The following is a 40,414-nucleotide window of genomic DNA, read 5'->3' as shown; positions in this document are numbered from 1 at the left end:
GGACGTCAGGGACGCAGGAAGTGCCGGGGGCTTGGCGCAAGCGGGACGTCAGGGGCGCAGAGAGTGCCGGCGGCTTGGCGCAAGCGGGACGTCAGGGGCGCAGAGAGTGCCGGCGGCTTGGCGCAAGCGGGACGTCAGGGACGCAGAGAGTGCCGGCGGCTTGGCGCATGCGGAACGTCAGGGACGCAGAGAGTGCGCGGGTGCCTCGACCGGGACGGCCTGCGTGGGCACACCCGGTGCCGGGAAGCCCTCCCCGAAGGGGAATTCGCGCATCTTGCGCCAGTGGCCGTCCCCGCCCTGCTCGTACAGCGCGAAACCGGTGACCATCCAGGAGGCCGCGTAGTCGGCCAGCTCCTCATGGGCCCGGTCCATCGCCTCCTCGGCAATACCGTGGGCGATGGTCACATGCGGGTGGTACGGGAAGAGCAGCTCGCGCTGCACCGGCCCCGAGCGGACCCGCTCCTGCAGCTCGGCGCACTCTCCCATGCCCTCGGCGAGCTGGACGAAGACGACCGGCGAGATCGGCCTGAACGTGCCGGTGCCCTGCAGCCGCATCCGGAAGCACCGGCCCTCCGCGGCGACCCGAGCCAGGTGGTGACGGAAGGCGGGGAGGTCGGTGACGCCGACCTCGGTGGGCGGGAGCAGCGTGACGTGCGTGGGGATGCCATCGGCAGCGGGGTCCCCGAAGCCCGCGCGCCGCTCCTGGAGCAGGCTGCCGTAGGGCTCCGGGACCGCGATCGAAACGCCGAGCGTTACGGTCCCCACTTCGCTCTCTCCTCTGCTCGTGCTGTCGCTTGCGCTGCTGCCGGTCCGTGCCAGTGTGCCGGTCCGCCGCCCCGTCCGCGAGCCTCCTGGTCGCGGGCTTCCGGGGACGAGATCGTGCCACGGGCTCCGGCCCGTACGCACCGTACGTGCCGGGTGGCCGCGTCGTCGCGACCGGGTGACCGCATCGTGCCGGTCGGGGTGGTCGGGTGAATCGGTTCCGGTCAGTGCTTGGCGGGAAGGAAGCCCACCCGGTCGTACGCCTGGGCCAGGGTCTCGGCGGCGACCGCGCGGGCCTTCTCCGCGCCCTTGGCGAGGATCGAGTCCAGTGTCTCCGGGTCGTCAAGATAGGCCTGGGTGCGGGCCCGGAACGGGGTCACCCAGTCGACGAAGACCTCGGCGAGATCCGTCTTGAGCGCACCGTAGCCCTTGCCCTGGTACTTCTGCTCGAGATCGGTGATGCCCGTACCGGTGAGGGTGGCGTAGATCCGGAGCAGATTGCTGATCCCGGGCTTGTTCTCCTCGTCGTAGAGGATCTCGGTGCCGGTGTCCGTGACGGCGCTCTTGATCTTCTTGGCGGAAACCTTGGGCTCGTCGAGGAGGTTGATGATGCCCTTCGGCGCCGACGCCGACTTGCTCATCTTGATCGCCGGATCCTGAAGATCGAAGATCTTGGCGGTCTCCTTGACGATGTACGGGTCGGGCAGGGTGAAGGTCTGACCGAAGCGCCCGTTGAAGCGCTCCGCGAGGTCCCGGGTCAGCTCGATGTGCTGTCGCTGGTCCTCACCGACGGGGACCGCGTTGGCCTGGTAGAGCAGGATGTCCGCGATCTGCAGGATCGGGTACGTGAACAGCCCGACCGTGGCCCGGTCGCTGCCCTGCTTCGCCGCCTTGTCCTTGAACTGCGTCATGCGGGAGGCCTCGCCGAAGCCCGTGAGGCAGTTCATCACCCAGCCGAGCTGGGCGTGCTCGGGGACGTGGCTCTGCACGAACAGGGTGCAGCGGTCGGGGTCGAGGCCGGCCCCGAGGAGCTGGGCGGCGGCGAGACGGGTGTTCGCACGCAGCTCCGCCGGATCCTGGGGGACGGTGATCGCGTGCAGGTCGACCACGACGTAGAACGCGTCGTGCGTCTCCTGCAGCGCCACCCACTGCCGGACGGCGCCCAGGTAGTTCCCGAGGTGGAAGGAGCCTGCGGTGGGCTGGATGCCGGAGAGCACTCGCGGGCGAGTGGGCGGCGCGGAGCGCCCGGGTTGAGGGTGGCGGTTGGTGACGGACGGGCGATCAGAGGCCATGCCGCCCATTCTCTCAGGTGTGGAACCGATCCCCGGCCTCCGGTGTACGAGAAGTGTGAGGACGCGGAAGGGGGCCGCCCCGTGATCGACATCTCGGCCGGTGGGGGCATTGGTGAGGGCATCGGTGAAGGCATTGGTGGGGACATCGGGAAGGGCAATCGGGGAGGGCAGCGGTGAGGGCGGGGTGATTGCGCGGGTCCGTGCAGGTGACCGTGAGGCGTACGCGGATCTGGTGCGGGCGCATGCGCACATCGCGCACCGCACCGCGGTGCTTCTCGGGGCGGGTGCGGACGCCGAGGACGTCGTACAGACGGCCTTTCTGAAGGCGTACCAGTCGCTCGGGCGCTTTCGGGACGGGGCCGCGTTCCGGCCATGGCTGCTGCAGATCGTCGCCAATGAGACGAGAAACACAGTGAGATCGGCGCGCAGGCTCCGTACGGCGGTGGATCGCGAGGCGGCGTTCATCGAGGCGGAACCGCTGATACCGGAATCGGCCGATCCCGCGGCCGCCGCAGTCGCGGGCGAGCGGCGCGCGCAGCTGCTGGCGGCTCTGGACGGGCTGAGCTACGAGCAGCGCCAAGTGGTGACGTACCGCTATCTGCTGGACCTGGACGAGGCGGAGACGGCCCAGGCCCTCGGCTGGCCGCGGGGCACCGTGAAGTCGCGGCTGAACCGTGCGCTGCGGCGGCTGGAGCGCACGCTGGGGGCCGCGGACCGCATTGTCGAGGCTCCGGGGGGAGCCGGGCCGCGGCGAGCAACGGAGCCGAGGAGAGGGGCGGGGAGGGGGAGGGGGGCGGGCCCCGGGCGCACAGCGGGGGCCGGCAGGGGAACCGGACCTGGGCGAAGTTCCGCTCCCGCTGGGCGAGGAACCACGTCCGCGGGGCGGTCGGCCGCGCCTCGGAGAGGGTGGGCGGGCCACGGAAAGGGGCCTGCCGGGACCGAGGGGCCCGCCTGGACCCGGAGAGTGGTTGGGCGGAGCGGAGACACAAGAGGCGGACATGCAGGAATCCGGCAGGAATCTCAATGGCTGACGCGGGGGTCCGGGAGCGGAGGCGTCCGGGAGAGTGGGAGGGGACACGGTGAGGAAGCGCGATGAGGGTGCAGGCGGCGAGCGCCGCGATGCCCCCGGCCGCGGCCGAGGCGAGCACGGCGAACGTGACGGTCTGGCGTTGGGCCGTGGCCCGGGCGAGGGTGGAGACGGTGAAAGGCAGCTGGTGCCGGACGAGTTGAGAGCGCTCAGCCGCAAGCTTCGGATACGGCCGATGGACGCCGAGACGATGGTGGAGCGGGTACTTGCCGACCTCGTGGGTGAGTCTGCGTCCGGGATACCCGAACTACGCAGTGGCATAGAGGACTTCGGCGCGGGGCGGGGCAGCGGATCAGGGCGGGATGGTGGGCGCGGCGACGGACGCCGCGGTGTCCACCGTGGCGGTCCCGGCGCGCAGCGCGGCCGTGGGGGCGGTGGCGATGGCAGCGCCGGCTGCGATGTCAGTGGCGGCAGTTGATCATTTCGCATGTACCGCCTGCCGGGCCGCACGGCTGAGGCGGCCAGTGCCCGACATCTCCGGTGCGGAGTCGTGGTGACTGAATGGCCACTGACGGTGGGCAGTTGGGCAGCGAGGTCCTCAGGCACTGCCGGATGGCGGCGAGTTGCGGCAGGCCCCCTGTCGGGGGTTGAGGCCCGGCTGCAAGTGGTGACGACGCCCGTCCCGAACGGCCCGGATGGTACGGACGGGTGCCGAACGGCCACTGCCGGACCGCGGTGCTGAAATCAGGACCGTTGGCGCAGTGAAGGGTGTGGGGACGGTGAGACGTGCCCGAAGACGCCTTCGACGCTCCGCACGGGCCAATCCTGAACCGCCCCGGGCGTGTTGGCGCGGATATTCCGGAATCGGGAACCTGGCGGGCCCGAGGGGTGTACCAGAAGTGACGTGGTGCGGAGGGGCCGCACCCGGGGTTGGGGGAAGTCATGCGTCGTTTCGCCGGGCGGGCGGTCACCACGTCAGTGGCAGCGCTGGCCGCGTTATTCATCTGCTCCGCGCCTGCCGACGCGGTCGGGCGAACGAGCGTGGTGATCACCTCGCAAGCGACGGGCGAAGCGACAGCCCTTCCCGTCGACACGGAGCGCTATCGACGACTTGAGCGACTGCTCGGCCCTGCCGGGGCGGAGCGGAAGGGACCGCCGAGTTTGGAGGAGACCGGAGGGGCTACCGGGCCGCAGGTGAATGTGAGCTGGGTGGTCCGCGATGTTTCCGTTTGGCGGACGGACGGCATCTATGCGAACGACAAATCCGGGGACGTGTGGATCCGCACGGTCTCCAGCGGCCGGGGGTCCGTCCCGCGCTCGGCCGACAAGGGCTTCTGGCATGAGGCCGAACAGCCGCAGGAGCTTCGTGCCCTCCTCGGCGATCTCGGATTGATGGGTGGAAAAGGCCGTCCCGTCTTGGGAAGAGCCGAGGCGATGGAGGGCGGAGCCATGCATGCCGTCGCAGACACTTCCCGTGGCGCGAACGGGTGGTGGACGGTGCCCGGGTTCGTGGCGGGCATAGCCATCGGCTGCGGCGGCACCGTGCTTCTGCGGCGCTGGGTGATCCGTCGCAGCCTTGCCGATCCAGGGATGCACCACCGGCCCCTCGACGTCTGACCCGTCGGCCCGTCGGGCCCCTCCTCCATCGGTCGCGCATCGGCTCATGCGGAATCGGGGTGCTGCTTCGCCGACGATGCCCTCGGACCGCGAGCAGCTGAGTACGGGCCGCGGGCGTCGTCGCGAGTCCGCCGCTGCCGGGGCCGTGGCGGCCGGGCCGAGGTCGCCGGGGCCAGGGCGGTGACGGCCGGGCCGTGGCCACGGGGCCGGTCTCCGTGGGCACCCGGAGGGGCGGAGCGGCGGCCGCGGTCAAGCGGTAGGGAGCCCTGGGGCGGGGTGGGCTGCCATCACCTCACGGACCTCGGCCCGGATCCTGGTCAGGGCATCGTCGTCGTCACTACCGGCCGCGGCGACCCCCCGGTGGATCCACTGGGCGACGAGAGGCATCTGGTCGGTGCCCAGCCCTCGGGAGGTGAGCGACGGAGTACCGATGCGGATGCCGGAGGGGTCGAACGGCTTCCGGGGATCGAAGGGCACGGTGTTGTAGTTCACGACGATTCCGGCGCGGTCGAGCGCCTTCGCGGCGACCTTCCCTGGCACGCCGTTCCGGGTGAGGTCCATCAGGATCAGGTGGTTGTCCGTGCCGCCCGAGACGAGATCGAAGCCGTGCTCCAGCAGGGAGTCGGCGAGTGCCTTGGCATTGGCCACCACAGCGCGGGCGTAGTCGCTGAAGGAGGGTTGTGATGCCTCGTGGAGGGCCACGGCGATGGCGGCGGTGGTGTGGTTGTGGGGCCCGCCCTGGAGTCCCGGGAAGACCGCCTTGTCGAGCGCCTTCGCCCTCGACTCGCGGGAGAGGAGCATGGCGCCGCGCGGGCCCCGCAGCGTCTTGTGGGTGGTCGTGGAGACCACGTCGGCGTGGGGGAAGGGTGAGGGGTGGACTCCTCCCGCGACAAGTCCGGCGATGTGCGCGATGTCGGCGACTAGGACCGCGTCGACCTCTCGGGCGATCTCCGCGAAGGCGGCGAAGTCGATGGTGCGGGGGACGGCAGTACCGCCACAGAAGATGATCTTCGGCCGCTCCTTGAGGGCCAGGTCGCGCACCTCGTCGAAGTCGGTCAGCCCTGTCTCGGCGTGCACTCCGTACTGCACTCCGCGGAACCAAGTGCCCGTGGCGGAGACTCCCCAGCCGTGGGTGAGGTGGCCGCCCATCGGGAGGGACATGCCCATGACAGTGTCGCCGGGCTCGGCGAAGGCCAGATAGACGGCGAGGTTGGCGGGCGATCCCGAGTAGGGCTGGACATTGGCGTGCTCGGCGCCGAAGAGGGCCTTGGCCCGCTCGGCGGCGAGGAGCTCGACCCGGTCGATGTTCTGCTGGCCCTCGTAGTAGCGGCGGCCGGGGTAGCCCTCGCTGTACTTGTTCGTCAACACGGTGGCGGTGGCCTCGAGCACCGCCTGCGAGACGTAGTTCTCGCTGGGGATCAGCCGCAGAGTGTCGGCCTGGAGCTGTTCCTCGTCGGCGACGAGGGAGGCCAGCTCGGGGTCGGTGGCGGAGAGGGCGGGGTGGGAACGGGACACGGTCACGTTTTCCTCCGGGTCGATCCGTATGTCGGTTCGCGAACCCGGGGTGCCCAGGCGTGCGGCACCTCGTGGGGGATGTCCGCACACTGCTCCCTCGTGGTCGTTTCCACGCGCGCCAGTCGCAATGTGCCCGCACAGTCTATTGCCTGAGCGGTATCGGAGCAGTTCTGGAAGGTTTCTTCGCAATCCGCCCGAGCGACGATAGAAATGAGCACCGACCCGCCACGACACCGAACGGAGCACCGCCGTGACGACTACGGAACGCAGCATTGCCGCCGCAGAGGCACACAGCGCGCACAACTATCACCCGCTGCCGGTCGTGGTCGCCTCCGCAGAGGGCGCCTGGATGACGGACGTCGAGGGGCGGCGCTATCTGGACATGCTTGCCGGATACTCCGCGCTCAACTTCGGTCACGGCAACCGCCGGCTGATCGACGCGGCGAAGGCCCAGCTCGAGCGCGTGACGCTCACGTCGCGAGCGTTCCACCACGAGCGGTTCGCCGACTTCTGCACGCAGCTCGCCGAGCTGTGCGGCATGGAGATGGTGCTGCCGATGAACACTGGCGCGGAGGCCGTCGAGACGGCGGTGAAGACCGCGCGCAAGTGGGGCTACCAGGTCAAGGGGGTTCCCGACGGCCAAGCGAAGATCGTCGTGGCGCGCAACAACTTCCACGGGCGGACGACCACCATCGTCAGCTTCTCCACCGACCCCGAGGCGCGCGCCGACTTCGGTCCGTACACCCCCGGGTTCGAGATCGTGCCCTACGGCGATCTGACAGCTCTGGAAGCGGCTCTCACCGACAACACGGTGGCGGTCATGCTGGAGCCCATCCAGGGCGAGGCCGGGGTCCTGGTGCCGCCGCCCGGCTACTTCACCGCCGTGCGGGAGCTGACACGCCAGCGGAACGTTCTGTTCATCGCGGACGAGATCCAGTCCGGACTCGGCCGGACCGGCAAGACCTTCGCGTGCGAGCACGAGGAGGTCGTCCCCGACATGTACATCCTGGGGAAGGCGCTCGGCGGCGGTGTCGTCCCGGTCTCGGCCGTGGTGTCGTCGCGCGACGTGCTCGGTCTCTACCGCCCCGGCGAGCACGGCTCCACCTTCGGCGGCAATCCGCTGGCCTGCGCGGTCGCACTCGAAGTGATCGCCATGCTGCGCACCGGGGAGTACCAGCAGCGGGCAACGGAGTTGGGCGAGCATCTGCACGCCGAGCTGGGCCTGCTGGTCGGCGGCGGGGCGGTCGAGGCGGTACGCGGCCGCGGTCTGTGGGCGGGTGTGGACATCGATCCCTCCCACGGCACCGGGCGGCAGATCTCGGAGAAGCTGATGGATCAGGGTGTGCTGGTGAAGGACACACATGGGAGCACCATCCGGATCGCCCCGCCGCTGGTGATCAGCAAGGAGGACCTCGACTGGGGGCTGGACCGGCTCAGGGCCGTTCTGCAGGGCTGAGCGACGCCTGGCAGCCGGGCGGCTGCGGTGCCGGGAGGACGGCTGTCCTCCCGGCACCGTCACCGGACTGTGCTGCTGCAGGGCGAGTCCGGGTACCGGGCGGCATTTCCGGGGCGAGGCCGGCGGTCCCGCGCTCCGGGACGGCCTCCTGCGTCGTCCTGCAAGGCAGCGCTCCCGCGGCGGCGTTCGCCGAGCCGCACCGACCTTGCGGGAGGCCCGCTCCGGCCCCGCGGAACGCCCGCACCGGCCGGTGGAACACCCGCACAGGCGGCCCGCACCCGCATCGGCCACGGCGTGCACGCACGGCCCCGCGGGAGGCCCGCACCGGTACGGCGTGCACCCGAACCAGCCCGCGGGGACACCCGCACCGGCTCGCGTGCACCCGCACCGGTACGGCGTGCACCGCACGGCCCCCGCGGGACACCCGCACCGGCAGCCCGCACCCGCATCGGCCACGGCGTGCACACGCACGGCCCCGCGGGAGGCCCGCACCGGTACGGCGTGCACCCGAACCAGCCCGCGGGGACACCCGCACCGGCTCGCGTGCACCCGCACCGGTACGGCGTGCACCGCACGGCCCCCGCGGGAGGCCCGCACCGGTACGGCGTGCACCGCACGGCCCCCGCGGGACACCCGCACCGGCAGCCCGCACCCACACCAACCCCGCAGGAGACCCGCACCGGCCACGGCTTGCCCCCCCACGGAACGCCCGAACCGGCCCCGCGGGACAGCCGCACGGACACGGCGTGCAGCCGGATCGGCCACGCGGGTGCTGCCCGTCCTGCCGTCCCGCCAGTTCGTCGTCGCGGGCGGAGGGTCAGTCGGGGTGGCGCGGGTCGAACGAGTCGGGATCCACCGTCAGGTCGTCCGGGAAGGCCGACGCGACGGCGTCCCACTTCACGAACTTGAAGTTGGTGGTCTCCCGGTCGCCGTCCGCCGGTTCGGCCTCCCCGTCGTGGGTCACAAGCAGCCCCTTCGGATAGCCGGGACCGAGCGGGACGTTGATGACGGTCGAGCCGTCGGAGTGCTGGACTCCGTCGGTCGCCGGGCCCTGGCCGATCTCGAACGAGCCCAGATAGGGGTTCCGTCCGTCGCGGCCGTAGACCGCGAAGGTGTTGTCCCCCTGGCTGGAAGCGAGCACATACCCCTCTCCGTCACCCGCGTGGTAGACGGTGACGCCCTCAGCGTCGGCCCGGAGGTGCTTGCCGCCGTGGCCCGGGTCGTGGGCCATGTCGATCACGCACTCCTCCTTCGCGCTGTCGTACGTCCAGGGCACCCCGTACTCCCGTACGCGGTCGATGAGTTCAGGGCGGTCGAACTCCTCGCCGCCGAGGTCGACCCGCCACAGGCCGACGTCTTCCTGGGCCGCGTAGAGGACGCCTTCCTCCAGGTCGACGGCCATACCCTCGACCTGGGCGTGGTCGCCGGGGTCGGCGCAGGGTTCCCACCGCTTGCCGCCTGGCAGGGTGAACGAGGCAGGCAGGTCGACGGAGTCCTCGGTGGCGTAGCCGACCTTGCCGCCGCCCGCGTCCTTCAACTTCAGCAGCTTCAGACGGGTCTCCGAGCGACGCGAGACGACCACGTAGGCATCGCCGTCGTGGGTGTACGCGGCGAGCCCGTACGCCGTGCGCTGCTCATCAACGTCCTCCTCATCCCTGGAGAACACCGGTGCGACTCCGACAGCGGTGACGTCGCGCAGCGGTGCGCGGCCGGCGCGGACGGCGCGGGGGTCGATGGCGTACGCCCGCACACGGTCCCGTCCGCGGTCGCTGACGAGCGCCAAGTCGGTTCTGTGGCCGTCGAGTTCGACGCCGTAGACGATGTCGACGTTGTTGAACCGGCCGGGCTCGCTCCCTTCACCGGGCGCGGGCGGTGCCGCGATGTGCTGCAGCCGCTTGCCGTCGAGGCCGTAGACGTCGAGTCCGGCCTCCTTGAGCGTGCTGACGACGATGCTGCGCCCGGAGTCGCGGGGGTCGACCCAGACCGCCGGGTCGTCGGCGTTGGCGTTGCCGCCCGCCTCGTCGTCGTGGACGGCGGGCGTCTCGGCCGACGCGGTGACCCGCGCCGGTCGGGGGGCGGGGTCAGCCGCTCCGGGCCCCTCCGCTACCGCCGCCGGGGCCCCGGTCGGGGCCGCCAGGGCGGTCAGCAGCAGGGCGGCAAGGGCCGCGCCTTTCCTGGGAGTTGCGATTCTCTGCTTCGTGGGCGTCACAGCTCTCCTCGGGTTCGGACAAACTCTCGAACCGTAGGAGCAGACGGTGAACACGCAAAGACCACAAGGGAAATGGAGACACCTCAGAGGATGACGTGCGGGAGGAAGCGAGCGAACTCGTCGGTGACCGGCCCCGCCTTCTCGCGGATGCCGAGGCCCGCCGCCTCGCCCTCGACGACCCAGGCGCCGAGCACCACGTGGTTCCCGTCGGCCGAGCCGTCGCCCCGGCCCGGGCGGCCCGAGCCCTCGCCCCGGCCGCCCGCTGGGCCGGCGCCCGTCGGGCCCCCGCCCGGCCCGGGCTTCTCACCACCGGCCGACGCGGACCGCACATCCGGCGCGGACTGCACGCCCGACGCGAACCGCACATCCGATGCGAACCGCACATCCGGCGCGAACCGCACGCCCGGCGCGGACCGCACATCCGACGCGAACCGCACGTCCGGCGCCCCCGGCCCCGCCCCCGGCACACACGACGCCCCCAGCGCACCCTCGGCGCTGCCGTTCCCCGCCGCCGTGAGGTCGGGGAGCGGGGCCAACTCCTGGTAGCAGCAGGGCTCGTCCCGTACGACGGGAGCCGCGCCCGGCTCGTGCAGCGTGATCCCGGCGCCCTCCCGGCCCAGCAGAGGCTTGGCGGCGTACCCCGTGGTGTCCGCGAGTTCCCGTGGCCCGTCCAGGTATGCGGGGAGCAGGTTCGGGTGTCCCGGGTAGAGCTCCCACACCACGCCAGCAGCGCCTTGTTGGAGAGCAGCATCTTCCAGGCGGGCTCGATCGGGTGCTGCCGGCGCCGCCGCTATTGTCCAGGGTGCCCAGGACGTCCGGGCCGAACTCGTCGGTGACCAGCCACTCCCACGGATAGAGCTTGAAGCAGCTTCGGATGAACCGCATCCGCAGATCCACGAAGCGGCCGGAGAGCCGGTCCCCGGCCGATGTCCTCCATCGAGATCGACTCGGTCTCCAGGCCGGCCTGTTCGCGGTCTCCCGCAGATACGCGACGGTCATCAGGTCCTCGCCGAGCTCGTCACCCGCCGAGTGCGCGAAGTGCACGGGGCGCCGGTGGGAGCAGCGCGGCCTGCCGCTTCCAGGCGGCGACGAGCCGCTCGTGCAGGGAGTTCCACTGGTCGGCACCGGGGAAGCGGTCCTCCATCCAGAACCACTGCGGGCCGGCGGCCTCCACCAGCGAGGTGGGGGTGTCGGCGTTGTACTCGAGCATCTTCGCCGGGCCGCTGCCGTCGTAGCGCAGGTCGAACCGGCCGTAGATGCTGGGCTGTTCGTCCCGGCGCCGCCAGGACTCGGCCACGAGCGCGGCCAGCCGCGGATCGTCGATGCCAGTTCGGTGAGGCGGTCGGCCTCCACGATGTGCGCGGCCGCGGCCAGGCACATGGAGTGCAGTGCCTCGACGACCTCCTCCAGTGCCTCGACCTCGGGAAGAGAGAACGTGTAGTACGCGCTCTCGTCGCAGTGGGGGCGCAGCGAGTTGTCCGGGTAGCGGGTGAGCGGATAGATGAGCCCCTGTTCCTCGACGATTGGCTGCCAGTCGGGACGTGGGGCGATGGTGTGACGCCGCATGAGGGGGATCAGCCGCCGCCGCTGCCGCCGTGACCCTTGCCGAAGCCGCCGCGGGGCACGTCCGAGTCGTCGTACGAGCCGCCGCCCGAACCGCCCGAACTGCCGGTCCCCTGGGAGTCCTTGGAGAACGAGCCGCCCTGCACCCAGCCCTTCTCCTCCTCACCGCCGTAGTACCAGGCGGCGTCTCCGGTGAGGGTCGTACGGCTGGTGCTCTTGCTCTTGCTCCTGCCCTTCCCCTTCCCCTTCCCCTTCCCCTTCCCCTTCCCCTTCCCCTTGCCCTTGCCCTTGCCCTTGCCCTTGATGATCCGGCCGCTCTTCAGGCTGCTGCCGCCGTTCTTGCAGTCGTCCGAGTCCACGACCCGTTAGACTTCGGTGAGTTGGTAGCTGTCCCGGTCCACGCACCGCTTGTCGGGCTCCGAACCGCACGCGGTCAGCGCCGCCGCGAGGGCGCCCATGCCGCCGAGTATCACCGTGCCGGAGCGCGGCCTGCGCCGGGTGTCCGTCATCGTTCCTTTCAACCCCGTCGTGTTCATGTCCAGTTGAGCGTTGGTCATCCTAGTGCCGCCCCCGCCAAGGTTTGTCCGGTGGCGAGGAGTCCTGGTGCGGTCGGATGCAGACACCGGATCGGCCGCGTTGTCGGGCCCACTCGGCTGATCCGGCAACGCAGCGGACGGCCGTACAGCGGAGAGCGGAGTAAACCCTGGCGGGGGGCGGTACCAGGGGCGGGTGGACGCTGCGACGCGACGGGGTCCACGCCGGACCGGTCCCGGGGCGTTCAGGGCAGCGCGTCGCACAGGGCATCGAGCGCCGCCGAGAAGGCGTGCTCCGGCGGCGTGCCGTAGCCGACGACGAGGGCATCGGTGATCGTCCCCGCCCTGCCGCGGCCGGTCTCGTCACCGCCCGCCCCTCCCCCGCCCGTTTTCGCGTCCTTCAGCTCCTCCACGTCCTTCACCTCCACCTCCTTCATGTCCTCGTGCCGGTAGCGGGCGAGCCCGTCGAGGGCCAGGCCGTGCCAGGCCGCCGCGCCGCCGACGACGGAGCGCTCCGTCCCCTCCGGGAGTTCGAGTACGGCGTGGAGGCCGGCCGCGATGCCGGTGACCCGGATGTGCGGGGTGCGTTCCGCGAGAGCGGTCACCAACTGGTCGCGGCGGCGCCGGTAGCGCAGCCGCATCTCCCGCAGATGCCGGTCAAACGCTCCGGATGCGATGAAATCCGCCAGCGTGAGCTGGTCGATCGCACTCGCCTGCCACTCGACGCCGCCCTTCGCCTCCGCGACCGGCCCGACGAGGTGTTCCGGCAGGGCCATCCATCCCAGCCGCAGGCCGGGGCCGAGGCTCTTGCTCGCGGTTCCGACATGGACGACGTGCTCCGGGTCCAGGCCCTGGAGCGCGCCGACCGGCTGCCGGTCGTAGCGGAACTCACCGCCGTAGTCGTCCTCGACGACCAGTCCGCCGGTCCGGCGCGCCCAGTCGACGACGGCGGCCCTGCGCTCGGGGTGCAGGGGCACTCCGGTGGGGAACTGGTGGGCGGGTGTGAGCAGGACCGCCCCCGTCCCCGCCAGTCCCGCCAACTCGCCCGTATTCGCGCCGCGTTCGTCCACGGTCAGTGGGGGCGTACGGAGTCCGGCCCCGGTGATGATGCGGCGGTGGACGTCGAGCCCGTAGCCCTCGACGGCCACCCGGCGCGTGCCCGACCGTCGCAGCACCTCGGCGAGCAGGCGCAGGCCGTGCACGAATCCGCAGCAGACGACGATCCGTTCGGGGTCGGTCAGGACGCCGCGCGCCCGGGCGAGATAGCCGGCGAGGGCCTCGCGCAGTTCGGGTCGGCCGCGCGGGTCGCCGTATCCGAAGGCCGTTCGGGGCGCGGCCTGCAGGGCCCGGCGCGCGGCGGCGAGCCAGGCGGTGCGGGGAAGGAGCCGGGGTCGGGCGAGCCGGGGAAGAGGTTGTGGGCGGCGGGCGCGCGGTGGGCCGGTGCCGCGGTCGGGCCGGTCCCCGGGGTCGGCGCGCCACTGTGCGGAGGCATGACGGACTCCCGGCCGCGGCCGGGAGTTGCGGTGCGGGGCCCCTGCGCGGCGGCGCTGGAAAACACCGGATCCCCTGGGGCCGTACGCGAGGCCGACACCGACGCCGCACACGAGGCCGACACCGACGCCGTACGCGAGGCCGACACCGACGCCGTACACGAGGCCGGTGCGGCACCTGTCGCCCATTGCGCCACCCGCGTGCCGGAGCCCTGCCGTGCCGTGAGCCAGCCCTCGGCGACGAGTTCGGCGTACGCGTCGGCGACCGTGTTGCGGGCCAGCCCCAGATCCGAGGCGAGCGAGCGGGAGGAGGGCAGACGCGTTCCGGGGGCCAGCCGCCCGGTGCGGACCGCGTCCCGCAGCGCGCCGATGAGCGCCGCCCGTACGCCCGTCGTACCGGCCGCCGGAAGGTCGAGATGCAGGTCGCTACCGAAAGTGGCCCACGTTTTCTCCATGGAAGTGGACCATATCCATGGGGCAATCGATCCCTAGGGTGAGGGCATGACGATCAACGACACCACCCGCCCCCACGCCCCGCGGATGCATCTCGCGAAACTCGCCCCCGACGTCTACAAGGCCATGGTCCGGCTCGACGCGGCCGCCTCGAACGGTGTCGACCCGGCCCTCGCCGAGCTGGTGAAGATCCGCGCGTCGCAGATCAACCACTGTGCCTTCTGCCTGGACATGCACACCAAGGATGCGCGTGCGATGGGCGAGCGCGAGGACCGTATCCACCTCCTCGCCGCCTGGGAGGAGGCGCCCGGCTACTACACCGAGCGGGAGCGGGCGGCCCTCGCCCTTACCGAGGCCGTCACCGTGCTGACCGACGGCTTCGTTCCCGACGAGGTCTACGCCCGCGCGGCCGAGCACTTCGACGAGACCGAACTCGCCCATCTCATCGGCCTGATCCTCACCATCAACGCCTGGAACCGGATCGCCGTGACGACACGTTCCGTTCCGGGCACCTACCGGCCCGACGAGTCGAAGAAGGCCCTCGTATGACCGCCGCAGCGGTGCTCCGCGCTCTGCATCACGGCCGGGAGGCGAACGACCCGCTCATCCTTCCCGGCCCCTGGGACGCGGTGAGCGCCCGCGCGTTCGCTGACGCGGGCTTCCCGGCCCTGGCGACGCCGAGCGCGGGGGTAGCGGCGACGCTGGGGTACGAGGACGGCGGCCGCACGCCGCCCGACGAGATGTTCGCCGCGATCGCGCGGATCGTCCGGGCCGTCGACGTCCCGGTCTCCGCGGACATCGAGGACGGCTACGGGCTCGCCCCCGCCGAACTCGTCGAACGGCTTCTGGAGGCGGGCGCCGCCGGCTGCAATCTGGAGGACTCCGATCCGGCCACGGAGCAGCTCAAGGACCCGCACCGGCACGCCGACCGGCTCGCGGAAGTCCGCGCCGCGGCGGGCGACCGGCTCGTCATCAACGCACGGATCGACACGTTCCTGCGCGGCACACCCGACGCGGGGGCGGCGATCGAGCGGGGACGGCTCTACCGGGAGGCGGGTGCGGACTGCGTGTACCCGATCCTCGCACCGCGCGATCTGCTGCCGGAGGTGGCGGCGGGCATCGGCGGGCCGATCAACGCCCTGGCGACATCGACAGGGCGGCCGTCACCGCGCGAAATGGGTGCCCTCGGAGCCACCCGGATCACCTTCGGCGGTGGTCTGCAGCAGCGGATCGCGGGAGAAATCCAATTCCTCGCGGGGGAGTTGGCAGCCACCTCCTGACCCCTTGGACAGCGCGTCGATGCCGTACGGGGGGGGCGGGCCGGGGCGAGCCGGTCGGTCCGGTGCGCCGACGGGGCCCCGGGCCGACGCGGGTCCCGGTCCAGCGCGGGTCCCGGCCCGACGGGGGCCCCGGCCCGCCGGAGACGTGCATCGGCGCAGGGGCGTACCGGCCGGGCGAGTACGAAAGCCGGGCGGTTACGGGCGATTACGGGGCCGGGGACTGCACGTCGGCGAGCTCCCGGCATTCAGCCCGCACGCCCCCGTACCACCGCCGTCAGCCGGCGCCCGGCCGCAAGCACCGCCAGCGCGAGCGCCACACCGCCGAGCGTCAGGGCGATGCGCGTCGCCGCGAGCGCCCAGTCGCCCTCCCCGTGTTGCATGCCGAAGAGCAGCGCCACGATGGTGAGGCAGAACGTCCACCATCCGTAGCGGGCGGCGGTGACCAGCTGTATGAACCAGATGGTGACCGCCACGAGGAGGGCGAGGAGCAGGGCGGGGACCCGCGGGGTCAGGAGAAGGGCAGCGACGGCTCCGCCGCCGAGGGTTCCCAGCACCCGCGCCTTCGCACGCGCATGCGTGGCCTGGGCCGCGGGTTTGGCCACCCGCAGTGCCGAACTGGCCAGCCATACGGCGTGGGAGAGGGGGATCTGCCAGGCCGTTCCCGTGGCGAGGGCACCGGTGAAGGCGAGGGTGGCGGCGAACGGCGCCCCGCTCCGCAGCCGTTGGCAGGTGCGCCGCAGGCTCGTGAGCGGCCCCGGTCCCGTGAACCTGCGGCCGGTGGCGGTCACCACCAGCGCCTGCCACAGCGTCCCGGCCGCGAACTGGCCCGCGTAGACCCACCAGGGCACGCCCTGGGCGAGGTTGACGCCGGCCAGCAGAAAGGCCAGGGCCGACATCGCAGCCGCCATCCTGAGCGGACCGCCCGCGACGTCGAGCAGCCCCTGGAGCGTGGCGACGAGGGCAGCCCCGGCGACGACGGCTGCGGCTTCGTCCGCCGCCGCGGCGCCCGCCGCCGCGGCGAGGCTCAGCAGCACTCCCCCGGAGAGAAGGTCGGTGAGCGGTGGTCTGGAGGTCAGCGAGGAGAAGGCGGCCAGCGTCAGATAGGCGCCGAACGAGCAGGCGAGCCCAGGGCCGAGGTGGCCGGTCCCGGCTCCGGCGGCCATCGGCGTGGCCACCGCGGCCGATCGCACGAGGGCGATGAGACGGGCACGGCCGGGCTGGAGGGCGGACGGCCGGTCGCCCGGGGAGGGCGGCTGCTCGGTGCGGCCCTGGCCCATCAGCCGCACACTGCACACGCGGCACCGAACCGCGAGGGCACGTCGACCACGGTGGCCCGGTTCGCCCCGTCGACCACGGTGGCCAGATCGACAACGGTGGCCCCCTCGCCCCCGTCGACCACCGGGGCCAGGTCGGCCCAGTCGCCCCCGTTGGCCCGGTCGACAACGGTGGCCCGGTCGCCCCCGTCGACCACGGTGGCCCGGTCGGCCACATCGATCACGGCCGCCATCGCGACCACGGCAGACGCACCGGGCACCAAGAACATGACAGACATCGCGGACATGCTAGCCATGAGGCCCGCAGCGGCCATGCACGAACGCGCGCCCCGCCTCTCCCACGCCGGGCGGCCGGGCGGACGGGCGGACGGGCGGACGGGCGGACGGGCGGCCGGGCAGCAGGGCAGCAGGGCAGCAGGGCGGCGCCGTACGAGCGCGCCTGCCCCGCCATCCCCTCGCCGAGCGGGCAGGGGAGACGGGGCAGGTCGCGGCCGCCGCCGAAGCCGGCGCGAAATCCGGTGTCAGGCGCGGGTGACGGGGGCCATCAGGGCATCCACGCCTGCCAGACGTCCGGGTTCTCCTTGACCCACCGCTCCGCCGCCTCCTGGGGCGACAGCTTGTCCGCGGCGATCATCTCGGAGACCTCGTTCTGGTGCTCCTTGGTCCACTGGAACTTCTTCAGGAAGGTGGCGGCCTTGCCGCCCTTCTTCGCGAAGTCCGCGTTGAGGAACTTCTGGAGCGGCGTCGTCGGATACGCGCAGTCGATGGACTCGGGGTCCTTCGTTCCCTTCTCGGCGCACGCGTCCGTGTACTTCGGCAGGTTCACCTCGACCATCGGCACCTGGTTGAACAGCCACTGCGGCTCGTACCAGTAGGTGAGGAACGGCTTCTTCTGCTTGGCGAACTGCTTGATCTGGGTGATCTGAGCCGCCTCCGAACCCGCGAACACCACCTGGTAGTCCAGGTTCAGGTTCTTCACCAGCGCCTTGTCGTTGGTGATGTACGAGGGCGAGCCGTCCAGGAGCTGGCCCTTGCCTCCGCTCTCGGCCGTACGCAGCTGGTCCGCGTACTTGTCGAGGTTCTTCCAGTTCGTCACATCGGGGTGCTTCTCCGCGAAGTACTTCGGCACGAACCAGCCGATGTGGCCGGTCACGCCGAGGTCGCCGCCGCGGGCGATCGTCTTCTTGTCCTCGATGTACCGCTTTTCCTGGTCCGGGTGGCCCCAGTCCTCCATGATCGCGTCCACGCGGCCCTGGCTGAGCGCGTCCCAGGCCGGGATCTCGTCGACCTGCACGGTGTCGACGCGGTAGCCGAGTTCGTGCTCCAGCAGGTATTGCGCGACCGCGACGTTCGCCTGCGCGCCGACCCAGGACTGCACCGAGAGGTTGACCGTCCTGGCGCTCTGCGCGTTCGCGAACGGCGAGGTCTGCTTGGTCATGTCGGCAGCGCCGCAGCCGGTCGCCGCGAGCAGTGCGGCGGCCGAGAGGACGGCGGGCACCCGCCCGCGCAGGCGCGGGATCCGTATGCGCACCATGTCAGCGCTCCTTCCGCTCGCGGCGGGCCGTGGGCTGGGTTACCCGGTCGAGCACCAGCCCGAGGCAGACGATCGCCGCACCCGCGACCAGTCCGGTCGCCAGGTCGCCGCGTGCCAGACCCGCCACGACGTCGTAGCCGAGCGCGCCACCGCCGACCAGGCCGCCGATGATGACGACGGCGAGGACCAGGACGACGCCCTGGTTGACGGCGAGCAGCAGCGCCGGGCGGGCCAGCGGAAGCTGGACCTGGCGCAGTTGCTGGACGGCGCCGGCGCCCATCGAGCGCGCGGACTCCAGCGCCGCCGGGTCGACCTGCTTCAGGCCCTGGGTGGTGATCCGTACGACGGCGGGCAGCGCGTAGACGACCGCCGCGGCGACGGCGGGCGCACGGCCGACCGCGAACAACGCGACCACCGGGATGAGATAGACGAACTGCGGCATCGTCTGGAAGACGTCCAGCACCGGCCGCAGCATGCGTTCCAGCCGGGGGCTGCGTGCCGCGGCGATCCCGATGAGGAAGCCGAGCAGCAGCGTCACGGCGACAGCCGCGAGGACCTGCGAGAGCGTGTCCATCGACGGCTTCCACACCCCGAGGACTCCGATCGCGGCCATCGACGCGACCGCGGTGAGCGCGGTCCGCCAGGTGCCGATGGCCCAGGCAAGCGCGGCGACGATGAGCAGTACACCCCACCAGGGCAGGCCGAGCAGCCCGCCGCGCACCGGGTCGAGCACCCAGCGGGTGAAGTGGGCGGCCCAGTCGGCGGTTCCACCGACGACGGGCACACCGGTGTAGAGGTGGTCGACCATCCAGTCCTTGGCGGTGTTGACCGGCTCGGCGATGGCGTACGTCCAGCTCTCCGGCCAGCTCAGGGAGTTCGTCAGCCGTCCGGCCAGCGCCACGGCAGCGGCTGCGACGGCGGCCAGGCCCCAGCCGCGCCATCCGCGCAGGGCGGCGGGTCCGGTCGGCTCGGCGCCGAGCTTCTCGCCCGCGGCGCCGGTCACCCGGTCCAATACGACGGCGAGCAGCACGATCGGGACGCCGGCAGCGAGCGCGGCGCCGACGTCGACCGAGGACAGCGCCTGGTAGACGCGGTCACCGAGACCGCCCGCGCCGATCATCGAGGCGATGACGGCCATGGAGAGCGCCATCATGATCGTCTGGTTGACGCCGAGCAGCAACTCCTTTCGGGCCAGCGGAAGCCGGGCCGTCAGCAGCCGCTGCCTGCCGGTCGCGCCGAGCGAGGCGACGGCCTCCATGACACCGCCGTCGGCGTTCCGCAGGCCGAGCGCGGTGAGCCGGGTCATGGGCGGCGCCGCGTAGACGACGGTGGCCAGGACCGCGGCGGGCACCCCGATGCCGAAGACCAGCACAACGGGCAGCAGGTACGCGAACGCGGGCAGCACCTGCATCGTGTCGAGCACGGGCCGCAGTGCGCGGTACGTACGGTCGGACAACCCGGCCGCAAGACCGAGCAGCCCGCCCAGGACGACGGAGGCGAGGACCGCCACCACCATCAGGGCGAGCGTCTGCATCGTGGGCACCCACATGCCGAGCACCCCGCACAGCGCCATGGAGACGGCGGAGGTCAGCGCGAGCCGGAGCCCTGCCACGCGCCAGGCGATCAGGCCCGCGAGCGCCGCGACACCGCCCCAGCCGAGGGCGAGCAGCACGAGGTAGACCGCTCGCACGGACAGCACGATGGCGTTGCTGATGTGCCCGAAGAAATACAGGAACAGCGGGTGTCTGTCGCGGTTGTCAATGATCCAGTCGCTGGCCGTGCCGAGCGGCTCGGACACGTCCACGGTCAGCGCGCCGGGCCAACTACCGCTGGACCACTGGGCGTCGGCGAGCGGGACCAGTACTGCCGCGGCGACGGCGAGAAGCAACAGCTTGCCGAGCGTGCGGTAGCGGGCCGCCGAGCGCAGCGGGAACGTAGGGGGGGTGTCGGCGGTGCCGACGGAGGTGGCGGCACTCATCCGCGCCCCCTCGCAAGGGTGGGGCTGCTCACACGGGTGGGGCTGCTCACACGGGTGGGGCTGCTCGCACTGGTGGGGCTGGGGAGCGTCATGCGGCGACCTCCTCGCCCTCGGCGTCCTTCGCGGCCTTCGCACCCTTCGGCTCCGGGCCCGGGTCCTGCGGACCGTCGGGGCCCTCGGTGCCGGCCACGACGCCGAGCAGGCATTCATGGTCGACGACGCCGAGCAGCTTGCCGTCGGACATGACGCGGGCCGCCGCGTCGCCGGACCGGGCGACCGCCTCGATGGCCTCGGAGACGGTCGCGCTCGGCGCGATGGCCGGTCCGGTCTCGGACTCGCCGACGTCGGCGGGGCGCATCGCGGAGCGGACGGTGATGACCTGCTCGCGGGCGACGTCCCGGACGAACTCGCGCACGTAGTCGTCGGCCGGGGACCCGACGATCTCCTCGGGCGTGCCGAGCTGCACGATCTGCCCGTCGCGCATCAGGGCGATGCGGTCGCCGAGGCGCAGGGCCTCGCTGAGGTCATGGGTGATGAAGATCATCGTCCGGCCCTCCTCGCGGTGCAGCCGGATGACCTCCTGCTGCATGTCGCGGCGGATGAGCGGGTCGAGGGCGCTGAACGGCTCGTCGAAGAGCAGCACTTCGGGGTCGACGGCGAGCGCCCGGGCGAGGCCCACACGCTGCTGCTGACCGCCGGAGAGCTGGCCGGGGCGGCGGGACTCCAGGCCCTCCAGACCGACCTTGGCCACCATCTCGGCTGCGCGGGCGCGGCGTACGGCCCTGCCCACGCCCTGGATCTCCAGGCCGTACGCGACGTTGTCGAGGACGGAGCGGTGCGGCAGCAGGCCGAAGTGCTGGAAAACCATCGCGGCGCGATGGCGGCGCAGTTGTCGCAGCCGGCGGCGGTCCATGCCGAGCACGTCCTCTCCGTCGATGGACACGCTGCCGCTGGTCGGCTCGATGAGCCGGGTCAGACAGCGCACCAGTGTGGACTTGCCGGAGCCGGACAGGCCCATGACGACGAAGACCTCGCCCTTGCGGACGTCGAAGGAGACGTCGCGTACGGCCGCGGTGCAGCCGGTGCGGCGGCGCAGTTCGTCGGCGGGCAGGGAGGCGTGCGGGCCGCCGGGTATGCGGTCCGCCTTGGGTCCGAAGACCTTCCACAGGTTGCGGACGGAAAAGACGGGAGCCTGCCCCAGCGCCGTCTTCTCAGCCGCTTCCTCGCGCGGGCGCGACGCGCCCGTCGCCCCGGAGTCGGTTCTACCGGTTGCCGTCATCGGACATCACCTTCATCTTTCGGGCCTGATGCGAGCAGTTCAGCGCACTTCTCCCCCACCATCAGGACGCCGATCATGGGGTTCACTGCGGGGATGGTGGGGAACACGGACGCGTCGGCGATCCGGATCCCCTCCAGCCCGCGGATCCTCAACTCGGGGTCCACAACGGCGAGTTCGTCGTCTGCCGCGCCGATGCGGCAGGTGCCCGCCGGATGGTAGACGGTGTGCGCGACATGGCGTGCGTACGCGCTGATCTCCTCGTCGGAGGTGACCTCGGGGCCGGGGCAGACCTCGCGCCCCAGCCATCCGGCCAGCGGTTCGGTCTTCGCGATCTCCCGGGCGATCTTGATGCCGTCGACGAGGGTGTTGCCGTCGTAGTCGTCCTCGTCCGTGAAGTAGCGGAAGTCGAGGGCGGGTTTGACGGCCGGATCGGCGCTGGTGAGGTAGAGGCGGCCGCGGCTGCGGGGCTTGGGGATGTTCGGCGTCATCGACACCCCGTGCTCGGGCTTCTCGTAGCCGAGGCGCTCGGGGTTGTCGGTGAACGGGATCTGGTAGAAGTGGAACATCAGGTCCGGGCCGTCGGACGCCGGGTCCCGCCGGACGAAGAGCCCGGCGTCGGAATCCATCGCCGAGTTCTCCGGGATGGGCCCGTTGGTCTCCCACACGATGACCGATTCGGGGTGGTCGAGCAGGTTCTCGCCGACGCCCGGAAGGTCGTGCGCCGCGGCGATGCCCAGCGCTTCCAGGTCCCTCTTCGGCCCGATGCCGGAGTGCATCAGCAGCCGGGGGGTGTCCACCGCGCCCGCGCAGACGATCACTTCACGCCTGGCCCGGACGAGGCGCTCCTCGCCGTCGTTGGTACGGATGTGGACGCCGGTGGCGCGGGTGCCCTCCAGCTCCAGCCTGTACGCCCAGGTCTCCAGCAGGATGCGGAGGTTCGGGCGGTCGCCGGCCTCGATGTGCGGGTGAAGGTAGGCGACGGAGGCCGAGGAACGCTTGTTGCTCTCCGGGTGGTAGGCCAGGTCGAAGAAGCCGACGCCCTCGTGGAACGGCTTCTTGTTGAAGCCCTCGACGCGCGGCACGCCGAGCGCGGCCTGGGCAGCGTCGACGAAGTCCCGGGCGATGGCGTTCCGGTCCAGCTCGTCGACGGCCACGATGTTGTTGCGCAACCGGTCGAAGTACGGGTCCATGGACGCCGAATCCCAGCCCTCGGCGCCGGCCTCCGCCCACTCGTCCCAGTCGGACGGCAGCGGCTTGAAGCTGATCAGAGTGTTGTGCGAGGAGCAGCCGCCCAGCACACGGGCCCGGCTGTGCCGGATGTGGGAGTTCCCGCGGGGCTGGGGCACCGTCGGGTAGTCGTAGTCCAGATCTCCGCCGAGCAGGCCGAGCCAGCGGCGGAGGGTGAGCACGTCGGGCCGGTCGATGTCGGTCGGGCCGCCTTCGATGACGGTGACCGTGACGTCCGGATCCTCGGTGAGGCGGGAGGCGATCACCGAACCTGCGGTGCCGCCGCCGACGACGACGTAGTCGGCTGCCTCGGTCTCAAGGGAGGGGGGCATGGTGGGTACTGCTCCTTGCAAGGTGCGTGCGTGTGCGTGGTCCCGCGAGGGCGGGTACGGGCTTCGGCCCGCGCCCGTGAGTGCGGGCGTCAGCCCGCGAACCAGCGGACGGGCCGCGGATCGAGGTTCTGGTAGACGTGCTTGGCCTCGCGGTACTCGTCGAGACCGGTGGGGCCCAGCTCCCGGCCGATGCCGGACTTGCCGAACCCGCCCCACTCGGCCTGCGGGAGGTAGGGGTGGTAGTCGTTGATCCACACCGTGCCGTGGCGCAGGCGGCGTGCCATGCGCCGGGCGCGGCCGGCGTCGGAGGTCCACACGGCGCCCGCGAGCCCGTACTCGGTGTCGTTGGCCAGGGCGACCGCGTCGTCCTCGGTGTGGAAGGTCTCCACGGTGAGGATCGGCCCGAAGGTCTCCTCGCGGACCACACGCATCTCGCCGTGGCAGTAGTCGAGGATCGTGGGCGGGTAGAAGTAGCCCGCCGCGGGCCGTACGCCGGAGGGCTCGGGGCGACGGCCGCCGCAGCGCACGACGGCGCCCTCGTCCCGGGCCGAGGCGACGTACGCCTCGACCTTCTCCAGCTGCTGGGCGGAGACCAGCGGGCCGCACTCGACGCCGTCCTCGGTGCCGCGGCCCAGCTTGATCTTCTCGGCCCGCCGCGCCAGTTCGGCGACGAAGCGGTCGCGCACCGACTCCTCGATGATGAGCCGGGCACCGGCCGAGCAGACCTGGCCGCTGTGGATGAAGGCGGCGTTCAGCGCCTGGTCGACGGCGGTGTCGAAGCCCTCCTCGGTGGCGCAGGCATCCGCGAACACGACGTTGGGGTTCTTGCCGCCCAGCTCCAGGGCGACCTTCTTCACGGTCGGCGCGGCCGCCTGCATGACCTTGGTGCCGCTGGCGAGCCCTCCGGTGAAGGAGACCAGGTCCACGTCGGGGTGCTCGGAGAGCCGGGCGCCGACGGGGTTGCCCGCGCCGGTGACGATGTTGGCCACCCCGGCCGGGAGACCCGCCTCGGTGAGCAGCTCGACCAGGTGGACGGTCGAGAGCGGAGTGATCTCGCTGGGCTTGATGACGAAGGTGTTGCCCGCGGCGAGCGCGGGGGCGACCTTCCAGCTCGCCTGGAGCAGCGGGTAGTTCCAGGGCGTGATCATCGCGCAGACGCCGACGGGCTCGTGGACGACGACGCTGTGCACCGTCTCGCTGCCGGCGTCGACGACCCGGCCGCCGCTCTCGTTCATCACAAGGTCTGCGAAGTAGCGGAAGGCATTGGTCACGTCGTCGACGTCGACCCGACCCTCCTCCAGGGTCTTGCCGGTGTCCCGGCTCTCGGTGAGCGCGATCTCCTCGCGGTCCCGCTGCAGCAGCTCGGCGACACGGCGCAGCAGCGCGGCGCGCTCGGCGACGGGCGTGTGCGGCCAGGGACCGGAGTCGAAGGCGCGGCGCGCCGCGGCGACCGCGGCGTCGGTGTCCTCGCGTCCACCCTCGGCGACAAGGGCCAAAGTCTTGGCGTCGGCGGGGTCGAGGACCTCGCGGGTGGCCCCGGATGCGGCCGGACGCCACACGCCGTCGATATGGATACTCTCGGTAGCCGGCACGGTTGTTTCTGCCTTCCCCTGCATGTCATGTTCATAGCTGGTCGACCGGGGGTCGAACCAGCAACCGGGACCCCTCCCCAGTAGTGGCAGAGGCATGCGCAAGTTTTCACGCTCAGTGACCCATTTCACGTCGCCGGGAAGGGAATCCGCCGGGAATCCCAGATTCCCGGCGGCTGACTGGAGGCCGTTCGGGACGGTCGCGCCCGCCCCAAGGCGATCGTGCGGCACCGCCATCTGTCCGCGCAGCCGCGGCCGCGTGGTCGGGATCGGCCTTTCCAGGGCCTTGCCCACGCCGCTTGCGACCTCTGCGTACCTGACCGGGCGAACCGGATGTGCGGGTCGTGCCCGCCGCGCCCTCGCCGTCGCACCCTCGCCGCCGTGCTGCTGGCCTTGCTGTACGCGGCCGTACTCGCGCACCGTCACTGTGAGGACGCTCCGGGCGGGGGCGGTGGACTGCCCGCGACAGCCGAGCGGATTCCCGGCTCCATGGAGCGGACGGCCGCCTCGCCCACCGACAGGGCGGCCGCCATATGCGCGAGGGCGCGCGGGAGTTGGGCACCGGTCCGGTACGGGAAACCGGTGCACGAGCGCGAGCCGGTCCGGTACGGGAAGCCGGTGCACGAGCGCGAGCCGGTCCGGTACGGGAAGCCGGTGCACGAGCGCGAGCCGGTCCGCACCGAAGGAACCGGCGGGGGCAACCGGCCATGCACTGCATCCGTTGTCCCGCGACCAGCGGCGTACCCGCGTGTGGCCGACCGGCCGGTGGGCACGGGGAGTTGGTTCCCGCGGCATCCCGTACGGGCTTGGGCGGTGTGGCCATGTCAGCGCCCGGGGCGGATCCCGCGCACCGCGGTCCGGGAGGAATCAGGATCCGCTGCGGACCTAGTGAAAGGGGGACAAAGCAGGCGTAGAGTGGCCGGAACGCCGTGGTCCGATGCTGCAAGCGACGGAGCAGCACATGGTCGACCCCAAGGGCTTCCTCAAAACCTCACGCGCCGCCAGGCCGCGCCGGCCCACCGAGGAGCGCGTGGCCGACTGGCATGAGGTCTACGCAGGTCAAGAGCTGCTCCCGCTGGTCACGAAGCAGGCGAGCCGGTGCATGGACTGCGGCGTTCCGTTCTGTCACAGCGGGTGCCCGCTGGGCAACCTCATCCCCGAGTGGAACGAGTACGCCTCGCTCGAGGACTGGCGTGCCGCCTCCGAGCGCCTACACGCCACCAACAACTTCCCCGAGTTCACCGGCCGCCTGTGCCCCGCCCCGTGCGAGGACGCCTGCGTGCTCGCGATCAACTCCGACCCGGTGACGATCAAGGACATCGAATCCACCATCGCCGACCAGGCATGGGAGCTCGGCCATGCGCCCCCGCAGCCGCCGGAACGGCTCAGCGGCAGGACCGTCGCCGTCATAGGGTCCGGGCCCGCCGGGCTCGCGGCCGCGCAGCAGCTCACCCGCGTCGGGCACACGGTCGCCGTCTACGAGCGCGAGGACCGTATCGGCGGGCTGCTCCGCTACGGCATTCCGGAATTCAAGATGGAGAAGCGCCACATCGACCGGCGCATCGAGCAGATGGAGGCCGAGGGGACCAAGTTCCGCCCCGGCGTGGCCGTGGGCCACGACATCGACGCCGCGGAGCTGCGTGCGCGCTACGACGCGATGATCCTCGCCGTCGGCGCCACGGCCTGGCGGGAGCTGGCGGTGCCGGGTCGCCAGTTGCGCGGCATCCACCAGGCGATGGACTACCTGACGCTGGCCAACCGGGTGCGGGAGGGCGACTACGAAGAGCCGCCCCTCACCGCTGATGGCAAGGACGTCGTGATCATCGGCGGCGGCGACACGGCGTCGGATTGCCTGGGCACCGCCATCCGGCAGGACGCCGCGTCCGTGACCCAGCTCGACATCAACCCGGAGCCGGAGGCGGGCCGGCGCGAGGACGAGCCCTGGCCCACCTATCCGAAGGTCTACCGGATCTCCCACGCCCACGAGGAGGCCAGGGCGGAGTCCGGCCACGACCCGCGGATCTTCTCCTCGGCCACGCTGCGCTTCGACGGCGACGACCACGGCGGCGTACGGGCGTTGCACCTCTCCGAGGTCGAGCCGGTGCACCGGCATCCCGTGCCCGGCACCGAGGAGGTGATCCCGGCGCAGCTCGTGCTCCTCGCGCTGGGCTTCTCCGGGCCCGAACGGGACAGCGGCCTGGTGGACCAGCTCTCCCTCGCCCTCGACGTCCGCGGGAACCTCGCCCGCGACCGGCACTTCGCCACGGATACGGACGGCGTCTTCGCGGCCGGGGACGCGGGCCGCGGCCAGTCGCTGGTGGTCTGGGCGATCGCCGAAGGGCGCTCCGTGGCCGCCGCCGTGGACCGCTACCTGACGGGCGGCACCGTACTGCCGTCGCCGATCGGCCCCGCTGACCGGCCGCTCAGGGTCTGACGGTCCGCTCGCGCAAGCGGCAACCCGTACGCCGGGTCCCGGCACCGCTGACGCCCCCGGCAGCGGATGCTGCGGGGGGGCGTCCCCGGTGGCCGACTCGCGGTTTCGGCCGGTGCCCACTGGCGGGTACCCACTCGCGGATGCAGCGGGCGGGCACCGCGGCGGGCTCAGATCAGGCCGAGACCGCGGACCGCCTCGCGCTCCTCCGCCAGCTCCGCGACGGAGGCGTCGATGCGGGTACGCGAGAACTCATTGATCCCCAGGCCCTGGACGATCTCGTACGAGCCGCCCTTGGTGGTGACCGGGAAGGAGGAGATCAGCCCCTCCGGGACGCCGTACGAGCCGTCCGACGGAATGCCCATGGAGGTCCAGTCGCCCTCGGCGGTGCCGTTGACCCAGGTGTGGACGTGGTCGATCGCGGCGTTGGCCGCGGAGGCGGCCGAGGAGGCGCCACGGGCCTCGATGATCGCGGCGCCGCGCTTGGCGACGGTCGGGATGAAGTCCTCGGCGAGCCACTTCTCGTCGTTCACGACCTCGGCGGCGTTCTTGCCCGCGACCTCGGCGTGGAAGATGTCCGGGTACTGGGTCGCCGAGTGGTTGCCCCAGATGGTGAGGCGGCGGATCTCCGAGACCGGGACGCCCGTCTTCTTCGACAGCTGGGAAAGCGCGCGGTTGTGGTCGAGGCGGGTCATCGCGGTGAACCGCTCGGCCGGTACGTCCGGGGCTGCGGACTGGGCGATCAGCGCGTTGGTGTTCGCCGGGTTGCCGACGACCAGAACCTTGACGTCATCCGCGGCGTGATCATTGATGGCCTTGCCCTGCGGCTTGAAGATGCCGCCGTTGGCCTCGAGCAGGTCGCCGCGCTCCATGCCCTTGGTGCGCGGGCGCGCGCCGACGAGCAGAGCGATGTTTGCGCCGTCGAAGGCCACGTTCGGGTCATCGGAGATGTCGATGCCCTGAAGCAGCGGGAAAGCGCAGTCGTCGAGCTCCATCGCGGTGCCCTCGGCGGCCTTTACCGCCTGCGGGATCTCGAGGAGCCGCAGCTTGACCGGCACGTCGGCGCCGAGGAGCTGACCGGAGGCGATGCGGAACAGCAGCGCGTAGCCGATCTGGCCGGCCGCGCCGGTGACGGTGACATTGACGGGAGTGCGGGTCATGGCGATCTCCTGCTTGCTTGCCTGGCGGTGGGTGTCCCTGGCCGTCTAGGGATCTCTTGGTATCGAGAGACTTCCGGCCGTCAGGCTATCGCCCCGTGCTGGGCGGCCGCTCGCGGGGATGAGGGGGGGGGAGAGCGAGCGGCCGCCGGGGTGCGCGGCACCCGTGGGGGGGGTGTTGTTCCGCCTGCCCTCGATCCGCAGGGCCATGCATAAGATTTTCAGCCGCTTTGTAGGTTGGTTTCCGGCCGCATCCGGACACGGACGGCGATTGGCCCCGGCGCGGATCGCCGCGTGGGGCGCGTACGGGGCGGCCGGGTGGCACAGGGCGTCGGGACCTGGGCGGAGCCGGCGGCCCGGTGCTCAGTTGTCTGCGGCCGTGCCGGCGTCGGTCCCCGTACCCGCGTCGGTTCCGCCCCCGGTTGCGGTCCCGGCGTCTGGCTGTCCCGTCCCGGTGCCGTTCCCCGTCCCGGCCCCGTCGGCACCCGTGCAGCCGCTCGGGCCCGCCTGCGTCCTGGCGCATGCCTTCACCGCCTTCGGGGACTTCGCGGCGACCATCGCGGTGTACGCGTCCCGATCGGCGTCCGCCGTACGGCTCTCGGTCCTGCGAGCGGCCGTGACGGTGACCTCGTCGCCCGGTGCGGCCTTGGTGATCCGGGCCCAAGCCGCGCCGCACACCTTGCTGTAGCGCACCTCGACGACCGCTGTGCCAACTGTCGCGTCGGTGACGGTCTCGGCGTACTCACCGCCGCAGCCCATGGCCTCCGGGTCGGCACCGGCACACTTCGCACCGGCGCACTTCACCCCGGCCGGAAGGTCGGGCGTCTTCGACGCGGTCGGTGAGGGACGGGGCTCGGAGGCCTCGCTCCCATCGTCCTTGTTGAGGCCGAGCAGCAGCACACCGGCGGCGACCACGGCCAGCGCGCCCGCGATCCCGGCCAGGAACATCGGTACGCGGCGCGCGCCCTGCCTTCGCGTACCCCGTCCGCCCCCGCCGCCGTGACCGCTCCGGCCGTCCGCGCCTGCGGAGTTCACGGGCCCGGCGGGGCCCGGGTGGCCGGCGCCGTACGGCTGCGCCACCGGGGCGGCCGCAGGGGCCTGTTCGGCATGCGCAGCTTGCTCGTCCTGCGCGGCCCGGGCGGGCTGCGGGGACTCGGCGGTCCGGGCGGGCCGGGCGGGGGCGCTCGCCGCCTGAGCCTGAGCCTGCGCCTTCCGCGCCCTCCGGCCCTTGGCGGACTTCGGCGGCTGCGGGCCGAATTCCCCCAATGCGGCACGGGCCTGGGAGACGCGGATCGCCTCCATCGTCACGTCGTGCCGCATTTCCGACCGGCTCCAGGCTCTCTCCGCCAGCTCCCACATCGTGGTGAGGTGACCGCTGTGCGTGCCGGTCACGTCCGCGAGCGCGACGATCGCACCCTGCGGCGGCAGAAGCCTGCCGTTGAGGTAACGCTCCCACGAGGTCCTGCTGTAGCCGGTACGGTCCGCGACCGCGGAGACGGACAGACCGCTGCGGTCGACGAGCCTGCGAAGCTGACTGGTGAACTCCCGTACCTGTGGGTCGAGTTCCTCGGGCAGCTCCTTCCAACGAGGCATGTGGCCTCCCCCTGTTCCCCCCGAATCGGTCTGTGGTCCTGGCGCGCTGGGCCCAAACGGCACCCAGGTCCGGATGCCCATGCACAGGATGTCAGCTCGAGGCCAATGGTTGCGATGTGGGCCGGAACACCACGTCCGGGACCGGACGCGCCACAGGAACGGGACAGCCGAAACATTCCGGTGATGGTTGTTGCACAGCCGCAGCACCGCGGCAGAACGGTCACCTCCGCGCCACAGCGCCCGTGTGAGCCTTGAGCCGCCCTTCCGCACACAAGATCCTCATGTGCGGAAGGGACGCGCCACGGGGGCGCGGCAGCGACGCTCCCTTCCCAACGCAACGGCGCCCGTCCTCACCCGGGGGAGAGGGCGGGCGCCGTTGCCTTCGGACGCTCCCCGTCGCGGGCGCCGCGCCGTACGCATCGGAAGCGCCGGACACATCGGAGGCACCGTACGCGTCGACGGCGGTCCGCGTCAGTGGCGCCGTGCGTGCGGCGCCGCGCGTGTCAGCGCACCACGGCGCGAATCAGATCCTGCAGCCAGGGCATCTCCAGCCACGGATCGGGCTGGATCATCATCGCCAGCAGCACGATCACGACACCGAGCGTGGCGTAGGTGACCATGTCCGTGAACCGCGACCGCACCGCCAGCATGCCGACCGACGGCAGGACACGGCGCAGCACCGCACCCGCGATCAGCACCAGCCCGATGATGAGCGTGCCGATGCGCGCGGCGTCGGCGGCGACGACCAGCAGTCCGGCCGCGGTCCCGCCGAGCACGGCGAGCAGCGGCCACTGGCGTGCCGGCGCCGGCGCGTCGCCGGGGGCGGCTCGCCCCCCGCCCTCGGGCCGCGCGGTGTCCCGCGTGATCCGAGGAAACCTGCGGCTTCCGGCGGGCCGGGACATCTCCTCCTCGCCGCCGGAGCGCCCGTCGCGCTCCGCGAGGCGGGCGCCGTCACCCTGTGCCGTGCCCGAAGCGGCGGACGCAACCGAGGCGACGGACGCAACGGAAGCGCCGGAAGCGGCCGAGGCATCCGTACGGTCCTCCCCGCCGCCCGGTTCGGCGGGACGGGTCGACGCGGCCGGACCACGTCCGGGGCGCGGCGCCCCGGGTGCGCCGTTCGCTCGCGCATCAGCAGCCATGGGTGCTCAATCCCTTCCCTTCCGGCGAGGGCATGGTTCCGAAGGTAGCGCCGTCCGCCCGGGGATCGGGCCCCTGGATGTCCGGATGTGCATCACATGGCGGAGCCCCGCCCCCGTAGGGCGCCCGCACGAACAAGACGCCCGCACGAAAAGGACGCGGGGCACGGGACGGCGCACAGGACACGTACAGCACAGGGACGTACGGACATCCGGCGGCGGTTCCCGCGACGTGGTTACGCCGGGGCGGCCCGGCGCTCCGCCGCCTCCACGACATTCTGCAGCAGCAGGGCCCGGGTCATCGGGCCGACACCGCCGGGGTTCGGCGCGACCCAGGCCGCGACCTCCGCGACTCCCGGGTGCACATCGCCGACGATCTTGCCGTGCTCGTCCCGGCTCACGCCCACGTCCAGCACGGCCGCGCCCTGCTTGACGTCCTCCGGCTTCACGATGTGCGGCGAGCCCGCGGCCGCCACGATGATGTCCGCCTGCCGGAGCTGCGTGGACAGGTCGCGGGTGCCGGTGTGGCACAGCGTCACCGTCGCGTTCTCCGACTTACGGGTCAGCAGCAGCCCGATGGAGCGGCCCACGGTGACACCGCGGCCGATCACCACGACATGGGCGCCGTTGATCTCCACCTGGTGGCGGCGCAGCAGTTGGACGATGCCGTTCGGGGTGCAGGGCAGCGGCGCCGGCTCGTTCAGCACCAGCCGCCCGAGGTTCATCGGGTGCAGGCCGTCGGCGTCCTTGGCCGGGTCGATGAGCTCGAGCACCCGGTTGACCTCGATCCCCTTGGGGAGCGGGAGTTGGACGATGTAGCCCGTGCAAGCCGGGTCCGCGTTGAGCTCCCGTACGACCGCCTCGATCTCGTCCTGGCCCGCGGTGGCCGGCAGCTCGCGCTGGATGGAGGCGATGCCCACCTGCGCGCAGTCACGGTGCTTGCCCGCCACGTACCACTTGCTGCCCGGATCGTCGCCGACCAGCAGAGTCCCGAGGCCAGGTGTGACCCCGCGGGACGTGAGCGCCTGCACGCGGGCGACGAGTTCCGACTTGATCGCGGCGGCAGTGGCCTTGCCATCGAGAATGTTGGCGGTCATGCCTCCATCCTCCCGGATGAGGCGGGCCGGGTACCAATCCGGTCTCACCGACCACCGCATGCCAGGACAAACCGCCCTCACGGGCTCGACAGCGGCCGTACAGGTCATGAGCATGGCCGGATAGAGCTGTCGCAATCGGGGGGCGCCGCGGCACATGGGTCTCCTTCCGGTGCGCATCGACCGTTGATCGCTCGGAGGAGCACATGAGTTACCCGCCCGGCCCCGGCAGCCCGTACGGCGAGCCGCAGCAGGGGCAGCCCTACGGCTACCCCCAGCAGCAGCCCGGTTTCCCGCAGCAGCAGCCCGGTTTCCCGCAGCAGCAGGGCTACCCCGCCCACCCCGGCGGCGGCAGCGGTTACGGCCTGCCGGGCGCTCCCGCGGGCATGCCGCCCTTCGCCGCCTGGGGCACGCGGGTCGGGGCCGCCCTCGTCGACTTCCTCATCACCGGACTCGTTCCGATGATCCTCATGATCGCCGGATACGCGCAGATCATCGGCGACGGCCTGGACTCCGCCTCGAAGTGCGACCCCGACGACCAGGCGTGCCTCGACAGCGCCGTCCAGTCCACGGCCGACGGGTCCGGCGGCGCGATCGCGCTCATCCTCATCGGTGCGCTGCTCAGCATCGTCGCGAGCCTCTGGCTGGTCTACAAGGAGGGCAGGACCGGCCGGACTCCGGGCAAGAAGGCCATGAAGATCAGTGTGCTGCGCGAGGCCGACGGGCAGCCCCTCGGCTTCGGCATGGCCTTCGTACGGCGCCTGTGCCACACCCTGGACGGGATGGCCTGCTACATAGGCTTCCTTTGGCCGCTGTGGGACGAGAAGAAGCAGACCTTCGCCGACAAGATCGTGAAGTCGGTCGTCGTCAGAACCCAGTGACGGGACATCAGGTGCACTGACAGGGACGGGACCGGGACCGGGATCCCGTGACGCGGGGCCGGAACACCGTGACCGGTGCTTCGGCCGCCGCGGGGGATCCGGGTGGACAACCCCGATGCTCCCGACGACCATGACCCGGCAAGGTACCGCGGCTGTACGGGGGGACGGGCCGCGGTTCCATCCGACCTCCGTGGGTCGCCGCGCCGTCCCCGCCCATCCGCTCGGAGGAACCGTGAGCCATCCCGACCCCAACAACCCTTACGGCGGGCAGCAGCAGGGGCAGCCGTACGGCGGCCAACCGTACGGCGGTCAGCCCCAGGAGCAGCCTTACGGCTACCCGCAGCAGCAGACGTCGCCGCCCGGCTACGCCTACCCGCAGGCCCACCAGGGCGCTCCGTACGCCGCATATCCGGGCGGAGTCCCAGGCGTTCCGGGCACGATGCCGGGCCAGGTCGTCGCCGCGCGCGTGCTGCTGTTCGTCGCCGGTGGGATCTGGGCGTTGACGGCCGTGATCGTCCTCATCTTCGGTGTCACCGCCCAGAACATGGGTGACGACTTCCCGGGCTCCGAGGACTTCGGCGATGTGGCGGCGGGGGTCGGGATCGTCCTCTTCCTCCTCTTCGGCGGTCTGGCCGCGCTGCACATCGCGCCCGCCTCGATGTTCGGCAAGGGGCGCGCCGGCACACGGATCACCGCGATCATCGCCGCGTCGCTCAACTCCCTGGTCTCCGTACTGGCGTTCCTCTTCGCCGTGACCGGCAACGGCAACCCGGCCATCGCGCTGCTGTGGGCGGCCACCGCGATCGTCACGCTCGTCTTCTGCTGCCTTCGCCAGGCGGGCGAGTGGTTCAATCGGCCGCAGTACTGAACGCGCCCTCCCGGCACCGGCCGCCGAGGACCCGGCCCGATCGGTCCGTGCGACTGCAACTCTCGGCCAGAAGAACGGAGTTGGGTTCCGCGTTCGGCGCCACCCGTACCCGGCCACCGGCCGTCCGGCATACGCGAGGGGCGCACCGAAAGACCACGGGTGCGCCCCTCGCGCCGCGTTGCGGGTGCGATCGGGCGCTCGTTAGCCTGCTGACCGCTGCCGATCCTTGATCAGGGGGAGCGTACGTGTTCAGCGTCATCGTGGTGCCCGACGGTTCCCGCGGCCCCGGCTCCCAGATCCGGCTGGAGCCGGGCGAGACCCTGCGCTTCGGGCGCAATGGTGAGGACCACACCGACCGGCCGCCGTTTCTGGTGATGAGTCATGCCGGGGTCTCCCGCTTCGCCGGGGAGATCACGGCCAGCGCCACGTTCTGGACGCTGACCAACCTCAGCGGCCGCCAGACGTACGTGGTCGAGAACCCGGAGGGCGCGGGCGAGCACATGAAGGTCGGGCCCGGCCGGCTCGAGGCCCCGGTCCCCTTCGAGTTCTCCCGCGTCGTCATCCCCGCCGGAAGCGACCTCGTGGGCTTCGACGTATGGGCTCCGCGCCACGACTACCTCGAGGCCACCGGCAGCACCGACGGCGAACCCACCGCCCTCCCCTTCCCGCTGGACCGCACCAAGCGCTACTTCCTCGTGCTGGCCGCGCTCTGCGAGCCGAGGCTGCGGGGCGAACCGCACGCTCCGCTTCCCACCACCGAACAGGTCGTGGAGCGGCTGAAACCCGCCTGGCCCGCGGTGAACCGCACCACGGTGCAGTGGAACATCGACTATCTGGCCGTCAAGCTGCGTCTCAAGCCCCCGGCCGAATCCGCCCTCCCCGGGCCCCGGTTGAACGGGAAGAAGGAGTCGCTGGTCTCCCTCGCGCTCCGCTTCGACCTGGTGCGTGAGGACGACCTCGAGGTGATCGACGGGCCGGTGCGGTGAGCGGCAGCGGCGGCGGTACGTCGTTCGCCGTCCAGGTGCCCAAGGGGTACCGGGTCGGCTGCTGGGAGGTGCGCGAACCGCTGGCCTCCGGCGCGTTCGGCAGCGTCTACGCCGCGCGGCGCCGCGGAAGTCCGGGCGCGGACGCCCCGTCCGACCTCCCCGAGTCCGCGGCGCTCAAGTTCCTCCCCACCGGCACGCGCACGCCCCGCCAGCTCCGTCATCTGGAGGATCTCGCCCACCGCGAGCTGGAGTTGCACCGCAGGCTGCGCCGACCGCGGCTGATCCGTATGTACGAGGCGCTGACCGTCGACGACCCGGGGAACCCGGGGCTTGACGGTGCGACCGTTCTCGTACTCGAACGTGCCGAGTGCTCCCTCGACGCCCTCCTCGCAGCGTCCGGTGAGTGCCCGCTGCCCGACGGCCCGGCGCTGCTCGCCCAGATCTGCGAGGGCCTGGCCCAGCTCCACGGCGCGGGCTGGGTGCACGGCGACCTCAAGCCGGGCAATGTGCTGCTGATGCCCGGCGGCTCCGGCGGTCGCGTCCCCTCCCGCGGGGACAGCCTCTCCGCCGGTGGCGGTGGTGGCGACGGTGGCGGCGGGCTTCGTGGCACGGGAGCAGGTGAACGGTCCGTACGGCTGGGCGACTTCAACCTCGCGGCCGAACTCGAGGGCACCCACGCCTACGCCCCCGCCTTCTCCACACCCGACTACACCCCGCCCGAACTGCTGTGGTCGGACATCGGCGAGCGCGGCCAGCAGATCCGTACCACCGCCGACATCTGGGCCTTCGGAGTCGTGGCCCATCTGGTGCTGGCCGGGACCCTCCCGATGCCGGGAGCCACGGTGGCCGCCCGCCGCGACGCCACCGTGCGCTACGCGCGCGGAGCCGAGGATCTGCGCCTCTCCCCCGAACTGCCGGACGGCTGGCGGGAGATCATCGGCGACTGCCTGGCCCGTACGCACCAGGAGCGGGCGGCACACACCTCCGACGACCTGCTGCGCCGGATCGGGAAACTGGCGGGGACGGGGCGTTCGCCCCGGCTGCCGCGCCGCCTGGTCCGCGGACCGCGCCGGGGCGGCCGCCGCCCGCGGAGCCTGGTGCTCGCCGTCGCGGCGACCGCCACGGCGGCGGTCGCGGGGGCGGGCTATGGGCTGGGGGTGCTGGGCGACGGCGGCGGCTCCAACGGTGACGGCGCGAGCGAGAAGGCCACCTCGGCCACGTACGGCAGGGAGGTGCTGCGGACCGACGCGGGCGTGCCGACTGCGTACCGCAAGCTCATCATCGAGGCCGCTCACGCCTGCACCCAGGCGGAGGTGACCCCGCCGCTGATCGCCGCCCTGCTGAAGGCGGAGAGCAACTTCGACCCGGATCTGTCCGACCCCGGGAAGGACGAGTACGGCATCGCCCGCTGGACGCCCCGCGTGCTCAAGTACTACCTCCCGCCCTCGCAGGTCCCTGAGACCGGCGACCCGAAGCCGCCCTTCCCGCCCGAGGTCTCGATCCCTGCCGTGGGCCGCTACCTCTGCGTCATCGCGCCCCGGCTGGACGCGGATCTGAAGGGCAACCGCGAGGTACTGGTCGCGGCCGCGTACCGCACCTCGTTCCGCAAGGTGAACGAGGCGGGCGGGGTGCCCGCCGCGTACCGCGACTACGCCGCGCGCGTCGAGCGCCACCTCGAGCAGTACACACCCCGAACACCCGCGCAGTGACCCTCGGAGGTCCGAGGTTCCACCTCGACCGGGACTGCGGTTGGCTGGCCGCACCGGAAACGGGGGGAGACTCCGGCCCCCGCGCCATGCCGCGCGGGGGCCGGAGTCATGTGGCGCACAGGACCGGCCGACCGTATGGCTGCCGGAGCCATCACCCCGAGGGCGATCCGCCCTCGCCGGGGGGGCGGTCAGTGGAAGAAGTGCCGCGTTCCGGTGAAGTACATCGTCGCGCCGGCGCGCTTCGCCGCCTCGATCACCTGCTCGTCGCGCACCGAACCGCCGGGCTGGACCACGGCCTTGACGCCCGCCTCCAGCAGCACCTCCAGCCCGTCGGGGAACGGGAAGAAGGCATCGGACGCTGCGTACGCGCCGGCCGCCCGCTCCTCGCCCGCGCGCTGGACCGCGAGCCGGGCCGAGTCCACGCGGTTGACCTGCCCCATGCCCACGCCCACCGTCGCGCCGCCCTTGGCGAGCAGGATCGCATTCGACTTCACGGCCCGGCAGGCGCGCCAGGCGAACGCCAGCTCGCGCAAGCCCTCCTCGTCCAGCGAACCGCCGCTGGCGAGCGTCCAGTTGGCGGGGTCGTCTCCCTCGGCCTGGAGGGTGTCGGTGTGCTGCAGCAGGACGCCACCGGAGATCGGCTTCAGGTCGCCCGACCGCAGCGGCGAGCCCTCCACGCGCAGCACCCGGATGTTCTTCTTGCGGGCCAGGACCTCGACGGCACCGTCCTCGTAACCGGGGGCGGCGATGACTTCGGTGAAGATCTCGGCGACCTGCTCGGCCATCGCGACCGTCACGGGCCGGTTGACGGCGATCACACCGCCGAACGCGGAGAGCGGATCGCACGCGTGGGCGTTGCGGTGCGCCTCGGCGACATCGTCGGCGACGGCGATCCCGCACGGATTGGCATGCTTGATGATCGCGACGCAGGGCCGGTCGTGGTCGAAGGCGGCCCGGCGGGCGGCCTCGGTGTCGATGTAGTTGTTGAACGACATCTCCTTGCCGTGGAGCTGCTCCGCATCGGCGAGCCCGCCCGGGTTGCCGTCGGAGTAGAGCGCGGCGCTCTGGTGGGGGTTCTCGCCGTAGCGCAGCACGCTCTTGCGCTCCCAGGCGCCGGCGAGGAACTCGGGCAGACCGCTCGACTCGGGCTCCGGCGCGTAGGAGCTGGTGAACCAGGAGGCGACCGCCACGTCGTAGGCCGCGGTGTGCTGGAACGCCTCGGCGGCCAGCCGCTTGCGCGTCGCCATGTCGAAGCCGCCCTCGCGTACGGCGGTGAGCACGTCGCCGTAGCGCGCGGGGCTGGTGACGACGGCGACGGAGGGGTGGTTCTTGGCGGCGGCGCGGACCATCGACGGCCCGCCGATGTCGATCTGCTCGACACACTCGTCCGGCGAGGCGCCCGAGGCGACGGTCTCCCGGAACGGGTAGAGGTTCACCACGACCAGCTCGAACGGCGTGATGTCCAGGTCGTTGAGCTGCGCGCGGTGGGAGTCCAGACGCAGATCGGCGAGGATCCCGGCGTGCACGCGCGGGTGCAGGGTCTTCACCCGGCCGTCCAGGCACTCCGGGAAGCCGGTCAGGTCCTCGACCTTGGTGACGGGGATCCCCGCGGCGGCGATCTTCGCGGCGGTCGAGCCCGTGGAGACCAGCTCGACCCCTGCCTCGTGGAGCCCGCGGGCCAGCTCCTCGAGTCCCGTCTTGTCGTAGACGCTGACCAGCGCACGGCGGATGGGGCGCTTCGTAGCTTCGGCGGTGGCGGTGGCGGTCACGGGATCATTACCTTTCGTCCCTCAATGCGGTAGCCGTTACGGGCCAGGCGCCCCACGACATCGACGAGCAGCTCTCGCTCGGTTTCCTTGATGCGCTCGTGCAGAGCGCCTTCGTCGTCCTCGTCCCGGACCTCGATCACGCCCTGGGCGATGATCGGGCCGGTGTCGACGCCGTCGTCGACGAAGTGGACGGTGCACCCGGTCACCTTCACGCCGTACGCGAGGGCGTCGCGCACGCCGTGGGCGCCGGGGAAGCTGGGCAGCAGGGCGGGGTGGGTGTTGACGAACCGGCCACCGAACCGGGCGAGGAACTCCTTGCCCACGATCTTCATGAAACCGGCCGAGACGACCAGGTCCGGCTCGTACGCGGCCGTGGCCTCGGCCAGGGCCAGGTCCCACTCCTCGCGCGTGCCGTGGTCCCCCACCCGGCACACGAACGTCGGAATCCCGGCGCGCTCGGCCCGCTCCAGGCCGGTGATTCCCCCGCGATCGGCGCCGACCGCCACCACCGTCGCGCCGTAGCCCGCCGGGTCGGCGTCGATGGCGTCGAGAAGGGCCTGGAGATTCGTCCCGGATCCGGAGACGAGGACGACGAGGCGGGCCGGGGTGGAGGGCTGTCGGGGCGAGGACACAGCGGGGCTCTTTCTCACGGGCACTGACGGGACCTGTGGGCCCGGGTCGAAGGACGCCGTCGTAGGGTCGTACAAGCGAGGGTTTTCCCGTAACCGGAAGACCCTACGAAGCCGCGGACCGCCAGCAACGATACCGGCACACCGAGCGGCCCCCGCGGGACGGGGCCACCGGGGGGAGGTAGCGTCTGAGGCACGAACCGTCCCGGCGGGCACGGAATGAGCGGGATGACGACACAAGGGGAAGACACACCTCATATGCCGGAACGACGCCGCCGCGCGGCTTTCCTCACGCTGCCCACGGCCTCGTCCTCCGATGTGCGACGGGGGGACTTCGGCCCCGCCGCGCTGCCGGGGGCGACCCTGGCGCTGCGCGTCCCCCGCTCCGGTGCCCCCTTCACGACGGGGGGAACCAGCGCGTTCCCCGTGCACACCGCGGCGGACGCCTCCGGTGCTGCGGCGCTCCGGCGCGAGCGGAAGTCGGCGTCCGCCTCCCCGCCGCCCGAGGACGAGGACAACCCCTTCGCCGCGCCGCCGGAGGGCCGGCCGGAGCAGGCGTGGCGCCCGCGCGGACAGCGGGGCGGCTCACGGGGTCCGGACGAGGGTCAAGGCCCGGACGGTTCGAATGGTTCGGGAGACACTGACAGTTCGGACGGCTCGGGCAACGATGGTGACGGCGCCCGCGACGACGGCCGGAAGCAGTCCCAGTGGGGCAGCCAGTGGAGCAGCCGGCAGCCGGGCCGCCAGAGCGGCAGTTTCGGAGGAGGCCCCGGCGACCGCCGGGCGAACGGTGGTCAGGGCGGCGGCCCCGGCGGACCCGCCGGACTGCGCTGGGACCCGACCGACCCGATGCAGCGCCGAGCCCGCTACGCACTGCTCGCCGGCATGTGGGGCTTCTTCTTCGCGCTGTTCAGCCTCCCGGAGATCGCCCTGCTGCTGGGCGCGCTCGCGATGTACTGGGGCATCAGCTCACTTCGCGGCCGGTCCGCCCGTCCGCGCGGGGGTGCGGGCGCGAACCCGAACGACATCGGTACGAGCACGGCACCGAGCAACCGCTCGGGGGCGGGCGGCCAGGGCGCGGGGGGCGGATCGCCGCAGAGCTCCCGGCCGCAGACCACGGCCGCCATCAGCGGACTGGTCACGGGCGGGCTGGCGCTGGCGATCGTGGCGGCGACGTTCACATTCCAGCTCGTGTACCGGGACTACTACGCGTGCGTGGACGACGCGCTGACGACCTCGTCCCGCCAGTCGTGCGAGGACCTCCTCCCCAAACAGCTCCGTCCGCTGCTGAACGCCGAGGACTGACCGGACGGCACTCCGGTATCCCCGGCTCCAAGGAGAACGGGGCCAACTGCCTCCCGCCCGCGTGAGAACGTGAGCCGCCGCCGAGCCCTCCGTGATTTGGGGGCGGCGGGCCACCGGGCGGCGGCGACGCCTCCACGGCGGTGAGACGACTGCGGCGAAGGGCCCCCACGGCGGTGAGACGACCGGGGCGAAGGGCCTCCCACGGCGGTGAGACGACCGGGGCGAAGGGCCTCCCACGGCAGGAAGACGACTGCGGCGAAGGACGTCCCACGGCGGAGAACGATGACGATGACGGCGACGACGGCTCCCACCGCGGGTGGATGACTGCGGCGACGTCGACGGCAGCGCTCACCCCATTACCTTCTTCGTGGCCCCGCAATGGGGCTCCCGGCCTCTGGAGCTGGCATGACTGGGTCCCCCTGTCGAGTGCATGGCCTGGGGGGTGG

General features: G+C 71.9%; 30 protein-coding genes, 6 pseudogenes and 1 riboswitch. Of the genes and pseudogenes, 11 read left to right on the top strand and 25 right to left on the bottom strand.

Annotation, left to right across the window (positions count from 1 at the left end):
* Window positions 1–177: 177 nt before the first annotated feature.
* Window positions 178–765, bottom strand: coding sequence for a 2'-5' RNA ligase family protein (locus AB0M26_RS25125; RefSeq protein ID WP_365264096.1), 588 nt, complete (start codon window positions 763–765; stop codon window positions 178–180).
* A 221-nt stretch (window positions 766–986) separates the two neighbouring features.
* Window positions 987–2,054, bottom strand: a complete 1,068-nt coding sequence (trpS, locus tag AB0M26_RS25120) for a tryptophan--tRNA ligase (RefSeq protein ID WP_365264094.1) — start codon at window positions 2,052–2,054, stop codon at window positions 987–989.
* A 184-nt stretch (window positions 2,055–2,238) separates the two neighbouring features.
* Here trpS and AB0M26_RS25115 point away from each other — a divergent pair.
* Together AB0M26_RS25115 and AB0M26_RS25110 are read left to right on the top strand one after the other, a co-directional pair.
* A pseudogene (locus tag AB0M26_RS25115) lies at window positions 2,239–2,751 on the top strand (sigma-70 family RNA polymerase sigma factor); the annotation flags it as partial.
* 1,308 nt (window positions 2,752–4,059) lie between these two features.
* Complete coding sequence (locus AB0M26_RS25110; protein ID WP_365264092.1) at window positions 4,060–4,698, top strand: hypothetical protein; 639 nt, start codon at window positions 4,060–4,062, stop codon at window positions 4,696–4,698.
* Between the two features lie 249 nt (window positions 4,699–4,947).
* On the opposite strand, the gene glyA is transcribed toward AB0M26_RS25110, so the two are convergent.
* Window positions 4,948–6,219, bottom strand: coding sequence for a serine hydroxymethyltransferase (gene glyA / locus AB0M26_RS25105; RefSeq protein ID WP_365264090.1), 1,272 nt, complete (start codon window positions 6,217–6,219; stop codon window positions 4,948–4,950).
* Between the two features lie 38 nt (window positions 6,220–6,257).
* A riboswitch (ZMP/ZTP riboswitch) is annotated at window positions 6,258–6,349 on the bottom strand.
* Window positions 6,350–6,463: 114 nt separating this feature from the next.
* On the opposite strand from glyA, the gene rocD reads away from it, so the two are divergent.
* A complete protein-coding gene (rocD, locus tag AB0M26_RS25100; protein ID WP_365264088.1) occupies window positions 6,464–7,669 on the top strand; it encodes an ornithine--oxo-acid transaminase in 1,206 nt (401 codons plus the stop codon).
* Between the two features lie 817 nt (window positions 7,670–8,486).
* On the opposite strand, the gene AB0M26_RS25095 is transcribed toward rocD, so the two are convergent.
* From AB0M26_RS25095 to AB0M26_RS25055, 9 genes and pseudogenes are all read right to left on the bottom strand, one after another.
* A complete protein-coding gene (locus tag AB0M26_RS25095; RefSeq protein ID WP_365264087.1) occupies window positions 8,487–9,878 on the bottom strand; it encodes a phytase in 1,392 nt (463 codons plus the stop codon).
* A gap of 83 nt (window positions 9,879–9,961) precedes the next feature.
* A pseudogene (locus AB0M26_RS25090) lies at window positions 9,962–10,087 on the bottom strand (glutathionylspermidine synthase family protein); the annotation flags it as partial.
* A 363-nt stretch (window positions 10,088–10,450) separates the two neighbouring features.
* Window positions 10,451–10,597 (bottom strand): annotated as a pseudogene (locus tag AB0M26_RS25085) (glutathionylspermidine synthase family protein); the annotation flags it as partial.
* A 145-nt stretch (window positions 10,598–10,742) separates the two neighbouring features.
* Window positions 10,743–10,865: pseudogene (locus AB0M26_RS25080) on the bottom strand (glutathionylspermidine synthase family protein); the annotation flags it as partial.
* Window positions 10,866–10,896: 31 nt separating this feature from the next.
* Window positions 10,897–11,175: a glutathionylspermidine synthase family protein gene (locus AB0M26_RS25075; protein ID WP_365264085.1), complete on the bottom strand. Its 279-nt coding sequence runs from the start codon at window positions 11,173–11,175 to the stop codon at window positions 10,897–10,899.
* An 86-nt stretch (window positions 11,176–11,261) separates the two neighbouring features.
* Window positions 11,262–11,444, bottom strand: a pseudogene (locus AB0M26_RS25070) (glutathionylspermidine synthase family protein); the annotation flags it as partial.
* An 8-nt stretch (window positions 11,445–11,452) separates the two neighbouring features.
* Window positions 11,453–11,800 (bottom strand): hypothetical protein, encoded by a 348-nt coding sequence (locus AB0M26_RS25065; RefSeq protein WP_365264083.1) that lies wholly within the window; start codon window positions 11,798–11,800, stop codon window positions 11,453–11,455.
* 6 nt (window positions 11,801–11,806) lie between these two features.
* Complete coding sequence (locus AB0M26_RS25060) at window positions 11,807–11,950, bottom strand: hypothetical protein (protein ID WP_365264082.1); 144 nt, start codon at window positions 11,948–11,950, stop codon at window positions 11,807–11,809.
* Window positions 11,951–12,219: 269 nt separating this feature from the next.
* Window positions 12,220–13,919, bottom strand: a pseudogene (locus AB0M26_RS25055) (PLP-dependent aminotransferase family protein).
* Window positions 13,920–13,965: 46 nt separating this feature from the next.
* Between AB0M26_RS25055 and AB0M26_RS25050 the strand changes: the two are divergent.
* Together AB0M26_RS25050 and AB0M26_RS25045 are read left to right on the top strand one after the other, a co-directional pair.
* Window positions 13,966–14,466: a carboxymuconolactone decarboxylase family protein gene (locus tag AB0M26_RS25050; protein WP_365264080.1), complete on the top strand. Its 501-nt coding sequence runs from the start codon at window positions 13,966–13,968 to the stop codon at window positions 14,464–14,466.
* Window positions 14,463–15,197: an isocitrate lyase/phosphoenolpyruvate mutase family protein gene (locus AB0M26_RS25045; RefSeq protein WP_365264078.1), complete on the top strand. Its 735-nt coding sequence runs from the start codon at window positions 14,463–14,465 to the stop codon at window positions 15,195–15,197. The genes AB0M26_RS25050 and AB0M26_RS25045 overlap by 4 nt, the downstream gene beginning before the upstream one ends.
* Window positions 15,198–15,442: 245 nt before the next feature.
* On the opposite strand, the gene AB0M26_RS25040 is transcribed toward AB0M26_RS25045, so the two are convergent.
* The 7 genes from AB0M26_RS25040 to AB0M26_RS25010 all read right to left on the bottom strand — a co-directional run bounded on the left by AB0M26_RS25040 (window position 15,443) and on the right by AB0M26_RS25010 (window position 24,413).
* Window positions 15,443–16,474, bottom strand: coding sequence for an FUSC family protein (locus AB0M26_RS25040; protein WP_365264077.1), 1,032 nt, complete (start codon window positions 16,472–16,474; stop codon window positions 15,443–15,445).
* On the bottom strand, window positions 16,474–16,749 hold the full coding sequence (locus AB0M26_RS25035) for a hypothetical protein (RefSeq protein ID WP_365264076.1): 276 nt from the start codon (window positions 16,747–16,749) through the stop codon (window positions 16,474–16,476). The genes AB0M26_RS25040 and AB0M26_RS25035 overlap by 1 nt, the downstream gene beginning before the upstream one ends.
* 266 nt (window positions 16,750–17,015) lie before the next feature.
* Entirely contained in the window at window positions 17,016–18,005 is a 990-nt protein-coding gene (locus AB0M26_RS25030) for an ABC transporter substrate-binding protein (protein ID WP_365264074.1), read from the bottom strand.
* A gap of 1 nt (window position 18,006) precedes the next feature.
* Window positions 18,007–19,983, bottom strand: coding sequence for an ABC transporter permease subunit (locus tag AB0M26_RS25025; RefSeq protein WP_365264073.1), 1,977 nt, complete (start codon window positions 19,981–19,983; stop codon window positions 18,007–18,009).
* Between the two features lie 88 nt (window positions 19,984–20,071).
* Complete coding sequence (locus AB0M26_RS25020; protein WP_365264071.1) at window positions 20,072–21,262, bottom strand: betaine/proline/choline family ABC transporter ATP-binding protein; 1,191 nt, start codon at window positions 21,260–21,262, stop codon at window positions 20,072–20,074.
* Window positions 21,259–22,821: a GMC oxidoreductase gene (locus tag AB0M26_RS25015; protein ID WP_365264070.1), complete on the bottom strand. Its 1,563-nt coding sequence runs from the start codon at window positions 22,819–22,821 to the stop codon at window positions 21,259–21,261. The genes AB0M26_RS25020 and AB0M26_RS25015 overlap by 4 nt, the downstream gene beginning before the upstream one ends.
* 89 nt (window positions 22,822–22,910) lie before the next feature.
* A complete protein-coding gene (locus AB0M26_RS25010) occupies window positions 22,911–24,413 on the bottom strand; it encodes an aldehyde dehydrogenase family protein (RefSeq protein WP_365264068.1) in 1,503 nt (500 codons plus the stop codon).
* A gap of 958 nt (window positions 24,414–25,371) precedes the next feature.
* Here AB0M26_RS25010 and AB0M26_RS25005 point away from each other — a divergent pair.
* Entirely contained in the window at window positions 25,372–26,844 is a 1,473-nt protein-coding gene (locus tag AB0M26_RS25005; RefSeq protein WP_365264122.1) for a glutamate synthase subunit beta, read from the top strand.
* Window positions 26,845–27,011: 167 nt separating this feature from the next.
* Here AB0M26_RS25005 and AB0M26_RS25000 read toward each other — a convergent pair whose 3' ends face one another.
* The 4 genes from AB0M26_RS25000 to AB0M26_RS24985 form a co-directional block, all read right to left on the bottom strand.
* Window positions 27,012–28,001: a malate dehydrogenase gene (locus tag AB0M26_RS25000; RefSeq protein ID WP_365264066.1), complete on the bottom strand. Its 990-nt coding sequence runs from the start codon at window positions 27,999–28,001 to the stop codon at window positions 27,012–27,014.
* A 360-nt stretch (window positions 28,002–28,361) separates the two neighbouring features.
* Window positions 28,362–29,591 (bottom strand): DUF2690 domain-containing protein, encoded by a 1,230-nt coding sequence (locus tag AB0M26_RS24995; RefSeq protein WP_365264065.1) that lies wholly within the window; start codon window positions 29,589–29,591, stop codon window positions 28,362–28,364.
* 503 nt (window positions 29,592–30,094) lie between these two features.
* Window positions 30,095–30,730 (bottom strand): DUF3017 domain-containing protein, encoded by a 636-nt coding sequence (locus AB0M26_RS24990; protein ID WP_365264064.1) that lies wholly within the window; start codon window positions 30,728–30,730, stop codon window positions 30,095–30,097.
* A 233-nt stretch (window positions 30,731–30,963) separates the two neighbouring features.
* Complete coding sequence (locus tag AB0M26_RS24985) at window positions 30,964–31,824, bottom strand: bifunctional methylenetetrahydrofolate dehydrogenase/methenyltetrahydrofolate cyclohydrolase (RefSeq protein WP_365264062.1); 861 nt, start codon at window positions 31,822–31,824, stop codon at window positions 30,964–30,966.
* A gap of 203 nt (window positions 31,825–32,027) precedes the next feature.
* On the opposite strand from AB0M26_RS24985, the gene AB0M26_RS24980 reads away from it, so the two are divergent.
* The 4 genes from AB0M26_RS24980 to AB0M26_RS24965 all read left to right on the top strand — a co-directional run bounded on the left by AB0M26_RS24980 (window position 32,028) and on the right by AB0M26_RS24965 (window position 36,265).
* Window positions 32,028–32,702, top strand: a complete 675-nt coding sequence (locus AB0M26_RS24980) for an RDD family protein (RefSeq protein ID WP_365264060.1) — start codon at window positions 32,028–32,030, stop codon at window positions 32,700–32,702.
* A gap of 232 nt (window positions 32,703–32,934) precedes the next feature.
* Complete coding sequence (locus AB0M26_RS24975) at window positions 32,935–33,570, top strand: hypothetical protein (RefSeq protein ID WP_365264059.1); 636 nt, start codon at window positions 32,935–32,937, stop codon at window positions 33,568–33,570.
* Between the two features lie 245 nt (window positions 33,571–33,815).
* Window positions 33,816–34,556 carry an FHA domain-containing protein gene (locus tag AB0M26_RS24970; RefSeq protein WP_365264058.1) on the top strand — a complete coding sequence of 247 codons (741 nt, stop codon included), beginning with the start codon at window positions 33,816–33,818 and terminating at the stop codon, window positions 34,554–34,556.
* Window positions 34,553–36,265 (top strand): protein kinase, encoded by a 1,713-nt coding sequence (locus AB0M26_RS24965; protein ID WP_365264057.1) that lies wholly within the window; start codon window positions 34,553–34,555, stop codon window positions 36,263–36,265. Before AB0M26_RS24970 ends, AB0M26_RS24965 begins: the two co-directional genes overlap by 4 nt.
* 188 nt (window positions 36,266–36,453) lie before the next feature.
* Here the strand turns inward: AB0M26_RS24965 and purH are convergent, their stop codons facing one another.
* On the bottom strand, window positions 36,454–38,034 hold the full coding sequence (gene purH / locus AB0M26_RS24960) for a bifunctional phosphoribosylaminoimidazolecarboxamide formyltransferase/IMP cyclohydrolase (RefSeq protein WP_365264056.1): 1,581 nt from the start codon (window positions 38,032–38,034) through the stop codon (window positions 36,454–36,456).
* On the bottom strand, window positions 38,031–38,666 hold the full coding sequence (purN, locus tag AB0M26_RS24955; RefSeq protein ID WP_365264055.1) for a phosphoribosylglycinamide formyltransferase: 636 nt from the start codon (window positions 38,664–38,666) through the stop codon (window positions 38,031–38,033). The genes purH and purN overlap by 4 nt, the downstream gene beginning before the upstream one ends.
* A 225-nt stretch (window positions 38,667–38,891) precedes the next feature.
* Here purN and AB0M26_RS24950 point away from each other — a divergent pair, with 225 nt between their 5' ends.
* Window positions 38,892–39,968, top strand: a complete 1,077-nt coding sequence (locus tag AB0M26_RS24950) for a hypothetical protein (RefSeq protein WP_365264054.1) — start codon at window positions 38,892–38,894, stop codon at window positions 39,966–39,968.
* Window positions 39,969–40,414 lie beyond the last annotated feature (446 nt).

The sequence above is a fragment of the Streptomyces sp. NPDC051776 genome (assembly GCF_040681345.1).
Lineage (GTDB): Bacteria > Actinomycetota > Actinomycetes > Streptomycetales > Streptomycetaceae > Streptomyces.
The sequence above is the reverse complement of the archived record's forward strand: the minus strand, read 5'-3'. Positions and strand labels throughout refer to the sequence as shown.

Excerpts from the sequence above, each read along its gene's own strand:
- AB0M26_RS24950 (WP_365264054.1), top strand. The coding sequence starts at position 38,892 with ATGACGACACAAGGGGAAGACACACCTCATATGCCGGAACGACGCCGC.
- AB0M26_RS25015 (WP_365264070.1), bottom strand. The coding sequence starts at position 22,821 with ATGCCCCCCTCCCTTGAGACCGAGGCAGCCGACTACGTCGTCGTCGGC.
- AB0M26_RS25000 (WP_365264066.1), bottom strand. The coding sequence starts at position 28,001 with ATGACCCGCACTCCCGTCAATGTCACCGTCACCGGCGCGGCCGGCCAG.
- AB0M26_RS24990 (WP_365264064.1), bottom strand. The coding sequence starts at position 30,730 with ATGGCTGCTGATGCGCGAGCGAACGGCGCACCCGGGGCGCCGCGCCCC.
- AB0M26_RS24980 (WP_365264060.1), top strand. The coding sequence starts at position 32,028 with ATGAGTTACCCGCCCGGCCCCGGCAGCCCGTACGGCGAGCCGCAGCAG.
- AB0M26_RS25060 (WP_365264082.1), bottom strand. The coding sequence starts at position 11,950 with ATGACGGACACCCGGCGCAGGCCGCGCTCCGGCACGGTGATACTCGGC.
- AB0M26_RS25030 (WP_365264074.1), bottom strand. The coding sequence starts at position 18,005 with ATGGTGCGCATACGGATCCCGCGCCTGCGCGGGCGGGTGCCCGCCGTC.
- AB0M26_RS25025 (WP_365264073.1), bottom strand. The coding sequence starts at position 19,983 with ATGAGTGCCGCCACCTCCGTCGGCACCGCCGACACCCCCCCTACGTTC.
- AB0M26_RS25040 (WP_365264077.1), bottom strand. The coding sequence starts at position 16,474 with ATGGGCCAGGGCCGCACCGAGCAGCCGCCCTCCCCGGGCGACCGGCCG.
- AB0M26_RS24995 (WP_365264065.1), bottom strand. The coding sequence starts at position 29,591 with ATGCCTCGTTGGAAGGAGCTGCCCGAGGAACTCGACCCACAGGTACGG.
- AB0M26_RS25035 (WP_365264076.1), bottom strand. The coding sequence starts at position 16,749 with ATGTCTGTCATGTTCTTGGTGCCCGGTGCGTCTGCCGTGGTCGCGATG.
- AB0M26_RS25050 (WP_365264080.1), top strand. The coding sequence starts at position 13,966 with ATGACGATCAACGACACCACCCGCCCCCACGCCCCGCGGATGCATCTC.
- AB0M26_RS25005 (WP_365264122.1), top strand. The coding sequence starts at position 25,372 with ATGGTCGACCCCAAGGGCTTCCTCAAAACCTCACGCGCCGCCAGGCCG.
- AB0M26_RS25045 (WP_365264078.1), top strand. The coding sequence starts at position 14,463 with ATGACCGCCGCAGCGGTGCTCCGCGCTCTGCATCACGGCCGGGAGGCG.
- AB0M26_RS25020 (WP_365264071.1), bottom strand. The coding sequence starts at position 21,262 with ATGACGGCAACCGGTAGAACCGACTCCGGGGCGACGGGCGCGTCGCGC.
- trpS (WP_365264094.1), bottom strand. The coding sequence starts at position 2,054 with ATGGCCTCTGATCGCCCGTCCGTCACCAACCGCCACCCTCAACCCGGG.
- AB0M26_RS24985 (WP_365264062.1), bottom strand. The coding sequence starts at position 31,824 with ATGACCGCCAACATTCTCGATGGCAAGGCCACTGCCGCCGCGATCAAG.